Here is a 56,529-nt window from a genome sequence, read left to right as displayed (position 1 = left end):
GAAGGGCTGACGCAGGCGACCAAGGTTGCGATCCTAAACGCCAACTACATCGCCGAACGGCTGAAGGGTGCTTACGACGTGCTCTACAAGTCTGAGACCGGACGTGTGGCGCATGAGTGCATCATCGACACCCGACCGCTCGCAGATAGCTGCGGCGTGACGGTGGACGATGTCGCCAAGCGCTTGATCGACTGCGGTTTCCACGCACCGACCATGAGCTGGCCGGTTGCCGGCACGCTGATGATCGAGCCGACGGAATCCGAGACCAAGGCAGAAATCGACCGTTTCTGCGATGCCATGCTGGCGATCCGCGAGGAAGCCCGCGACATCGAGGAAGGCCGTGCGGACAAGACCAACAACCCGTTGAAGAACGCACCGCACACCGTGGAAGATCTGGTCGGCGAATGGGATCGTCCCTATAGCCGCGAAAAGGGCTGCTTCCCGCCCGGCGCCTTCCGCATCGACAAATACTGGTCGCCGGTCAACCGTATCGATAACGTCTATGGCGACCGCAACCTCATCTGCACCTGCCCGCCGATGGAGGCTTACGCCGAAGCGGCTGAGTAAGTTACGCTTTGCTCAAGACAAAAGCCCGGATCGATCCGGGCTTTTTTTATATCAGAAATGGCTGGTGCCACCGGCGGGCAATCCAAAATCGCTGAGCGCCTGCATGTCGGCTCTGATACGCACGCAGTTAAACACTATAAAAATCAAATATTTATCATTTTTCTTCGCTTGATTGAAACTTGGCTGGACAAACCTCCGTCTCTTGTGTCGCTACGGATGACCGATAGCGGCCGCTGGAAGGGCTTCCTTTCGGGGCTTTGAATGTCACCAAGGAGGAATAATGATGCACAAAGTTTCTGTTCGCGCCCTGACGCTGGCCGCTGCTCTTTCCATCGGCATGGTTTCCGCTTATGCCGCGAACCCCAATGTTGGCGGCGCCGCGATGTTCGAGAACAAGAACATCGTTGAAAATGCGGTGAACTCGAAAGACCACACCACGCTCGTCGCAGCGGTGAAGGCCGCGGGTCTTGTCGAAACGCTTCAGGGCAAAGGTCCGTTTACGGTCTTCGCGCCGACCAACGAAGCTTTCGCAGCCCTTCCGAAGGGCGCGGTCGACGATCTTCTCAAGCCGGAGAACAAGGAGAAGCTGGTCAAAGTGCTGACCTGTCACGTGGTTGCCGCCAATGCACTGTCACCTGCCATCGAAAAAATGATCAAGGACGACAAAGGCGAACATGACGTGAAGACTGTTGGCGGCTGTGTGCTGAAGGCCAAGGAAAGCAAGGGCAAAATTACATTGACGGATGAGAATGGTACGGTTGCTCACGTCACCATCGCCGACGTCAAGCAATCCAACGGCGTCATTCATGTCATCGACAAGGTGTTGCTGCCGAAGATGTAATATAACGAAATGGCAGGCGACTGGCACATGCAGAGGCCCGGAGCGATCCGGGCCTTTTCCTTTACGACAGCAACGTTTCGCGGCCCCGCCACACACGATTGCTCACCACACGTTCCATGCTAGAACGGATGCCGCAAACAAGCCACGATGGAGCGGGAATGCGTGTGATTTGCCTGAATGGTTGGGGCGGAAAGCTTCATGACGAGATTGTTCCCTATATCTCCTCATCCGATCCCGATATTCTCTGCCTGCAGGAGGTGGTGCGCACGCCGACTGCCTTTGAGGACTGGCTGAGCTACCGCGATCACGGCATCGACCTGCCGCAGAGGGCAAACTTCTTTCACGAAATCGCCGAGGCCTTGCCGGATCACCTCGCGATCTTCTGTCCGGCGGCGCAGGGTGATCTCTGGCACGGCGAGATTAGATATCCTTCCCAATGGGGGCTGGCGACCTTTGTGCGCAAATCCATCGCCATCGTTGCGCAGGCGCAAGGGTTCGTGCACGGCACTTTTTCCGCGGACGGATATGGAGATCATCCACGGTCGCGCACGGGCCACGCCGTGAGGGTTTTCGACTTCACCACCGGTCAGCCGGCCGTCATCGCCCATATGCACGGATTGCGCGACCTCAGCGGCAAACACGATATCCCCGCCCGTCTGGCGCAGGCAAAACGCCTCTTACAACTTGTCAAAAACATTGCTGAGGATGGCGACCGGATCATCGTCTGCGGTGATTTTAATGTCCTGCCTGACAGCGAGACCTTCGCTGTGCTGAAGGAACTGGAACTCACCGAACTCGTCACGACACGCGGCTTTACGGACACCCGGACCTCACATTATGCCAAAGCGAACCGTTATGCGGATTACATGCTGGTCAATCCAGCCGTGCAGATCGATCTTTTCGATGTGGTGAGGCAGCCGGAAGTTTCGGACCATTGCCCCCTGCTGCTCGAATTCCACTAGAAACCCGAGCCGCCCATCCGTCATTGTCTCACCGCTGACTTAGCGAACGAGCCGGATATCGCTCGTCACCACCGTCTTGCCGGTCCTGCCGTCCTTATCGGTGGTGCGCAGCCGCAGACCGTTGGCTCCAATCTTTTCAATGGTCATGGCAGCAATGCGATCGCCGTTGATATCCCGGTTCCATCGCACTGTCAGATTTATGGCGTTTCCCTGTCTTGTGCCGGAAAGTGCGGATGGGCGGCCGGAAGGCCCAGTATAGGCGCCACTGTAGCGTCCGCCTTTCTCCGACAGATCGGCAGCGATTGCCCGCCTTACCACGAGAAGGCCGCGGCAAGTGCCGGACATGTAGAGCGACGATGCCCCCGCATTGGAGTTCAGTGTGCAACTCACATTGATCGGCGGCGTGCCTATCCGGGTAATCACGGTTCCCTTGCCTGCCCATGTGCCTTTCAGCGATGAGAGAAATGCGCGTTCGTCCGCATGTGCGGGCTGCGTGCCGAGCAATGCGGCCGAAAATAAAACTGCAAAAACCTTGATCTTCATGGCGCGTATCCGTTTTTCCACGAAGACTAACTCACGAGTACCGTTAAACGTTCCTCCAGCCGACTTTGCAGCGACCAAAAACATCTAGGATTTATCCTCATGTCGTGCCAATGCAACCAAATGCGGGCACAGATGTTTTTCGCCAGCCTCAATTAATTCCCATTCCCTCTTGCATATTTTTCGGAGCATATTTCATGACGACAATCGGCGTTTCGGCACCACCCGGCGGACTTCCTTCCGGTGGCTTGCCGCGTAGCGGTGGTATCTCAGACCGCACGCTTTTTGCCCTTGCAGCGCTGAATTTTTTCCTTGCCGATGCCCGTGACGGCCTCGGGCCGTTTCTGGATGCATTTCTGGCGACACAGGGCTGGTCTTCGCTTTCGTTGGGCATGATCGCCACGGTCGGTGGCCTCGTCGGTCTGCTTGCCACACCGCTCTGCGGCGCGCTGGTGGATGGGACGACGTGGAAACGAACGCTGATTGCCATCCCCGTTGTTCTCGTGACCGTCGGGGCGTTGATCACGCTGATCTTTCCGGATGTTTGGATCGTCTGGACCGGCCAGATCATGACGGCGGTGGTTGGCGCAGTGGTCGGTCCCGCGCTTGCCGGCCTCACACTCGGCCTTGTCGGCGAGCGACTGTTTTCCCACCAGATTTCGCGCAATGAGTTCTGGAACCACGGTGGTAATTTTGCGTCGCTTTTCGCGACTTATGTGGTCGTAACGTTCTTCGGCATGAACGGGATAATCGGTCTGATGCTGCTGACAGCTGCAGGCGCCCTGCTCGCTACGGCGGCCATTGATCCCGATAGGATTGATCACAAGGTTGCGCGTGGCCTTGCCGAAGACAAGGGAGAGCCGGGGCCGTCCGGCATCAGGGTGCTGATGCACGAACGCGGGCTGATCTTTCTCGCCATCATTCTGCTTGTTTTCCACTTCGGCAACGCGCCGATGGGCCGGTTGATCGCGCAGGATTTCGCCATCGAACTGCAGACGCCCTTCCGCACCACCGCCATCATTACCGGCGTCGCGCAATTCGCGATGATCTTCGTCGCCGCAATGGCCCCATGGCTGATACGCCGTTTCGGTCTCTCGACCGTTTTCATCATCGCGCTGATCGCGTTGCCGATACGCGGCCTCCTCGCCTCGGCCTTTTCGGATTTCTGGGTGATTTTCCCGGTGCAGTTTCTCGATGGCGTTGGCGCCGGCCTGCTCGGCATCGTCACCCCGGTTGCGGTGGAGAGGATTTTGAAGGGCACCGGTCGTTTTAATGTCGGCCTTGCCAGCGTCATGATGGTTCAGGGTATCGGCGCATCGTTCAGCAATGTCGTCGCAGGCTGGCTGGTGACGAAGGGCGGTTATTCGCTGTCGCATCTCGTCGGCGGCGGCATTGCCGCTATCGCCATCGGGCTTTTTCTTCTCTATCGCAACGAGATAGCGCCGAAACAGGATGACGACGACGCCTCTCACCACCGGCACTGAAGGCGCAAACAAAAAGGAGGCCTGACGGCCTCCTGAAATCTCGTAGCTTTTATGGGATCAACCGACGAAAGCGCGCTCGATCACGAATTCGGCGGGCTTGTTGTTGGCGCCTTCGTTCAGACCGGCCTTTTCCAGAAGCTCCTTGGTGTCCTTCAGCATCGCCGAGGAGCCGCAGATCATGCCGCGATCGATTTCAGGATCGAGCGCCGGAACGCCGAGATCCGCAAACAGCTTGCCGTTCTCGATCAGCGTGGTGATACGGCCCTTGAAGGGGTAATCTTCGCGGGTGACGGTCGCATAATGCTTCAGCTTGTCGCCGACGATTTCGTTCAGGAATTCGTGGTTACGGATTTCCTCGACCAGATCGAAGCCGTATTTCAGCTCTGCAACATCACGGCAGGTATGGGTGAGGATGACCTCTTCAAACTTCTCATAGGTCTCGGGGTCACGGATCAGGCTCGCGAAAGGCGCTATGCCGGTGCCGGTGGAGAACATGTAAAGCCGTCTGCCGGGCGTCAGCGCATCCAGAACCAGCGTGCCTGTCGGCTTCTTGCGCATCAGCACCGTATCGCCGGGCTTGATCGCCTGAAGATGCGATGTCAGCGGACCGTTCGGAACCTTGATCGAGAAGAATTCCAGTTCCTCGTCCCAGGCAGGGCTGGCGATGGAATAGGCGCGGTAGATCGGCTTGTCGCCGACCATCAGGCCGATCATGGCGAATTCGCCGGAACGGAAACGGAAGCCGGCCGGGCGCGTCATGCGGAAACGGAACAGGTGGTCGGTATAGTGTTCCACCGATAAAACCGTCTCGGCGTAAACACCGTCAGGTATCTTGATCGCGAAATCTTCCGTCTTGGCTGGCGCGTTCATTTCAGGTTCCGTCCATTCTTATTCGATGCGACATTCTCCGACCGGGCAATTATACCATTTTTGCTCCGGTTTGAAGGCATGAGAATGTCAATACTGCCATGTGCGTAGGAAATATGTATCAAAAACTCATATTTCCACGCAACGTGTCATAGAGACGCACGACGACGCCAGCTATAGGCCTCACCGCCGCTCGCCGGCTTGGCCGTCGGCTGGTAATAAACCGGAATTTCCGGCAAGCGATTTTCGGACAGGCGGCGGATGGCCGTGCCGTTCGTCACTGCAAAGCTGGTGAAGCCGGTACGAAGCATCAGCGGCACCTGATCGATCAGGACGTCGCCAACCGCCCTCACCTCGCCCGCAAAACCGAGACGGCTGCGCAGCAGCGAAGCGTGGCTGAAACCGCGACCGTCATTGAAGGCCGGGAAGCTTATGGCGACAAGGTCGATACGGTCGAGATAGGGTCCGAGCCGCGTCACATCGTCGGCGGGCGTGATAAGAACGCCGAGGCCGATATCGTTGCTTTCGGCGGCACGAACCAGAAAATCGGCGAGCGGCAGCACGGGCTTCTGCTCCGCCGTCGCTTTCACTTCTTCCGTTTCGATCAGCCAGGGATCGTTTTCCACGAAGCCGTCGCGGTTCCAGATCTTCGTCATCGCATTCTCCTCAGGCGGCTTCTGCAGCGGAACCGTAGAGCGCATCCTTGAACGGTTGCGGTCCAACACGGCGATAGGCTTCGAGGAAAATTTCTTCCTTCGAAAGGCGAAGCCCGAGATAGGTGTCGACGATGGTTTCGATGGCGTCGGTGACTTTTTCCGGCTCGAAGCCACGACCGATGATTTCACCGATCGAGGTGTTCTCATCGCCCGATCCGCCAAGCGTGATCTGGTAGAGTTCCGCGCCCTTCTTTTCCACACCCAGCAGGCCGATATGGCCGACATGGTGGTGGCCGCAGGCATTGATGCAGCCGGAAATCTTGATCTTCAGCTCACCGATTTCCGCCTGACGCTCCGGCGAACCGAAGCGGGTGGAAATTTCCTGCGCCACCGGAATTGAGCGCGCATTGGCGAGCGCGCAATAGTCCAGCCCGGGACAGGCAATGATATCGGTGATGAGCCCGGCATTGGCGGTCGCAAGGCCAGCGCCTACCAGCGCGCGATAAACCGGCTCGAGATCGGCCAGCGCCACATGCGGCAGGATGATGTTCTGCTCATGGCTGATGCGGATTTCGTCGAAGGCATATTCCGCGGCGATATCGGCGACGAGTTCCATCTGCTCATCGGTCGCATCGCCCGGAATGCCGCCGATCGGCTTCAGCGAAATCGTCACCATGCCGTAGTCGGGATGCTTGTGCGGCGCGACGTTCTGCTCGACAAAACGGGCAAAGCCTTCATCGGCCCGCTTCCAGCGCGCCAGGCTTTCCCAGCCTTCCGGCCGATCCTTCAGCGCCGGCGGCGCGAAATAAGCGGTGATTGCCGCGATATCGGCATCCGGAAGCTTCAACTCGGTGTTCTTCAGCTCCGCGAATTCCACCTCGACCTGGCGGGCCAGTTCTTCCGCACCGGTTTCGTGCACGAGGATTTTGATGCGCGCCTTGTATTTATTGTCGCGGCGGCCGTGCAGGTTATAAACGCGCATGATGGCCGTGGTGTAGGACAAGAGGTCCTCTTCCGGCAGGAAGTCGCGAATTTTCTTGGCGATCATCGGTGTGCGGCCCTGCCCGCCGCCGACATAGACGGCAAACCCTATCTCACCCTTGTCGTTCTTTTTCAGATGCAGGCCGATATCGTGAACCTGAATGGCGGCACGGTCGCGCTCGGCGCCGGTGACGGCGATCTTGAACTTGCGCGGCAGGAAAGAGAATTCCGGGTGCACGGAAGACCACTGACGCAGGATTTCCGCATAGGGACGCGGATCGGCGACTTCATCGGCGGCCGCACCGGCGAAATGATCGGCGGTGACGTTGCGAATGCAGTTGCCGGAGGTCTGAAGCGCGTGCATTTCCACGCTCGCCAGTTCGGACAAGATATCCGGCGTATCGGAAAGGCGCGGCCAGTTGTACTGGATGTTCTGGCGGGTGGTGAAGTGGCCGTAACCCCGGTCATATTTGCGGGCGATATGGGCCAGCATCCGCATCTGCTTCGAATTCAGCGTGCCGTAAGGAATGGCGACGCGCAGCATATAGGCATGCAGCTGAAGATAAACGCCGTTCATCAGGCGCAGCGGCTTGAACGCATCCTCAGCCAGCTCACCGGACAAGCGGCGCTCAACCTGATCGCGAAACTGTGCCACGCGGCCTTCAACAAATGCGTGATCGAACTCGTCGTAACGGTACATATTCTTCCTCAGACTGCGATGAATGCTGCATCGGCCGGCTTGAAGCCGGTGGCATAGTGCACGGTGGGGCCAGCGGCGCGAATGCGTTCGCGAAGACGCGTCGGCCAAAGCTTGCCGTTCTCCTCTATGACATCGATGACGGCCACATCGACGACCTTGTTGGCGGAAAAATCCCGCTTGCCGATTTCCTCGAACGAGGCGACGGCCTCCGCATGGCGGGCAACGATTGCGCCCTGCAGGTTCTCCGTCCACTCCCCGTTGGCATCGAGCCAGACGGCGATGCCATCGCTCAGGCGGTTGGCGGTCAAAACCTTGTCAGCCATTTACATACTCCCGTTTGAAATCCGCCGGCCGCACTGACGATGCAAGCGCCTCGGACCTGTCAAAATTGGCGCCCGCCACCGCATCGCCGATGATGACCATGACCGGGCCGGTCAGTTCATCGCGATGTTCGAGCTCGGGCAGATCGTTCAGTGTGCCATGCAGCAGGCGGCGATCCGCGCGGCTGGCGTTTTCGATGACGGCAACGGTGGTTTCCACACCCAATCCCGCGTCGATCAGCCGCTTCGCGACCGAAGCAGCAACGCTGCGGCCCATATAGACGGCGATGGTGGCGCCGGAAACGGCAAGCCGGGCCCAATCGGGCAGGACATCGCCGGCCAGATCGTGGCCGGTAGTAAAAATCAGCGATGAAGCGACACCGCGCAGCGTCAGCGGCAATTCGAAATCCGCAGCGGCGGCGAAGGCCGACGTGATGCCGGGCACGATCTCATAGGCAATACCGGCCTCGCGCAGTGCCGCCATTTCTTCGCCCGCCCGGCCATAGACCAGCGGATCGCCGGATTTGAGGCGCACGACGCGCTTGCCATCTTTGCCGAGGCGCACCAGCAGACGGTTGATCTCATCCTGCGACTTGCTGTGGCAGCCCTTGCGCTTGCCGACGGAGAGGCGCTCGGCGTCGCGGCGGCCCATATCGATAATCGCCTGCGGCACAAGCGCGTCGTAAACGATCACATCGGCTTCCATCAACACGCGCTGCGCGCGCAGCGTCAGCAGATCTTCAGCGCCCGGTCCTGCGCCGACGAGCCAGATACGGCCTTCGCTGCGTTCGGGCGATTGCAGCAGGCGGTCGACGGCCTGACGGGCGGAAAGCGTGTCGCCAACGGCGACGGCATCCGCCACCGCACCTGAAAAGAACCGCCGCCAGAAATTGCGCCGCAAGGCACCCTTCGGCACGTTCTCCTCGGCCGCATCACGATACTGCACGGCAAGGCGCGCAAGCTTGCCAAGCGACGGCGACAGCATCTGGTCGATGCGGGCGCGGATCATCTGGGCAAGAACCGGCCCTGCCCCTTCCGTGCCGATAGCCACGGCGACGGGCGCACGGGCGACGAGCGCCGGGGTGAAGAAATCGCATAATTCCGGCTGATCCACCGCATTGGCGGGAATTTTCGCGGCGCGCGCGACGGTGACGATCTCACGGTCCAGCGCCTCATCGCCGGTAGCGGCGAAGACCAGTGTGGCGCCTTCGATCAATTCGCCGGCGAAAGCCAAAGCTCGATGATCGATGCCGTTTTTGCCAATATAACGGGCAAAATCGGCTTCCGGCTGGTCGGCATAGGCAATGATATGCGCGTTGGTATTGGCAAGAAGCCTTACCTTCGCGAAGGCTTCATCGCCATTTCCGAAAACAGCGACCTGCCGTCCCTCGACCCGGAAGAAAGCGGGGAAGGTTGAAAGGCGGTCGCCAGCAGCGGAAAAATCATGTTCGTTGTGCATTGGACATATATCCCGCATTGCGGTGCAAGATTGAAGAAACAGAAATTCAAGCCTTTCCGGCACCTGGATTTTTATTTCTCGAAGACCCCGGTTTTGGAGGAAAACAAACCGGCGATGCTTTTCCACACCCGCGCAAGCCCTGAGAATCCCCTCGCAATCCCTTGACAAAGCGGGTCCTCGCGCCGAACAAGGAGCGACCATCGACTGTCGATTTCCCCATGCGAAGACCGCTTTTTCTTAAAGCGGCACGAAGGACCAGACCCTTGACCAGCCCCACTCTCGCCGCCCGCCTTCTCGATGTCATCGAACAGGATATTCTGCCCTTGACGGCGCGTGGCGTCAGCCTTGGCAATAAGGTTTTCGGTGCGGCAATCCTGCGCAAATCGGACCTGTCGCTGGTGATCGCCGAGACCAATAACGAGCTGGAAAATCCACTCTGGCATGGTGAAGTACACACGCTGAAACGGTTTTACGAGTTGGGCGAAAAGCCGAACACGAAGGAGCTGATTTTTCTCTCCACCCACGAACCCTGCACCATGTGCATGTCCGCCATCACCTGGGCCGGCTTCGATAATTTCTACTCCTTCTTCAGCCACGAGGATTCCCGCGACGCTTTCGCGATCCCTCACGACCTGAAAATCCTCAAGGAAGTTTTCGGACTGGAACCGGGCGGCTATCGCCGCAACAATGCCTTCTGGAATTCGTATTTCATCGCCGATCTGGTGGAGGGTGAAGAAGACCCGCTGAAAACCACGTTGAAAGCGCAGACGGCCCGTATCAAGGCCGCCTATGACGATCTTTCCACCAGCTACCAGTCGTCCAAGAGCGGTAACGACATTCCATTGAACTAGAGCATTTCCGCAGGACGTGCGTGGCGGTTTTCCGTCCGGGCGATGCGCAGAAACAAAAAACGAAGGTTTGAGACACTATGGAAGCCTCGAAGGATATTTCCCGCCTGATCGAGATCATGGAAGCCCTGCGGCAGCCGGAAACCGGTTGCCCTTGGGATGTCGTGCAGACCTTCGAGACGATCAAGCCCTATACCATTGAAGAGGCTTATGAAGTTGCCGACGCCATCGAGCGCAAGGATATGGACGATCTTTGCGAGGAGCTGGGCGACCTTCTGCTGCAGGTGGTTTTCCATGCCCACATTGCCGAAGAGATGGGCGAATTCGCCTTTGGCGACGTGGTGCACGCCGTGACCTCGAAGATGATCCGACGGCATCCCCACGTCTTCGCCGTATCCGACGCCGACACGCCGGACGGCGTCAAACTGCAATGGGACCGCATCAAGGCGGAAGAAAAACGCGAGCGTGCAGAGCGACGCGCGCGACGCGGCATCACCGAGGATTTCAAGGCAGGCTTTCTGGGCGGCGTACAGCGCAGCCAGCCGGCGCTGACCGAAGCCCTGAAGCTGCAGGAACAGGCAGCGCGTGCCGGTTTCGACTGGTCGAACCCCGCTCCCATTCTCGACAAGATCGAGGAGGAAATCGCGGAACTGCGTGAGGCGCTGGCGGAGGGAAAACCGGAAAAGGTCTCGGACGAACTCGGCGATCTCATTTTTGCGCTCGTCAATATCGGTCGGCATGTCAAAGCCGATCCGGAAGATGCGCTGCGCGGTACGAATACGAAATTCCGCAGACGTTTCAATCACATCGAAACGTCGCTCAGCCAAAATGGCGAAACGCTGGAAGAAGCTAGCCTCGAGAGAATGGAAGATCTCTGGCAGGCGGCGAAACGCATCGAACGTTCGCTTGATACGGTTTCGTCCTGATCGCAGGGACATGCGGTGAATCCGCTAGGGCACAGCACTTCTATTACGACTGCCGAATGCATCTGGCAGCAGCGCAGCATCCGAAACCTTCACTCCGGATTTAGTCCTAGCTCCAGCGCGATCAAGTCTTTGATCGCAAAGGATTCTTCTCACGGCGCAGACGCGCCGTGGCTGGATTGCGGCTCAAGGCTGGAATGACGGAGAGAGTTTGGGATAATGCAAGGAGCGCTCAGCGCTCCCAGTCTTCCCGCTCGCGAACCGTCGCTTTTCCAAGCTTCCGTTCCAGTTCGGCCGCTTGCGCTTCCGAAAGGCGCACATCGAGCGCAACCGACCCGTCCTCATGGTCTTCACGGCTGTCAACGATGGAATTGCTGTAGACCCAGGAGATCAGCGGCAATTGTTCGATGGAGAGGACAACGGTCGTTTCCGTCAGAACACCGGAAAGACGCTTTGAAATTTCGTCCATCAGGGCATCGACGCCCTCGCCCGTGATGGCCGAAACGGCGCGGATATCCGAACGACCCTCGGCACGCTGCATGATGGCGTCATGCGCTTCCGGCTCGAGACGGTCGACCTTGTTCCAGACCTCGATGATGCGCTTTTCCGCTTCCTTCTCGTCAATGCCGAGGTCACCGAGAATACGCAACACATCCGCAGACTGAGCGGCATTGTCCGGATCGGACATATCGCGCACATGCAGAACGAGATCGGCTTCCAGCACCTCTTCCAGAGTGGCGCGGAAAGCGGCGACCAGATGCGTCGGAAGGTCGGAAATGAAACCGACCGTATCGGACAGGATGACGGTGCGGCCATGCGGCAACTTCATGCGGCGCAAGGTCGGGTCGAGCGTAGCGAACAGCATATCCTCCGCCAGAACGCCGGCGCCGGTGATGCGGTTGAACAGCGTGGATTTGCCGGCATTGGTGTAACCGACCAGTGCGACGATCGGATGCGGCACCTTGCGGCGCTTGGCGCGGTGAAGCTGGCGCGTGCGCACCACCTGCTCCAGCTCGCGCTCCAGCTTGACGATGCGTTCCTGCAAAAGCCGGCGGTCGGCTTCGATCTGGGTTTCACCCGGACCGCCCATGAAGCCCGCACCGCCGCGCTGACGTTCAAGGTGGGTCCAGCTTCGGACGAGGCGGCCCTTCTGGTAGTTCAAATGCGCAAGATCGACCTGCAGCGTGCCTTCCTTTGTGGAGGCGCGGCGACCGAAGATTTCAAGGATCAGGCCCGTGCGGTCGATGACCTTGCAATTCCACTGCTTTTCGAGATTGCGCTGCTGCACCGGGGTCAGCGGATGATCGACGATCACCAGGCCGGAATCGGTCTCGTCGAGAAGATGACCGATTTCCTCGATCTTGCCGGTTCCGAACAGCGTGGCGGGACGCGGCTGGTTCACCGGAACGATGAGACCCTGCGTCACTTCCAGATCGATGGCGAGCGCCAGTCCCTTTGCTTCCTCAAGCTTGGCTTCGACCGAACGGCCGGGGGCAGCCGGGCCGGCAGCCGCGTCGCGCGTTTCGCGCTGCTTGAGAACCGGCACGAGGACGACCGCACGCATGTCGTCGCGGCGCTTTTCCTGCTCCGGAATAATCGATTCGTTCGAGGTGTCGCGCGTTGAAATGGGTTCAGCCTTGTCCAGAAAGAGGATTGCGGCCGACCGCATCCGCGCGGGCGGCCATGGGGATTAACCTGACGGCACGGAAAATGTTCCCGGTCCGGGTCAGTCTATGTCGAATATCCGTCGAGGGAGCCCGATCAGGCAGCGCCTTCTTCGCTTTCGAACATCTGCATCGGCTGGCCGGGCATGATGGTGGAGATCGCATGCTTGTAGACAAGCTGCGAATGACCGTCACGGCGCAGAAGCACGCAGAAATTGTCGAAGGAGGTAACAACGCCCGTCAGCTTGACGCCGTTGATCAGGAAAATCGTGAGCGAAATCTTTTGCTTACGAACGGTATTGAGGAAGAGATCCTGAAGGTTTTGAGAACGTTCCGCCATGGCGCCGCTTCTTTCTTTTTTGCCGGCAGGGATACCGGAAAATAATCAATCAATAATAAGCCGGCCGAGTCTTGTCCCCCGCTTGGCCGACCTCAAACTCTGGTATCAAATCGTGTTCCGTTCCGCAACGGTCAAAACAGCCGAATGAGTACGAGTATTGACCCACATTTTCAATTCGGGACAGTCAAAAATATTGTATCGAAACACGGAAAAGTTGTTCCACGTCGCGCACCGCATCGGCGGATGCAAACAGCACGACCCGGTCCTTCGCCTTGATTTTCGTGCTGCCATCCGGGCGGATCACCACGCCGTCGCGATAGATCGCCCCGATGCGCACACCGTCGGGCATATCGATGTCGCGGAAGGACTGGCCGACCAGCGGCGACGTTTCCAGCGCTTCCGCCTCGATCACCTCCGCCGAGCCGCGCTGGACAGCATAGACTGAGCGGATGCGGCCCTTGCGCACGTGCTGAAGCACGCGGGAGATCGTCACGGCCCGCGGGTTGATATAGGCATCGAGCCCCAGAGAGCGGGCGACGTCGTGGAACGACGTACTGTTCAAAAGCGCCAGATTCGATTTGCAGCCGAGTTGCTTGGCAATCACCGCCGCCAGAATATTGGTCTGATCGTTATTGGTGAGCGTCACGATCAGATCGGCATCCTGAATATCGGCCTGCATCAGGATTTTCTGGTCGAGCGCCGAGCCGTGCATGACGATGGTATTGCTGAGCTGTTCTGATGCGGCAACCGCCCTGTCGCGGTCCGCCTCGATGATCTTCACCCGCGTTTTCGGCTGCATTTCCTCGATCTTGCGGGCGACGAAGTGGCCGATATTGCCGGCGCCGGCAATCACGATGCGCTGCGCTTCCTGCTCCTCATGGCCAAAAAGGCTTAAGGTGCGGCGGGCATGCTGGCGCTGGCAGATGACATAGGCAAGGTCGCCCACCCGCAACTGTTCCGAAGAATGCGCTACCTTGAGGATACCATCCCGATACACCCCCACCACGGTGGCGATGAGGTCTGGAAAGAGGCTGGAAAGCTGCTGCAGCGGTGTGTTGATGACCGGACAATCCTCCATGCATTCGATGGCCAGCATGTAGATCGTGTCGTCGGCGAAACGCACCACATCCGTTGCGCCCGGAAAGGCGATGCGCCGGAGCACCATCTTGCCGACTTCGACTTCCGGCGAAATCGTCACGTCGATGGACATGTTCTCGCGGCTGAAGAGATCGGCATATTCCGGCTTCAGATAGCTCTGGTCGCGGATGCGGGCGATCTTGGTCGGCACGCTGAACAGGGCATGCGCCACCTCGCAGGCGACGATGTTGATCTCGTCATGCAAGGTCACGGCGATGATCATGTCGGCCTGGTCGGCGCCGGCCTTGGCCAGCATGTCGGGATGCGCGCCATGGCCGACATAACCGCGCACATCCAGCGTCTCGGTAATGGCGGTGATGAGCGGCGCGGCGGTATCGATGACCGATACTTCATTATCCTCCCGCGACAATTGTTCGGCGATGCCGTAACCCACCTGCCCTGCGCCGCAAATGATGACTTTCATGCTGTCTCTCTGACGGAATAATCGGTTACGGCGAAGCGCCTTCTTTCCTTATACGCCGAGAGATTTCAGTTTGCGATGCAGTGCAGACCGTTCCATGCCGACAAATTCCGCCGTTCGCGAAATATTGCCGCCGAAACGGTTGATCTGCGCCATGAGATAGTCGCGCTCGAACATTTCACGGGCTTCGCGCAACGGCAGGGTCATGATGTGCTGATCGCCCTGCGCCGAAATCTTCGGCAGCATGTCGCCAATATCCGACGGCAGCATGTCGGCCGAGATCGGCGCTTCACCGCCTTCTGGACGGGCGAGAATCATCAGCCGCTCGATATTGTTGCGCAGCTGGCGGATATTGCCCGGCCAGTCATGCGTCTGGAGAACGGCCATGGCGTCGTCGCCGATCTTGCGCGGACGGATGCCGGCCTGCTCGGAAATCTGGCGCATGAACATATCGACGAGGAAAGGAATATCCTCGCGCCGCTCGGAAAGCGCCGGCACCTTAACCGGCACCACGGCGAGGCGATGATAGAGATCTTCGCGGAACTGGCCTTCGGCAATCAGGCTTTCGAGGTGATGGGCGGTCGAGGAAATGATGCGCACATCCACCTTCACCCGCTTCCCGCCGCCAACGCGCTCGAACTGCTGATCGACCAGCACGCGCAGGATCTTGTTCTGCGTCTCGCGCGGCATTTCGCCGACTTCATCGAGATAAAGCACGCCGCGATGGGCTTCTTCCAGAGCGCCGACCTTGCGCGGCTGTCCGGGAAGGCCTTCAGTGCCGAACAGCGCGATTTCCATGCGGTCCGGCGTGATCGTCGCGGCGTTGAGCGCCACGAAGGGTCCGCTCGCACGCGAGGACTTCTTGTGCACCATGCGCGCCACAAGTTCCTTGCCGGAACCGGAGGGACCGAGGATCATGATGCGGCTGTTGGTGGGCGCAACCCGGTCGATGGTCTGGCGAAGCTGCGACACCGCAAGCGACGCGCCAACGAGTTCAACCGCGTCACCGGTCCGCTTCTTGAGTTCCTGAACCTCGCGCTTCAGCTTGGAGTTTTCCAGCGCCCGCTCGGCGATCAGAATGAGACGGTCGGCCTTGAACGGCTTCTCGATGAAATCGAAGGCGCCGCGCTTGATGGCATTGACGGCGGTTTCGATATTGCCGTGACCGGAAATCATGACCACCGGGATTTCGGGATGGCGGCTCTTGATCTCATCCAGCAGCGCCAGACCGTCGAGCTTCGAACCCTGCATCCAGATGTCGAGAAAGATCAGACGCGGCACGCGCTCCGAAATGGCGGCCAGCGCGCTGTCGCTGTCGAACGCCATGCGGGTCTCGTGGCCCTCGTCGGAAAGAATGCCCGCTACGATTTCGCGAATGTCCGCCTCGTCATCCACGACCAGAATATCAGACGCCATATGCTGCTTCCTTGTTATTTTCGCCGCCGACCGCCTCGATATAGGGCAGCAGCACTCTGATCATGGCGCCGTGGCCGTGATCGAACTCCGGCGGGGCATCGTGGAGTTCCAGATACCCGCCATGCTCTTCGATGATTTTCTTGACGATGGCGAGGCCGAGGCCCGTGCCCTTGTCCCGCATTGTCATATAGGGTTCTAGAATGCGGTGACGGTTCTCGACGGGAAGGCCGCGGCCATTGTCGATGATGTCAGCCACGAAACGCGAATTGGCTTCGTCAAAAGCGGCGCGCACCAGAATTTTACCCGGCCGCTTTTCGCCTTCCACCGCCTCGATGGCTTCCGTCGCATTCTTGATGAGATTGCCGAAGGCCTGACCCAGCATGCGGGCATCGAACATGCCCTCGAGCGGGATATCGCCCAGTTCGGTTGAGAATTTCGTATCGGCGGCGCTGATCTCGCGCAGGAACGCCGCATCCTTCAGGATCGCCCGCAGGTCCGACTTTTCCTTCGTCGGCTTCGGCATGCGCGCAAAAGCGGAGAATTCATCCACCATCCGGCCGATATCGCCGACCTGCCGGACAATGGTGTCCGTACACTGGTCGAAGACGGCACGGTCGCTCTCGTCGATCTGCTTGCCGAAACGGCGTTTGATACGCTCGGCGGAAAGCTGGATCGGCGTCAACGGGTTCTTGATCTCATGCGCGATGCGACGCGCCACATCCGACCATGCGGTCGAACGCTGGGCGATGACGAGATCGGTGATGTCGTCGAGGGTGATGACGTAGCTGTCACGGCTGTCGCGGGCGTCCTCGCGGGTCACCTGCACATTCAACGTCCGTTCCTTGCCGCGCCGCATGATGTTGATCTGCTTGCGGAAATTGCCGCGTGACCAGGTATTGGCCTCGTTGACGACCTGTTCGATTTCGGGCGCGATCTCCGACAGTTGCGCGCCGATAAGCTGCTCGGATGTCTGCGCCAGAAATTCTTCGCCCGACGGATTGACGATGGTGATCCTGCGGTTCTCATCGACACCGATGACGGCGGCGGTGACGCCTGACAGCACGGCCTCGATGAAGCGGCGGCGGTCGTCGATATCGTCCTTGGCCTCGATGATCTGTTCCTGCTGGCTGCGCAGTTCCGAGACCATCTTGTTGAAGGTGCGCGACAGTCGCCCGACGTCGCCATCGACCGCGCGGACGGGAACCAGCACATGCATGTTGCCGGTGGCGACACTGTCTGCCGCACTGATGAGGAGACGGATCGGCCGCACGATACGGTCGGCCACCGCAATCGCCGTCCAGATGGCGGCGAGAAGAACGATCAGCGCGAAACCGAGATAGAGGATCGCAAAGGCGATCTGCAGCGGCGCGCGGCCTGCCTCCATCGCCTTGTATTCGGCACGGTTCTCCTCCATCAGCCGCATCGCGCTCATCACCTTGGGATCGACGGCGCGCACCGTGTAAAGGAAGGTGCCGCTGATGCCTTCGAGCTTGATAATGGCGCCGACGAGGTTGGTGATACCGGGCGGTATCAGCGTCGGCTGGCCGGCGGCCGCCTTTTCAAGCGCGTCATGCGGGATGGCGGGAAGCGGTTTTTCGGTCTTGATGTCGGCCTGAGCAACGGCGTCGCCGTCCTCCTGCACCAGAAACGCGCCGAGAAGGCCGCGCCCCTTGGCCTGACGGGTCATCAGGTCGACGAAGCCGGTGCGATCCAGATAAAAAAGCGCACGGTTGCGGTCGAGGTCTGTCGCCATCGACAGGGTCTGACCCTGAAGATAACCGGCATTCTCCATCATATAGGCCTGGGCGATATTGCTCGATGAATCGACGATCGACTGCGTGCGCAGCGAAAACCAGCGGTCGAGGCCTACATTCAGCGTCAGACTGGCGAAGATGGCGACGAGCACCGCAGGCGTAATCGCCACGATGGAGAAAAGCACGACGATGCGGACATGCAGACGAGCAGCCGCCCTGCCCTTTTTACGCGCTTTCAGCAGCCGGTTGATTTCGCGCCCGATGAGGAAGATCAGGCCGATCACGAAGATCGAATTGATGACGACGGATGCGATGACGACGTTCGATGTCGGCGCGATTGGCGTGACGCCCAGAAGCACGAACAGGGTGAGGATGGCGCAAACGAGAGCGACGCCGGCGAGCACCAGCCCCGGCAAAGCGAAAGACATCCTGCGATCGGCAACCACCATGCCCGCTGCTTCATCGGCAACGGCGTTTTCGGCGGCGGGTTTCCGCATGCACTACTCCCAATCGCTGGCCAGCCAGCACCACATTTCTGAAGTCAGGCGAGACGCGCCTCAGACCGGCGAATCTCTTTCCTTCCTAGTGTTTTTCAAGCAACACAATGTGGCGAAAGTGCAACGACAAATGCAACCTTGTCAACATTCTCAGGTTGGGCGGGAGCTGCGATAAACGGAAACACCAAGCTCGCGGATTTTCTTGCGCAGCGTATTGCGGTTCAGGCCGAGAAGATCGGCGGCCTTGATCTGGTTGCCACGCGTCGCGGTCAGAGCCGCTAGAATCAGCGGATATTCGAGTTCGCGCAGAACGCGGTCGTAAAGGCCTGGCGGCGGCAGGCCATCGCCAAAACTGGCGAAATAATCCCGCATATTTTCCTCCACCGCCTGCGAAATGGTGAGCGAACCGGTGCGGACCGCCATCTTGTCGAGCGGGCTGTCGGGAACATCCGATTGCAGTTCCTGCTCGATGATCTCGCGGGTGATGACTTCCTGCGGGTAAAGCGCCATCAGGCGGCGGATCAGGTTTTCCAGCTCGCGCACGTTGCCCGGCCAGGCATAGGCCTTCATGACCTCCAGCGCCTCGCTCTCAAAACGCTTGCCTTCCAGACCTTCCTTCTCGCCCTGCTGGATGAAGTGGCGCACCAGATCGGGAATATCCTCAGCGCGGTCACGCAGCGGCGGCAGCCGCAGCGGCACGACGTTCAGGCGGTAATAAAGGTCTTCGCGGAAAAGGCCCTGATTGATCGACTGCTTCAGGTCCTTGTTGGTGGCGGCGACGATGCGGACATCCGTGCGGATCGGCGTGCGGCCGCCCACCGTGGTATATTCGCCCTGCTGCAACACGCGCAGCAGCCGCGTCTGGGCGTCCATCGGCATGTCACCGATTTCATCGAGGAACAGCGTGCCGCCCTCAGCCTGTTCGAAACGGCCGGTGGAGCGGTTCTGCGCGCCGGTGAAGGCGCCTTTCTCATGGCCGAAGAGTTCGGATTCGATCAGGTCGCGCGGGATTGCTGCCATGTTGATGGCAACGAAGGGACCGTTGCGGCGCTTGCCGTAATCATGCAGCGCACGCGCCACCAGTTCCTTACCCGTACCGGATTCACCCGTTATCATCAGCGTCAGGTCGGTCTGCATCAGGCGGGCGAGAACGCGGTAGATTTCCTGCATCGCCGCCGAGCGGCCGACGAGCGGCATCCCGTCCTGCATGTCGTCATCGAGCTTGGCCGGCTTGCGCTTCGGTTCCGACAGGGCGCGGCCGATGATGGCGATCAGTTCCGTCAGGTCGAAGGGCTTCGGCAGGTAATCGTAAGCGCCTTTTTCCGAGGCCTTGATGGCCGTCATGAAAGTGTTCTGCGCACTCATGACCAGAACCGGCAGGTCCGGGCGGGCCTTCTTGATGCGCGGCAGCAGGTCAAAAGCGTTTTCATCGGGCATCACGACATCGGTCACGACAAGATCGCCCTCACCCGCCGAAACCCAGCGCCAGAGCGTGGCGGCATTGGAGGTGATGCGCACGTCGTAACCGGCGCGGCTCAGCGCCTGGTTCAGCACCGTGCGGATTGCGGCATCATCATCGGCGACGAGGATCGTAGCTGTCATTGGTCATTTCCTGTCGTGTTCGGCAAAGAGCGGTCGTCGAGCGCCACTTCCGGCGAGACGGGCATCAATACGCGGAAAGTCGTGCGGTGGTTCTGGCTGTCGCATTCGACAATGCCGCCATGGGCGCCGATCAGCTTGGCGACAAGCGCCAGCCCAAGGCCCGAACCATTCGTCTTGGTGGTGATGAAGGGATCGAAAAGATGCGGCAAAAGATCGGCCGGAACGCCCGGGCCATTGTCATGCACGCAGAATTCGAGCGGCAGCGAGATGCGCTCGCGGCTGCCGGCGACCGAAAGCCGCATGCCGGGGCGATAGGCGGTGGTGAGGATGATCTCGCCATCCGGCTGGTTGCCCACGGCTTCCGCCGCATTCTTCACCAGATTGAGAAAGACCTGCACCAGCTGATCGCGATTGGCATAAACAGGCGGCAGCGACGGGTCGTAATTCTCCGAAATCTTGATATTGCGGGCAAAGCCGGCCTTGGCGATGGCCTTCACATGATCGAGCACGGAATGGATGTTGACCGGCACGCGATCCACCGGCCGCTCGTCGGAAAACACCTCCATGCGATCGACCAGCGAGACGATGCGGTCGGTCTCGTCGCAGATCAGCCGCGTCAGCGCCCGGTCTTCATCGGCAACCGATGTCTCAAGCAGCTGGGCAGCGCCGCGAATGCCGGACAGCGGGTTCTTGATTTCATGCGCGAGCATGGAGGCAAGGCCGGTAACGGAGCGCGCTGCCGCCCGGTGGGTCAGTTGCCGGTCGATCTTGTCGGCCATCGACCTTTCCTGGAACACGACAACCACCGATCCCGGTTCGCTGACAACGGGCGCGACATAAAGATCGACCAGCTTGTCCTGGCCTAGACGCGGCGAACTCAGATCGACGCGATATTCGTTGACCGGCGCGCGGCGCTCCCGCACCTGATCGATCAGTGCGAGCAACGGGCTGCCGAAGGGAATGAAGGTGGAAACGCGGTAGCGGGCGAGATGGGAGGCGCTCGCCCCGAAAAAGGCTTCGGCTTCCCAGTTGGCAAAGGCGATGAAACCTTCGGCATCCACCAGAATAACCGGGTTCTGCACCGCGTTCAGAACCGCCATAGCAAGCGGGTTTGCATCTGCCGGGCTGTGTTTGTCAGCGCTCATGCGGCCTTCCTTGCGGCTTCTTCGCCCGCATTTTCGCTAAGGGCGGAGCGCAGCAGATCCGCCACTTCCGCCGTGTCACGCGATGTCATGATTTCAGCCTTGTCAGGCGTGGCGATCTGTGGCGCGAAACGGTCGAGATACCAGCCAAGATGTTTGCGGGCATGCCGGAGACCGGCTTCCCTTCCGTAAAATTCCAGCATCATATCGTAATGTTCGATGGCGATGGCGGGAATATCGTCGCGGTGCGGCGCTGAATGTCCGGCAAGCACCGCCGGCAGCCAGGGCTGCCCCTGCGCGCCGCGACCGACCATGACGGCATCCGCACCCGAGCGGCGCAGGATTTCCCGCGCATCTTCGGCTGTTTCCACATCGCCATTGGCGATCAGCGGCACGGAAATCACCTCGCGCACGGCGCGGATGGCGTCCCAATCCGCATGCCCCTCATAAAACTGCATACGGGTACGGCCGTGAATGGTGATCAGCTGGACGCCTGCGGCTTCGGCACGGAGGGCGATCTCCGGCGCATTGATGGTGTTCTCGTCCCAGCCGAGCCGCATCTTCAGCGTCACAGGTACGTCGACTGCATTGACCGTCGCCTCGATGAGCGAGAGTGCATGATCGGGATCGCGCATCAAAGCCGAGCCGGAATAACCGCCCGTCACCTTCTTGGCAGGACAACCCATATTGATATCGATGATGCCGGCGCCATTATCCGCCGCGATCTTCGCTGCCTCGGCCATAAAATGCGCCTCGCGTCCTGCGAGCTGCACCATATGCGGAACCATGCCGGCATTTTTCAGCCGCGCCCAGGATTCGCCTCGGTTGGCGACGAGCTCACGGCTTGCCACCATTTCCGTAACGACAAGGCCCGCGCCATAACGCCAGGCGAGCTGCCGGAACGGCAGATCCGTCACGCCCGACATGGGCGCCAGCACGGCACGATTACGGATCGTGACTGAGCCGATGCTGAACGGTTCTGACAACTCCGGAAGATGCAATTGATGATCTTTCATGCAGAAGGGTTATTTGCATTATTTTTAGACAGTGTTTGTGCAGTTGCCAAGCACTTTTAGAGGGTTGCACCTTTTATTTGCTGGGCGACTGCCTGCCTGTTTTGCTGTCGGCAGCAATTTGTGCAGGTTCGAACACGCAATGGTGGCTGATCCTGCGGCATGCAGGGGCGAATGCGCGTCTTATCGGGCTGGCCATCCGGGTTTTGAAACGCTAGAGCAGGACTGTCAACCGCTAAGGGTTGCGCACAAAGCATAAGACCAATGCAGGAAAGTACTATGAAACTCGGCATCGTCATCGTCGCCGCCGGACGCGGAGAAAGAGCGGGCTCCCCCGAGGAAGGGCCGAAACAATATCGCCCTATCGGAGGCAGGGCCGTGATCGAGCATACATTGTCGACCTTCCTCGATTGGGACCAGGCCTCCCCCATCGTGATCGTCAGTCATGCCGACGATGCAGCACTGCTGTCGCCGATCCTCCAGCGGCTTGATACCGGCAAGCGGATCGTTACCGTCACGGGCGGCGCGACACGCCAGCAATCGGTGCTTGCCGGACTGGAAGCGCTCTCTTCGGAAGAGCTGACGCATGTGATGATCCATGATGCCGTGCGGCCTTTCGTCGCCGTGGACATGCTGGAACGGATCGTCGCCCTGCACCGGGCCGGCGCCAGCGGCGTCCTGCCTGCCCTGCCCGTCACTGACACGCTGAAGCGCGGCTCGGATGGTCGCGTCGTAGAGACGGTTTCCCGGCAGGGGCTTTATGCCGCGCAGACACCGCAGAGTTTCGGCTATGGCGATATTCTCGCCGCGCACCGCGCCGCTGCCGCCTCCGGAAAGTCCGATTTTACCGATGATGCTTCGATCGCCGAATGGGCGGGACTGACGGTGAAGCTGACCGAGGGTTCGGTCGACAATGTAAAACTCACTCTCAAGCGGGATATCGCCATGGCCGATGAGAAGCTCTCCCACGGATTGCCGGACGTGCGCACCGGCAATGGTTACGACGTGCATCAGCTGGAAGCCGGCGACGGCGTGACGCTGTGCGGCGTCTTCATCGAACACGACCAGAAACTCAAAGGTCATTCGGATGCGGATGTGGCTTTGCATGCGCTGACGGATGCGCTGCTCGCCACCTGCGGTGCTGGCGATATCGGCGATCACTTTCCGCCTTCCGATCCGCAATGGAAGGGTGCCGCCTCGCGCATCTTCCTCGAACATGCGGCCAAAGTGGTTCGCGACAATGGCGGCACGATCATGAATGCCGATGTCTCGCTGATTGCGGAAGCACCGCGCATCGGCCCGCACCGCCAGGCCATGCGCGAGGCACTCTCGGACATGCTGGGCATCGCGCTGGAGCGCTGCTCGGTGAAGGCGACGACCAATGAGACCATCGGTTTCGTCGGCCGCCGGGAAGGCATAGCTGCAATCGCCACCGCTACCGTCGTCTACAGGGGCAGACCTTTATGAGCCTTTTTCCCGCTGACATAGAAGACCTGGCGCGGCAGATCATTGCCGATTTCACCGCGCATGGTTTCATGGTCTCGACCGCGGAAAGCTGCACTGGCGGCCTGATCGCCGGTGCCCTGACGGAGATTGCCGGCTCCTCCGCCGTCGTCGATCGTGGTTTTGTCACCTATACCAATGAAGCCAAGATGGACATGCTGGGCGTTGGCGCCGAGACGCTGGCGAATTTCGGCGCGGTTTCCCGACAGACAGCGTTGCAGATGGCGCATGGCGCCCTGTTTCGTTCACGGGCGGATTTCGCCGTGGCTGTTACCGGTATTGCCGGTCCGGGTGGTGGTTCCGCCGACAAGCCGGTTGGGCTGGTACATCTGGCCGCCAAGGCGCGCAGCGGTAAAATCCTGCATCGGGAAATGCGTTATGGCGAGATCGACCGCACCGAAATCCGGCTTGCGACGGTGATGACGGCGCTTGAGATGCTGATTGCCCTTAATCAGGCAGGGTCCGTATAGATTTTATCGGCACGCGTTTCGAAGGCTTCCGCGAACATGCGGAAGGCCCGGTCGAACATCGACCCCATCACCGCGCCGAGCAGACGGTTCTTGAATTCATAATCGATGAAGAAATGGATGGCCGATCCGCCCTCGTCCGAGGCCTCGAAACGCCAGCGATTGTCGAGATATTTGAACGGGCCGTCGATATATTTCACGTCGATGGCGCGCTCGGCCGGGTTCAGCAGCACCTGCGTGGTGAAGGTTTCGCGAATGGCCTTGTAGCCCACCGTCATATCCGCCACCAGCAGCACCTTGCCATCGCGCTCCTTGCGCGAGCGGACGGTGAGCGCCTCGCAAAGGGGCAGAAACTGCGGATATTTCTCCACATCGGCGACGAGGTCGTACATGCGGTCGGGCGAGTGTTTGACGTGGCGATGCGTTTCGAACTGTGGCATGAGCGGCAGTTAATCCTCGATACGCAGAAGATCAAGAAGGCGGCGAAACTGTTTTCGGCTTTTCAGCTGGAATACCGGCACATCAGGACCATAAAGCGCGAAATTCTGCTCGAAGATCGGCGTATGGCGCCGCTCGAAATTCCAGATATAGCGCAGGAAATCGAGATCGATCCTTTCTGGGCAACCCTCCGCCATTTCAGGCCTCGCCTTGCCGTAACCCTTGACGATTCGGCTGACCGCGCCCCACAGGCAAAGCCAGCGCGGCATGCGCACCCACAGGACGATGTGGGATCTCGGCAGGCGCATGTCGAAAGATGACGGATTGCTGCCATCCATCAGCCAGTTCTCCTCTGCGACGATGGCGGCGATCTTCTGCCGTTGCTCCTCGCGCGGACGCGCCTGCCAGCCCGGCAGCCAGAAAATCTCGCGATCCATGGAAATGTAGCGAAGCCCGAAGGCAGCCGAGAGCTTATGTGACAGTGTCGACTTGCCGCCACCCGAGCAGCCAACGACCATGATACGTTTTGCGCCAGCAATGATTTTTGCTGCGTCTTCGGCTCTATCCAGATACTGCGGCATCGCGTAAACCTCGTCAGGACCGCCGGAACATCGTGCAGCCAACCCGATATAACGTTCCAGAACGATATCGTCGTTGCGCATGGCAGTTACGGAAAATTGACTATTGCAACCCCCTCGCAGGGATTGCTATTTATTTGCCACTAATATTACACCCACTGGATGCAAACGCGCCGGGCACTCCCGATTTCCCCACGCGTATTCATCCTTGGGTTCAGACCCGACATAACCGCTTTGAGCCACTGAGTGAGCCGATGGACGATTTTTCCAACATCATCAACCTTCTCGAATCCGCCAAGCAACTCGCATCGATGAATGGCATGCCGGTGCTTGCCTATCTCATCGACGTCGCGAAATGCGAGGCGAGAGAGAACAAGCCGGTTCTGCGCAAGCGCAAACGCGGCGAATCGACCGCCAAGGAAGACTGTTAATTGCCGGCGCGCAGAGCCGACCGATAAAGCCGACTGGCCCAATCTTCAAGACGATGTCATAATCAAACAATGAAACTGGCCGCTTTTTCGAGGCGGCCATTTCTTTGCACAATGGAAACGACAGCGTCATGATGGCCGCATCCGCAAATATCAGAACCTACAGGGAAGAAAGACCGAAGGAACGGCATGGCTTCGTTCAGATCGTTCTTCCTGTCTCCGGGCGTCTGCTGATCGATGTGGCGGGACGGCAGGACGAATTGTCGACCGGACGCGGCGTGTTCATCCATCGCGATGCACCGCATACGCAGGAAGCGACGGCAAGCAACCGCTCGCTGGTGGTCGATATCGATGAAGGCGCCCTTCCCGAGCAAACGCTCGAGAAATTCGTTCGCTCGCCGTTTCTCGACATAGCGCAGGATACGCGTCAATTGATCGCCTATATGCGCGGCGTCATCGGAACAGAGGGGCGACGCGACGATATTGCCGGCCTGTGGGCGCCACTCCTGGTCGACAGCCTTGCCAACGAGAAAGCTGACATCCGCCAACGCCTGCACAGGCTCGTTGCACTTGTCAGGGCGGAACCGTTCTTCCCCTGGACCATCGAGATGCTGGCCTCCTGCGTGACGATCAGCGACAGCCGCCTGCATGCGCTGTTTCTCGAAGAATTCGGCCTCCCGCCTCACCGCTGGCTGGCCGGGCTTCGCATGGACAAGGTCTGCGCATTGCTCAGCAATTCCACCCTGCCAATTGCCGAAATCGCCTTGCGGGCCGGTTTTTCCGACCAGACTGCACTGACGCGCGCCATGCGCAATGCAGTGGGTGAAACGCCCGCAGCCTACCGTCGGACCTACGGGCTTCATTAAAACCGCCAGCATATCCATCAGGAGTTTTTGTCAAGACAGCCGCAGAGGGCTGTGGCACATCGCAGGCAAATGTGAATGCGGATGTGACATGACATGAACAGAACAGGTCTCGGTGTTTTTTACGGCATGCTGGCGGGCGCGCTTTGGGGTGGGATTTTTCTCGCTCCCAAACTCGTGCCGGATTTTTCCGCCCTGCAACTGTCGACGGCGCGTTATCTCACCTATGGGCTGATTTCCCTCATCATCATCGGGCCGCGCCTGAAACGCGTCTCGGCCCATTTTGGCGCGCGGGAGTGGATAGCGCTCGGCTGGCTGAGCATGATCGGCAACATCGCCTACTATGTCTTCATATCGACCGCAGTGAAATTGAGCGGTGTCGCCTTTACCTCGATCATCATCGGCTTCCTGCCCGTCGCCGTCACTATCATTGGCAGCCGTGATCATGGCGCGGTGTCGCTGAAGCGGCTGTGGCCGTCGCTGGCCTTCGGTGCGATGGGGATTATCGGCATTTCCTGGCAGTCGCTGACGGAAAACGATGCGGGGCTCGATGTCTCTCGCGTCATCGGACTTGCCTGTGCGCTCGGTGCGCTGGCGTCATGGACGGCCTTTGCCGTCGGTAACGCCCGCTGGCTCTCCCGCCTTCACGATGTCAGCGCCGATGACTGGAACATGATGACCGGCGTCGTGACCGGTGGGCTTGCGCTCGCGCTCGCCATTCCGGCCTTTGGCTTTGGTGGCGGAAGCCATAATTCGGGCGACTGGCTGCATTTTGTGGCTGTTGCTGCCGGACTGGGTTTCACCGCCTCCATTCTCGGCAATGCCCTATGGAACCGCATGAGCCGCCTTCTGCCGCTCACCATGGTCGGGCAGATGATCCTGTTCGAAACGCTGTTTGCGCTGCTTTACGGTTTTCTCTGGGAAGGGCGTGGCCCGACACTAATTGAGGTCGTGGCAATATGTTCGGTGGTGCTGAGCGTTGTGCTGTGCATGCGGGCGCACCGACCGGAGAGAATCACGGCATGATTGGATTGAGGGGCGTTACTGGCGGCTGAACCATTTCACAAGCCTCGCCTCCCACTCCCCGTCATCCTCGGGCCTGTCCCGAGGATCCAATCACGTATCGTACAATCGATAGGTTGCAGATGCTCGGGACAAGCCCGAGCATGACGGTGGAGAGAGCGTATATCGCCCGATGCAGCAACCTATGTTGCCGAACCTTTGTCCCTTACTCCGCAGCCGCCAGCAGCTTCTTTTCGCGGGCGGCACGCAGGCGTTCGAAATCGTCGCCGGCATGGTGGGAAGAGCGGGTCAGCGGGCTAGAAGACACCATCAGGAAGCCCTTGGTGTAAGCCACCGTCTCGTAGGACTTGAACTCTTCCGGCGTCACGAAGGCCTCTACCTTGTGGTGCTTGCGGGTCGGCTGCAGATATTGGCCGATGGTCAGGAAGTCCACATCGGCGCTGCGCAGGTCGTCCATCAGCTGAAGCACTTCGTTACGCTCTTCGCCGAGGCCGACCATGATGCCCGACTTGGTGAACATGGTGGGATCGAGTTCCTTCACCCGCTGCAGAAGGCGCACGGAGTGGAAATAGCGCGCACCGGGGCGAACCGTGAGGTAGTTGCCCGGAACGGTTTCCATATTGTGGTTGAAGACATCGGGCTTGGCGGCGACGACCCGTTCCAGCGCGCCGGGCTTCTTCAGGAAGTCGGGGGTGAGGATTTCGATGGTCGTCGTCGGAGACGCAGCACGGATCGCCCAGATGACCTTCTCGAAATGTTCAGCGCCGCCATCGGCGAGATCGTCTCGGTCGACCGAAGTGATGACGACGTGGGAAAGGCCCATCTGCTTGACGGCCTTGGCGACGTTCTCGGGCTCGGCCATATCCAGCGGATTGGGCTTGCCGGTCGCGACATTGCAGAAAGCGCAGGCGCGGGTGCAGATTTCACCCATGATCATGAAGGTCGCGTGTTTCTTGTCCCAGCACTCGCCGATATTCGGACAGCCGGCTTCCTCGCACACCGTCACCAGCTTGTGCGAACGCACCAGTTCACGCGTCTCGTGATAGCCCTTGGATGTCGGCGCCTTGACGCGGATCCATTCCGGCTTGCGCATGACCTCGGTATCGGGCTTGTGCGCCTTTTCCGGGTGGCGAATGCGCTTTTCGTCGGACGACGTCCTGTCGAGAATAGTGACCATAAAAACCTGCTTCCATCGCCTTTGGCGATCCAGACATCTTTGGTGCGATGCTTTAGAACAATTCCAGAAAAAGCGTAAGCCCCTTCCGGTCACGAAGCCTTGTCAGCGCCGCACGAGCTTTGCCAGAAACAGCAAGAGGCTTGCGCCGAGGAACGATGTGACGAAATAACCGAGCCTGTTATCCTGAACGAAAACATCGAAGGTTCGCAGCACGGCGACAGCGACGACCGAACCGACAATGCCAAGTACAATGTTCATGAAAATGCCGAAGCGCATGTCCATGAGCTTGCCCGCAAGCCAGCCGGCGAGACCGCCGATGATGATTGCTGCAATCCAGCCAACACTTTCCATTCCCACGCTCCCTGAAACAGCAGCCTGCCTTAGGGCTGCATCGAGACATATGGGACACCCGGCAAGGTTAGACAATGCCGGGTATCACGCGGCACTTATGCGTTGAGCACACGTCCGTAAGCGTCGAGCACGCTTTCCTTCATCGACTCCGAAATGGTCGGGTGCGGGAAGATGGTGTGCATCAAATCTTCTTCGGTCGTCTCCAGATTCATGGCGACGACGAAGCCCTGGATGAGTTCCGTCACTTCCGCACCGACCATATGGGCGCCGAGCAGCTCGCCGGTCTTCTTGTCGAAGATGGTTTTGACCATCCCCTGGTCTTCGCCAAGCGCGACCGCCTTGCCGTTTGCCGCAAAGGAGAAGCGGCCAACACGGATATCGCGACCCTGTTCCTTTGCCTTGGCTTCGGTAAGACCGACAGAAGCGACCTGCGGGTTGCAATAGGTGCAGCCTGGAATCTTCAGCTTGTCCATCGGGTGCACATTCGGCAGACCGGCGATCTTTTCGACGCAGATGACAGCCTCATGCTCGGCCTTGTGGGCGAGCAGCGGCGGGCCAGCAACGTCGCCGATGGCGTAGATGCCGGGAACGTTGGTCTTGCCATAACCGTCGATGACGATGAAGCCGCGATCGGTCTTCACGCCGGCAGCCTCCAGGCCAATGCCTTCGATATTGGCAACAACGCCGACGGCGGAGATCATGCGATCAGCCGTGATCTTCTCGGAAGAACCGTCCTTCTTCTCCAGCGTCGCAGTGATGGAGTTCGCGCCCTTCTCCACCTTGGAAACCTTGGTTTCCAGATGGATCTTCATGCCCTGCTTCTCAAGCTGCTTCTTGGCGAAGGTGGAGATTTCCGCGTCTTCTACAGGCATGACCTGGCTCATGATTTCGACAACGGTCACGTCCACACCCATGGTGCGGTAGAAGCTGGCGAATTCAATGCCGATGGCGCCCGAGCCCATGACGAGCAGCGACTTCGGCAGTTCTTCCGGCTTCATCGCCTCGAAATAGGTCCAGATCAGCTTGCCATCGGGCTCGATGCCGGGCAGCGCGCGCGGGCGGGCGCCTGTGGCGACGATGATGTGCTTGGCGGTATAGGTGCCCTCACCCAGCGTGTTCTTCGGCACGGGACCCTGCGGCTGAACCACCGGCTTGGTGGATTTGCCGACGACGATCTCGCCCGGCTTGGTAATCTTTGCTTCACCCCAGATGATATCGACCTTGTTCTTCTTGAACAGGAAACCGACGCCATTGTTCATGCGCGCGGCAATGCCGCGCGAACGCGCGACGATTGCCTTGACGTCCGGCTTGATCGAGCCTTCCAGCGTCAGGCCGTAATCCTTGGCATGGGTGGCGGTGTGCATGACATCGGCGGTGCGCAGCAGGGCCTTGGTGGGAATGCAGCCCCAGTTGGAGCAGATGCCGGCCAGATGCTCACGCTCCACGACGGCAACCTTCATGCCGAGCTGGGCTGCGCGGATCGCGGCAATGTAACCGCCCGGTCCCGAACCGATGATGATGACGTCATATGATTGAGCCATTGGAAATCCTGCCTTGTCCTATCGGGTCGCGAGCAGCGCCACGACCGGGAATTGTTCTTAAAGTCCGAGCATCATGCGGACGACGGGCTCCAGCCCCCGCCCGATGGCTCGCGTATTTTCAGCATCGAGATGGACGCCATCCACCGGCGTCGTGCGCGCCACGGAACCCGCATCGAAAAAGCCGCAATCGAGCTCGTCGGCCAAATCCCGGTAAACGGATGCCAGCATTGCCGATTCATCGATCGCATTACGAAAGATCGCGCCCATGAAAGGATTTGCCGTCTCGCAAAGCTGCGGCGGGGCGACGATCAGCACGTCAGGCGCTTCCCAGTCCGGCACCTGCCAGATGTGGTTGCGCGTGAGCTTCACAAGCCGCTCCACGCCCTTCATGGCAACAATCGCCGACCCATGGATCGCCGGTTTCATGTCGTTGGTGCCGAGCATGATGATGACGAGATCAAGCGGCGCATGGCTGTGCAGCAGCGTCGGCAGAAGCCTTGCGCCGTTGCGATCACAATCGGCCGTCAGATCGTCATAGGCGGTGGTACGGCCACCAAGACCTTCGTGGATCACGTGCACGTCGGGACCGAGCGCCTTTTGCAAGACGCTCGGCCAAAGATCGTCATGGCTGTGACGGCCACCCGTTTCCGCATTTGATCCCCAGGTCAGGGAATCGCCAAAGCAGAGGACCGATTTCACCATGTCACGCTCCGATCAAACCAGCATGCCCATTGGGTTTTCGATGTAGCGCTTGAAGGCGCCGATCAGTTCGGCTCCGAGCGCGCCATCGACGCAGCGGTGGTCGGTGGAGAGCGTGACCGTCATGACGTTGGCGATCTTGATCTCGCCGTTCTTGACGACAGCGCGTTCTTCACCCGCGCCAACCGCCAGAATGGTGGCATGCGGCGGGTTGATGACGGCGGAGAAGCTCTTGACGCCCATCATGCCCATGTTGGACACGGCGGTCGTGCCGCCCTGATACTCCTCAGGCTTCAGCTTGCGTTCTTTTGCGCGCTTGCCGTAGTCCTTCATCTCGTTGGAGATGGTGGAGAGCGACTTCTGCTCGGCCTTGCGGATGATCGGCGTGATCAGGCCACCCGGAATGGAAACGGCGACGCCGACATCCGAATGCTTGTGCTTGACCATGGCGCTTTCCGTCCAGGAGACGTTGGCATCCGGTACATCGCGCAGAGCAAGGGCGAGCGCCTTGATGACCATGTCGTTGACCGACAGCTTGTAGGCCGGCTTGCCGTCCTTTTCGGGGGCAGCAGCGTTAAGCTGGGCGCGCAGCGCCAGAAGCGTATCCAGTTCGCAATCGACCGAGACGTAGAAATGCGGAACGGTCTGCTTTGATTCGACCAGACGCTTAGCGATGACCTTGCGCATGCCGTCATGCGGCACAAGCTCGTAGGAGCCTTCTTCGAACAGCTTGAGAACCGCTTCGTCCGACTGACCCTTGGCGAGAGCGGGGGCCGGTGCCCCTGCGGATGCGGCAGCCGCGCTCGGCGCAGCCTTTGCACCGCCGGAAGCGGCAGCCTTTTCGACGTCGGTCTTGACGATGCGGCCATGCGGGCCGGAACCGGAGACGGCCGAGAGGTCGAGACCGGCTTCCTTGGCGAGACGGCGGGCAAGCGGCGAAGCGAAGATGCGCTCGCCGGACTTGGAAACCGGGGCCGGGGTAGAGGACGCGGGCGCCTGATCGGCGGCCGGCTTTTCAGCCTTGGCAGGAGCAGCTTCGGATTTTTCTTCCTTCGGCGCTTCAGCCTTTGCAGCTTCCTCCTTCGGGGCTTCCGCCTTGGCAGGAGCGGCATCGCCGCCCTTTGCCGCCTCGGCCACATCCTCGCCATCGGCGGCGAGGATTGCGATGAGGGCATTGACCTTGACGGCTTCCGTGCCGGCCGGAACGACCAGCTTGGCAACGGTGCCTTCGTCGACGGCTTCCACTTCCATGGTCGCCTTATCGGTCTCGATCTCGGCGATCACGTCACCGGGTGCGACCTTGTCGCCTTCCTTGACCAGCCACTTGGCCAGATTGCCCTCTTCCATCGTGGGAGAAAGGGCAGGCATGGTGATGTTTATCGGCATCGAAACGCCTCCCCTTACTTGTAGCAGACGGTTTTGACGGCCTGAACGACTTCATCGACGTTCGGCAGAGCCAGCTTTTCGAGGTTTGCCGCGTAAGGCATCGGAACATCCTTGCCGGCGATCGTCAGGATCGGCGCATCGAGATAGTCGAAAGCGGCGCGCATGACCTGGTTGGCGATGAAGTCACCGACCGATGACTGCGGGAAACCTTCCTCGACCGTGACCAGACGACCGGTCTTCTTGACCGATTCGATGACGGTGGGCAGATCCATCGGGCGGATGGTGCGCAGATCGATCAGTTCGACGTCGATGCCGAGCTTTTCGAGTTCCGCAACCGCCTTGATCGCGTAGGTCATGCCGATGCCGAAGGAAACGATGGTCGCATCCTTGCCCTTGCGGTGAATGCGCGCCTTGCCGATCGGCAGCACGAAATCATCGAGCTTCGGAACTTCGAAGCTCTGGCCGTAGAGAATTTCATTTTCCAGGAAAATGACCGGGTTCGGATCGCGGATGGCGGCCTTGAGCAGACCCTTGGCGTCAGCTGCCGTGTAAGGCATGACGACCTTGAGGCCCGGAATATGGCTGTACCATGCGGCGTAACATTGCGAATGCTGTGCACCGACGCGGGCAGCAGCGCCCGAAGGACCGCGGAACACCATCGGAGCGCCCATCTGGCCACCCGACATGTAAAGCGTCTTTGCCGCCGAGTTGACGATCTGGTCGATCGCCTGCATGGCGAAGTTGAAGGTCATGAACTCGACGATCGGCCGCAGGCCCGTCATCGCCGCACCGACGCCGATACCGGCAAAGCCGTGCTCGGTGATCGGGGTATCGATGACGCGACGCTCACCGAATTCCTGCAACAGGCCTTGGGTAATCTTGTAGGCGCCCTGATATTCGGCGACTTCCTCACCCATGACGAAGACTTTTTCGTCGGCGCGCATTTCTTCGGCCATGGCGTCGCGCAGCGCTTCACGCACCGTCGTCATCACCATTTCCGTGCCTGCCGGGATGTCCGGATCGGCTGCGACTTCGATCTTGGGTGCTGCCGGAACCTTGGCGGCTTCCTTGGCAGCACTCGGCTCCTCGGTTGCTTCGCGGGTCTTGCCGCCGGCCGCATCCGAATCGGAATTTGCGGCTTCAGCCTTCGGCGCGGGAGCGGACGCGACATCGTCGGCGCTTTCGCCTTCCTGGATGAGGACTGCGATCGGCGTATTGACCTTGACGCCTTCGGTGCCGGCATCGATCAGCAGCTTGCCGATGACGCCCTCGTCCACGGCTTCCACTTCCATGGTCGCCTTGTCGGTCTCGATCTCGGCGATCACGTCGCCGGAGGTGACCTTGTCGCCTTCCTTTTTAAGCCATTTGGAAAGCGTGCCTTCCTCCATGGTCGGGGAAAGGGCGGGCATAAGAATTTCTACTGGCATGGGTTTCCCTTTCCCGATCAGAGCAGAATGTCGGTGTAGAGCTCGGATACATCCGGCTCTGGGTCGTTCTGGGCAAAGTCGGCGCTGTCGGCGACGATATCACGGACATCCTTGTCGATGGCCTTGAGTTCGTCTTCGCTTGCCCAGCCCTGCTCCAGAAGCCGCGCCTTGACCTGCTCGATCGGGTCATGTTCGGAGCGCATCTTCTGCACTTCGTCTTTCGAACGGTATTTCGCCGGGTCGGACATGGAGTGACCACGGTAACGGTAGGTCAGCATTTCCAGAATGATCGGACCCTTGCCCGAACGGCAATGTTCCAGCGCCTGGTCGGCGGCGGCCTTGACGGCGCGCACATCCATGCCATCCACCTGGATGCCGGGAATGCCGAAGGACTGGCCGCGCAGCGAGTAGTTCGACTGGGCGGTGGCGCGGGCGGTCGAGGTGCCCATGGCGTAACGGTTGTTTTCGACGATATAGATGATCGGCAGCTTCCAGAGAGCGGCCATGTTGAAGCTCTCGTAGACCTGGCCCTGGTTGGCGGCGCCGTCACCGAAATAGGTTACGGAGACATTGTCGTTGCCGCGATAGCGGTTGGCGAAAGCGAGACCGGTTCCGAGCGAAACCTGCGCACCGACGATGCCGTGGCCGCCGTAGAAATGCTTCTCCTTGGAGAACATGTGCATCGAGCCGCCCTTGCCTTTCGACAGGCCGCCCCTGCGGCCGGTCAACTCGGCCATGACGCCACGCGCGCTCATGCCGAGCGCCAGCATGTGGCCGTGGTCGCGGTAAGCGGTGATGACCTGATCGCCTTCCTTCTGCGACATCTGCATGCCGACGACGACAGCTTCCTGACCGATGTAGAGGTGACAGAAACCACCGATGAAGCCCATGCCATAGAGCTGGCCGGCCTTTTCCTCGAAACGGCGGATGAGCAGCATTTCACGATAAGCGTGAAGCTCTTCTTCCTTCGAGAAGTCCGGGCTGTTCTTGCCGGTGAATTCGGTTGCGGCCTTTGCCGTGGTCTTGCGGCCGGATACGGTCGCTGGTTTTCGCGGCGCCATTCATCCCTCCCTGAGTTGCCGTTTGAATGGATAGAGTGGCGCGTACCATATGCAAGAAAATGCCATGCAGCAATGCTTTAAACGCATGGCACATATTCACGCTAAGATGCTGTGAATAAATCAGAAATGTTAAATTAACTCGATTTCAGTTAATTAGAAATATGTGTTCATGATGACGATTTCGTCCGTGCGGGACATATTCAGCTGGTAACGGGAAATCTCGTCGATCATGTCCCGCTCCAGCGAGCCATCGCTCATCAATTCCACCTGCCGTTCCAGCGCCACACGGGCCTGCGTCAGCTTTGCGAGCTCCGCAGTGCGGGTGATACGCTGCCGCTCCAGCCGCTCCGTCGCCTGCAGGCCGAAGTCGCCATGGATGGAATGATACCCGAAATAGGAAAGAAAAGCGATCGTGATGGCCGGAACGATCAAACGGCCGAATCGTCTCTTTTTATGATGTCTGGTCCACATACCGGAGAGAAGCCTTAAAACGCATAACGTGAGTCTCGAGACTAAGGCGGATTGTTTAACTATCCGTTGACCTTAAATTCCAATCGGCAGATGGACGCAAAAAAGCCCGCCGGAGGGCGGGCTAAGAATGGCAGCGACGTCAAAAGAACCCTCATCATGCCGGCCCCCGGAACAAGCCCGAGGATGATCCGTCATCCAGCCACAGCGCGTCTGCGCTGTGGGGAGAGTCTTTCGCGATCAAGGACTTGATCGCGCTGGCCCCCGGATCAAGTCCGGGGTGACGGAATGCGGATGCTATCGCTCGTCCCTGAATGAGCCCGCCAAGGCGGCGGGCCGCATCACAAACCAATAGTGCCGGAATTACCCGCGCAGGATCGAACGGCCAGCGTAAGCCGCCTGCGGGCCGAGCATTTCCTCGATGCGGATAAGCTGGTTGTACTTCGCGAGCCGGTCGGAACGGGCAAGCGAACCGGTCTTGATCTGACCGCAGTTCGTCGCAACAGCGAGATCGGCGATGGTGGAATCTTCCGTCTCGCCTGAACGGTGCGACATGACGGCGGTGTAACCGGCCTTGTGCGCCGTTTCGACCGCGTCCAAGGTCTCGGAGAGCGAACCGATCTGGTTGACCTTGACGAGGATGGAGTTTGCAACGCCCATCTTGATGCCGTCGCGGAGACGCGCGGAGTTGGTGACGAAGAGATCGTCGCCGACGAGCTGGCACTTGTTGCCGATGAGATCGGTCAGCGTCTTCCAGCCTTCCCAGTCGTCTTCGGCCATGCCGTCTTCGATGGAAATGATCGGGTACTTGGCGACGAGTTCCGCCAGATATTCCGCCATTGCGCCCGATTCCAGCGTGCGGCCTTCGCCTTCGAGAACGTATTTTCCGTCCTTGAAGAATTCGGTCGATGCACAGTCAAGACCGACGAACATGTCGTCGCCCGGACGGTAGCCGGCCTTTTCAATCGACTTCATGATGAAATCGAGTGCGGCCGGTGCGCTTTCGAGACCCGGTGCGAAACCGCCCTCGTCGCCGACATTGGTGTTGTGGCCCTGTGCCGCCAGTTCTTTCTTCAGCGTATGGAACACTTCGGAACCCATGCGCACGGCTTCGCGGATGTTTTCCGCACCGACGGGCAGGATCATGAATTCCTGGAAGTCGATGGGGTTATCGGCATGCGCGCCGCCATTGATGATGTTCATCATCGGAACCGGCAGAAGATGTGCGTTCGGGCCGCCGACATAACGGTAAAGCGGCAGGCCGGAGGCTTCGGCGGCAGCCTTGGCGACAGCGAGCGATACGCCGAGGATGGCGTTGGCGCCGATGCGCGACTTGTTCGGCGTGCCATCGAGCACGATCATCGTCTGGTCGATCTGGATCTGGTTTTCAGCGTCGAAACCGCCGATGGCGTCGAAGATTTCGGTATTGACGGCTTCGACCGCCTTTTCCACGCCCTTGCCGAGATAACGCTTGCCGCCATCGCGCAGCTCAACCGCCTCGTGCGCGCCGGTGGAGGCGCCCGAAGGAACGGCAGCGCGGCCCATGGAGCCGTCTTCGAGGTAAACATCGACTTCAACGGTCGGGTTGCCGCGGCTGTCGAGGATTTCGCGCGCGATGATATCGGTAATGGCAGTCATGGTCTCTCCCTTGGGAATGGAACAGATATTTTCCGTCGCCTGTCTTAGACGATGGCGAAGAAATTACAATGACGACGGGCGGCAGAAACGGCCCGCCCGCCATTAAAATCGATTGGCACAGACAGTGCCCGCCGTAACGCCCCGCCGCCCCTTAGGCTTTGGTGATGGCGTCGAAAGCGAGCAGCTTTTCCAGCAGTTTCGGCATGTCCTTCAGATGGACCATGTTGGGACCGTCGGACGGCGCATTGTCCGGGTCCTCATGGGTTTCGATGAAGAGGCCTGCGACGCCGACAGCAACCGCCGCCCGCGCCAGAGTCTCGACGAATTCGCGCTGGCCGCCCGTGGAACCGCCCTGTCCACCCGGCTGCTGCACCGAATGGGTGGCATCAAAGACAACAGGCGCGCCGAGCGAAGCCATGATCGGCAACGAGCGCATGTCGGAAACAAGCGTGTTGTAACCGAAGGAGGCGCCGCGCTCGCACAGAAGCACATTCGGATTGCCGCTCTCATTCAGCTTGGCCAGCACGTTCTTCATGTCCCAGGGGGCAAGGAACTGGCCCTTCTTGACATTGATGACCCGGCCGGTTTTCGCGGCGGCGACGAGAAGATCGGTCTGGCGGCTGAGAAAGGCCGGGATTTGCAGCACATCCACCACTTCGGACACGATGGCGCATTGTTCTTCGGTGTGAATGTCGGTCAAAACAGGAAAGCCGAATTCCTTCTTGAGATCGGCGAAAACCTGCATGGCGCTCTCAAGGCCGATGCCGCGCTTGCCGGAAAGCGAAGTACGGTTCGCCTTGTCGAAGGACGACTTATATACGAGCCCGACCCCCAGCTTGTCGCAAAGCTCCTTCAGGACACCGGCGATCATGAAGGCATGTTCGCGGCTCTCCATCTGGCAGGGGCCAGCGATCAGGGAAAATCGCTCTGTATTGGAAAAGGAAACCGAATTGGCGCCGTCGCCGGCGGTGACTTTGAGATTGTTCGTAACGCTCATCATTTTTCCTCGAAGGCGAATGCAACGCCCTGACCGGGCGCGGCGGACACCACCAGACGGCCGCCCGCTTCTGCGCTGGAGACGCCATTAGCAGCAAGCACCGCTTCTGTCACGGCAAGATCGTCAACGGAAAAGACGATGCCTGCGCCGTGCAGTCCATTCGGAGGATTGGGCAGGCTTTCGCTGAAGGCCGGTTTTTGGTTCAGCCTGATGCGCACATTGCCGGTCGTAAAAATAATATCTCCATCTGGAGACATCTCCTCCTCGCAGGCAAATACCGTTTCGATCAGACGGACCGCGTTGGGATCGCCGCCGGAAAACAGAACGATCTCGCTGAGGCCGGAAGCACCATTGGCGTGGCGCTCCAGCACCGCCCGGTTGTTCGGCAAAGCCTGCAATCGCTGGCAGCTGAACAGAAAGAAATCCGAAGCCGCGCCGCTCGCTGCGAAAGCCAGCCGGAATGCCGCCTCACTCTGTGAGCCGTCCGGCATCCGCACGAGCCGTGAAAATTCAAAGATATCGCCCGCCGAGAAGCCGGACGCGGAAAACCTGTCATGATCGGCAATGGCGCTTTCGCTTCTTGCCACCAGGGCCGAAAAACCGTCCTCGCCATGACGCTGCCGAAAGGCCCGATCCCTACCGGTGAACACGTCGCCCCTGTTCACCGATTCATTATATTTAGCCGGGTCAGCAATCGCGAGCGGTTCCAGATAGGTGCCGTCCGCGAAGAAAACGCAGGCATTCTGCGTGCCGAAGGGATGGAGGGCCTCCGGAGCGACGGTGAAGCCGAGAAGCTCAAGGCGGTCTTTCGCCACGGCAAGAGACTGGACCGGCAAAACGAGATGATCGACACTATTTCGGTTCGCCATGATCGAGCCCCTGTGCTGCGGGTTTGTGCGTGACCAAAGCACAGATGACGCCAGCAATGCAAACGATCAGCTTCGCCGGGCCGGCCCGGTCACGCACCTATGGCTCACCGGTATGCATCGAGACGGTTTATCGCCTCCACGTTTTTCGCCGAAGATCCTTTCGGATCGAAATCCGATGCCAGCCAGGTGTCGACGATGGCTTTCGCCAGTTCCGGGCCGATCACGCGGGCGCCCATGGTGATGATCTGGGCGTTGTTGGATTTCGCCGCCCGTTCGGCGGAATAGGTGTCATGGGTCAAGGCGGCTCGGATGCCGGGCACCTTGTTGGCGGAAATGCACACGCCGATGCCGGTTCCGCAAAACAAGAGGCCGCGATCGAATTCACCGGCGATGATGCTGCCGGCCACGGCCTCGGCCAGATCGGCATAAAATCCGTCCTGACTTCGATCCACGACCGTCAGCCCTTGCCTGCCCGAGAGATGGGCGAGCACCGCATCCAGCAGGGGTTTTCCGGCGCTGTCGGCGCCCGCGACAATTCTCATTTCGATGTCTCCCGTTATTTGCGTGCGAGCCTCATGGGCTTCAGCCGCCATGTCCTGTTTTCAAGATTGCAATCTGGCCTGTGCGCCTTCGGCAAGGCTGCGCAGGATGAGCGCGCAGGAGGTGGCGCCCGCATCGAGAACACCGAGCGAGCGCTCGCCGAGACGGCTGGCGCGGCCGATCTTCGCCACGAGATTGATGGTCGAATCCCTGCCGGTTTCGGCGGCGGCGACAAGGGCTGCGGCGGCATCGTGGAATGACGCGCCCGAGGCGGTGGCGGTGTCGAATGCCGTAACGGCCGGCACCAGCGTATCCAGCAGCGTCTTGTCGCCCACCTTGGCCGAGCCGATGGAACTGACGCCTTCAAGACCGGCATGCAGCATTCTGCTGAAGGACAGCGCATCGATAATCTCGGCATTTTCGATTTTCTCGGCGAATTCCGTAAACATCACCCCATAAAGAGGCCCCATGGAGCCGCCGATTTCCGTCATCAGGATCGTGCCGAGCGTATCGAGCGCCTTGGCAAGCGAGGCGTCCTGCCCTCTCAGCCGGTCTGCCGCCATGCCGAATCCCTTGGCCATGTTCACGCCATGGTCGCCATCGCCGATTTTACCGTCGATCTCGCTGAGATAGGCGCGGTTTTCGATGATCCTTTCGGCCATGGAGAGAACGATGTCGCCGGCCTTGGCGTTCTGAAAAGACTGCATGAATTTTCTCCTCACAGCATAACGGTGCAAAGCGCCTCGGCATCGAGCAGCGGTTTCAGCTCGTCATCCAGCGCCATCACGGTCAAAGTCGCACCCACCATCTCAAGCGACGTGAAATAGTTGCCGATATAGGTTTTGTGGATTTTCAGGCCACGCGCCGAAATCTCGGATTCTATCGTGTCGTTGAGGATGTAGAGTTCGTTGACGGGCGTCGCACCAAGCCCGGAGACCAGCACCGCCACCTCGCTGCCGGCCGGCAGGTTGTGATCGTCGAGCACGATCTTGCACATGTCCTTCGCCACCTCAGCGGCGGATTTCAGCTTCTCGACGCGAACGCCGGGTTCGCCATGGTGGCCTATGCCCACTTCCATCGCGCCCGGTTCGATCTGGAAGTTGGGATGGCCGACCGCCGGCAGGGTGCAGGGGCCGAGACCGACGCCGATCGAACGGCAATTGTCGATAGCCTTCTGGGCGGTGGCGCGCACCTCCTCCAGCGAAGCGCCGCTTGCCGCCTTGGCGCCGCCGATCTTCCACATGAAGATTTCGCCGGCGACGCCGCGGCGTTTCTCACGCTCCTCGGGGGCAGCGGAACACACATCGTCATTGGCGACGACGGTGGCGATCTCGATGCCGTCTTTGGCGGCGAGTTTTGTCGCCATCTTCACATTCATATTGTCGCCGGCATAGTTGCCGTAGAGCACGATCACACCCCTGCCGCCATTGGCTTCGCGGATCGCGTCGTGAAAGCTCTTGGCCGTGGGTGATGAAAACAATTCGCCGACGGCGACGGCATCCAGCATGTTGCGGCCGGTGTAGCCGATAAAGGCCGGCTCATGGCCCGAGCCGCCGCCCGTGACCACGCCGACCTTGCCGGCGACCGGCGCGCCCCTGGCAACGACGACACGCGGATTCTCCGCAAGGCGCACGATGTCGCGATGGGCCTTGACGAAGCCCTTCACCGTATCCTCGACCACCTCGTCGGGGTTATTCACAAATCTCTGCATTACTCTCCTCCTTTATGCCGTCTACGCGCCAGCCCCTATCGCTTCTCGGGCCGCCTCTCAGGCGACAGCGGCCGAGCTTGCGGCTCCGCCCCCGGCCAATCCTCTTTTGACCGCGTCAAGCGAAACCGTCAGCGCCTGCTCTATTTCCCGAAGCGATGCGGGGCTGATACGCCTTACCGGCTGGGCATCCGCGCGACGGTGAAGGCGCGCTGGAAACTCGATGCTGATCGGCATCTCCGGCTTTTTGGCAATCTCACCGAGCAGCTTGCCGCAATCGATATCGCCCTCGCCCACCGGCACGAAAAACCAGCCTTCCGGCGCGTGCTTCACATCCTTGATATGTGCGTGAACCGAGGCGGGCAGCGCCGCCACCGCGTCATCGGCAAAATTCTTGAGGTGCGGACGGTGGGACGCGGTATTGGCCGCGTCATAATTCAGCCCAAGCCATGGGGAGCCGAAACGCCGCGTGAGCGCGACGCCCTCCTGCGCGATGTTGAAAAGGTTGTCGCTGCCATCGCCGGGATTTTCCAGCCCGATCACGATGCCGAAGGCTTCGGCACGGCGCAGAAGCACCTCGATATTGCGCAGGAACCGGTCTTCGCGCTGCCGGGCCGAGGCATTGGTGGCGATTACCCTCGCGCCGATTCCCGCCGCAAAAGCCATTCTACCGGTAAAAATTTCAACGGAATCGTCCAGTCCAAGATCGATATGCGACGACATGGCATGGCAACCGAGCCCGGCATCATCAAGCGAGCGGCGCCATGACGCCATTTCAGCCGGCAGGAACGCGCTTTCATCGAATGGTTCGGTGTAACCGACGATAAAGGCTGGCTCCACATGGCGAAAACCGATCCTGGCGATGCTCTCCAGCATCTCCTCGCGCCCATAGCCGTCATATGGCGCGCCGGACGCCGATATGATGCGATCTTTCATGCAATCCTCCCCTTGAGCCGCAGCCGAAGGGACGATGCCAATCACGCTGCAACCTCATTATTCCGACCGGAAAATGACGGAGAGGTCCGCTCGTGAGCAAGCGGAAAAAATTAACGCGCCAGTGAATTCAATTCACGTAACAGCCGCATTCCTATTCAAATGCGGGATCCTGAAGATCTTCGATCAGCCAGTCAGCAAACCGTCTTGCCAGCCTGCGCTGGCTGCCGGACTTGGGATAAGCGAGATAATGGCCGACATAGTGAAGGTCCTGCGTCGCGCCGCTCAGGGGTGCGACCAGCCGCCCGGATTTTATCTCGCGATGGGCAAGCCGTGTCGATTCCAGCGCCACGCCGACGCCATTGGCGGCGGCATCGATCGCCAGGAAACTGCGGTCGAAACTCATGGCCTGAATGGGCGGCTTGCCCAGCCCATTGGCCTCGAACCAGTCCGGCCATTGCAGACGTTTGTTGTCGCTTCGAATAAGCAATTGCCGGTTCAAATCCCGGGATGTCCTGATCTCGTCCGCGAGCGCCGGCGAGCACAGCGGCGTGACACGCTCGCTGCCCAGCGGAATGATGATGAGATCGTCTCCCTGCGGTTCGCCGTAGATGATATCGGCATCGAATTCACCATCGACGAAACGCACATAGGCGGTGCTGGCCGCCAGCCGCACCTCGATCCCCGGATTGGCGTTCAAGAATTGCGGCAGGCGCGGAGACAATACCTGCGCCGCATAGCTCGGCGCGCAATGCAGGCGCAGAAGATGGGAGCGGTTGGAGGACACCACCTCGATGCCCTGCCGCAACTCCTCGAAGGCGTTCGATGCATGTGTCAGAAGCGTCTGCCCCGCCGCCGTCAGGCGCACGGTTCGCGTGGTGCGCTCGAAAAGCGGCGTACCGAGCACCCTTTCGAGCTTGACGATCGCATGGCTGACGGCGCTCGCCGACAGGTTGAGTTCATCGGCAGCGGCGCGGAATGAGCCGAGCCGGGCGGCGGATTCGAAGGCGCGGATGGAGGTGAGTGAAATGCCGTTCAACATTCGATTACTGAAGCAGATTCATGAGATGATGTAAACTTCGCGTTTGAAGCGCCCTCTGCCCATCTGCAATATCGAGGCTGCATTCGTCGCAGGATGGAATGCGGCGGCAGGTCGGGAGCACCGCCGTCAAGCGTATGGAGCCGGCCCGCCCGGCTTGGGAGGATTGCTTATGTTGTTGAATGGAAAGACTGCGGTTATTTCAGGCGCCGCCAGCAAACGCGGCATCGGCCGCGCCACGGCGGAACTTTTCGCCCGCCACGGCGCCCGCGTCGCCATCGTGGATCTCGATGAAGCCGGCAGCATCGAAGCCGCGGCCTCGCTTGAAAAAGTGGATGGCGGCGAGCATGTCGGCGTCGGCGGCAATGTGGCGGATCGTGCCTCCTGCGAGGCGGCCGCGCAAAAAGTCATCGCCGCTTTCGGCAAAATCGATATCCTCATCAATAATGCCGGCATTACCCAGCCGGTGAAGACGCTCGACATTACCGGCGCGGACTGGCAGCGCATCGTCGATGTCAACATGACCGGTGTGCTGAATTTTAGCCAGGCCTTCATTCCCAATATGCGCGACAATGGCGGCGGCTCGATTGCCTGCATGTCGTCGGTCTCCGCACAGCGTGGCGGCGGCATTTTCGGCGGGCCGCATTATTCGGCGGCCAAGGCGGGCGTTCTCGGTCTCGCAAAGGCCATGGCGCGTGAATTCGGTCCCGACGGCATTCGCGTCAACTCCGTCACTCCCGGCCTGATCCAGACCGACATTACAGGCGGCAAGCTGACCGACGACATGCGCCGCGACATTCTCAAGGGCATTCCGCTCAACCGTCTCGGCGACGCCATCGATGTCGCCAATATCTATCTCTTCCTCGCCTCGGACCTCTCCTCCTACGTCACCGGTGCGGTTGTCGACGTGAATGGCGGAATGCTCATTCACTGAAAACCACCTGTCGAAGCCGGGAAACCGGCTTCGATTTTTCTGACCGGGAGGAGGAAACCATGGCTCAGGGATATCGGCACGCAGATGCAACGAAGGAAGCGGCGCTGGCGAATGTATCGCTGGCGGAACGTGCCTGGCGCATCCGGCGCAACGCCCTTTTGATGGGTGAGGTGCAGGGACAGGGTTATGTCGGTCAGGCGCTCGGCATTGCCGATGTTCTGGCGGTGGCCTGGTTTCACACCATGCGTTACCGGGCGGACGATCCGCATTGGGAAGGCCGCGACCGGTTTCTGCTCTCCATCGGCCATTATGCGATTGCGCTTTACGCAGCGCTCATCGAGGCGGGCATCATTCCGGAAGATGAGCTGGAGACCTATGGCTGCGACGGCTCGCGCCTGCCCATGTCCGGCATGGCCTCCTATACGCCGGGCATGGAAATCACCGGCGGATCGCTCGGCCATGGGCTCGGCATTGCGGTGGGCATGGCTCTCGGCCTCAAGCGCAAGAATTCCGACCGGTTCATCATCAACCTGATGTCGGATGGCGAATTGGGCGAAGGTTCCACCTGGGAAGCCGCCATGGGCGCATCCCATCACAGGCTCGGCAATCTCATCAATCTCGTGGATTTCAACAATCAGCAGGCGGACGGCCCTTCCCGCGAGATGCTGTCCTCTGAACCTGTGGACGCCAAATTCGCGGCCTTCGGCTGGCATGTGCAGCGCGTGGACGGCAACGATATCGACAAGGTTCGAGAGGCCTTCGATATCGCCATGTCACTCACCGATGACAGGCCGCGCGCCATCATTTTCGATACCCGGATGGGCCGCGGCGTGCCCTTTCTCGAAAACCGCGAAATCACCCATTTCATTCGCGTGGAAGCACATGAATGGAAGCTGGCGCTCGACGCGCTTGAAGAAGGACGGCCGCAATGAGTGCAGCAGCTCCGCAGAAGCGCCTCACCACATCGGCGATGATCGCCTCCATCGCCGCCGAAGGCCAGCCGACACGGCCTGCGCCCTTCGGTCACGCTCTTGTTCAGCTGGCGAAGGAACGCGAGAATATTGTCGGCCTCACCGCCGATCTCGGCAAATATACCGACCTGCATATTTTCGCCAAAGCCTTTCCCGAGCGCTTTTATCAGATGGGCATGGCCGAGCAGCTTTTGATGAGCACTGCGGCCGGTCTGTCGCGCGAAGGTTTCGTGCCCTTCGCCACCACCTATGCGGTCTTCGCCGCCCGCCGCGCCTATGATTTCATCGCCATGGCGATTGCCGAGGAAAACCTGCCGGTGAAGATCGTCTGCGCCCTGCCCGGCCTGACGACGGGTTACGGCCCCAGCCATCAGGCAACCGACGATTTGGCGATTTTTCGCGCGCTGCCGAACATGACGATCATCGACCCGTGCGACGCCACTGACATAGAAGGCGCAGTACCGGCGATTACGGATTATAACGGCCCCGTTTATATGCGCCTGCTGCGTGGCCAGGTGCCGGTGGTGCTGGAAGAATATGGCTATCGCTTCGAACTCGGCAAGGCGAAGCTTATCCGCGATGGTGCGCAGGTCCTTTTCATATCGTCCGGCATATTGACGATGCGGGTTCTCGAAGCGGCTGCCCTGCTTGAAAAGGAGGGCGTCGGCTGTGCCGTGCTGCATTCCCCCACCATCAAGCCGCTCGATACCGCCTCGATCTTCGCGGAAGTGGACCGGGCGGATCGTCTGGTCATCGTGGCGGAAAACCACAGCGAAATCGGCGGGCTTGGCGAGGCCGTGGCAATGGCGCTGATGAAAAGCGGCCGGGCGCCGCGCCTGCGGCAGATCGCCCTGCCCGATGCTTTTCTGGATGCGGGTGCGTTGCCCACCCTGCATGACCGCTACGGCATCTCGACGGCGATGATCGTGGCGCGCGCAAGGGCGTGGCTGGAGAATGAAAGTTTTGAAGTACCGCGCGGTTCGGTCTAAAGGCTGAAGCTGAAACATGGTGCGGAATCAGCCGGAGGGAGCCGGCGGTTTCAAGTGAGTGGAGCGCGTTATCCGCGTGATCGGACAACGCCGAGGGTGTTTAAATCCAGGGAGGAGAAAAATGAGTATTTCCATCAACAGGCGTATGTTCCTGACCGGTACCGGACTGGCACTGGCTGCGCCGACCATTCTGACGACAGCCCGCAACGCCCGGGCTGCCACGACGCTGACGCTCGGCCATGGGGCTGCGCCGGGCAATCCACGCACGCTCGCGGCCGCGAAATTCGCGGAACTCGTTGCCCAGAAAACCGAAGGCCGCGTGGCGATCAATGTCGCCGGTTCGGAAACGCTTGGCAGCGACGCCGCCATGCTGACCAGCCTGCGCACCGGGGCGCTGGATTTCACTGCCAACAGCCAGGGTCCGGTTTCGAGCGTTGTTCCTGAACTTGCGGCGCTCGGCCTGCCCTTCCTGTTCAGCAATGCCGATCAGGCGATCAAGGTGCTCGAAGGCGATGTCGGCGCATCGCTCGATGCGCGTTTCCAGAAGGTCGGCATCGTGCCGCTCGACTGGTGGGACAACGGCATCCGCCATGTCTCCAATTCCAAACACGCCATCACCAAGCCGCAGGACGTCGCGGGCCTGAAAATCCGTACCCCCGCCGACCCGATGACCATGGATATTTTCAAGGCGCTGGATGCGGCGACGGTTCAGATTGCCTTCGGCGAACTCTACATCGCGCTTCAGCAGGGCGTCGTCGACGGGCAGGAAAATCCGCTGGTGAATATCGAAAGCTCCAAGCTTTACGAGGTCAACAAACATATCAGCCTCACCGCCCATAAATGGGAATCCACCCCGTTCCTGATGTCCAAATTCGCCGAGGGGCGGCTGGGCAAGGATTTCGAGGCGGTCAAGGCGGCTGCGAAGGAGGCCGGAGCGCTTCAGCGCAAACTCTCGGCGGAAAAGGCAAGCGCGTCTCTGGCCGCCTTCAAGGCCAATGCCGCCATCGAGGTGGTGGAAGACATCGACCACGCCGCTTTCGCGAAAGCGACCGCGCAGGTGCTGGAGACATGGAAGCAGAAGCCCTTCGGCGATTTCGTCGCCGAGCTGGAAAAGGCCGCCAAGGGCTGACGATCAGGATGCCGGGCCGGTTCATGCCGCCCGGCCTCACCTTCATGTCCACCGACAGGATCGGCGGGAGCCTCGCTCACGCCGACATTCATACGGTTTCAGTTTTCAGGAGATGCGCCAATGCTCGAAGGAGCCTTGTCCGCCGCCAATCGCGTTGACAGTTTCATCGCCATCCTCTGCCGCATCATCATCGTGGCAACCGGCATTCTGCTCACGGTCATTATGACCGCAAACGTCATCGTCCGCTATCTATCGACATCCGGCGGGCTGGACTTTGCGGAAGAATTGCCGACCATGCTGTTTCCATGGTTCATCGTCGCCGGCATTACCCTTGCCGCGCAGAGCGGCGCGCATATGGCGGTTGAATGGATCTATGACAAGTTCGACGAACGCGGCAAGGTGGCGGTTCTGCTGTTCGCCAATCTCGTGACGGTCGCAAGCTTCGTCATTCTCGCGCAGCAGGCGCTTGTCGTCGCCGAGATCGCCGGCGCGGAAATCAGCCCTGTGCTGCAGCTGCCCAACAGCATCGGATATTATTCCATCGCCTTCGGCGCAGCACTGGTCTCGGTCACCACCGCAACAGCAAGCCTGCGCATTCTCTCCGGCGGCTGGCATGCCCGCCCGCACGGTGCAACCGAGGAGATGCCGCTATGACCATCGTGATGATCATTGCATTTTGTATTCTCATGATGATTGCGGTTCCGGTCGGCTATGCGCTGATCATCTCTGCCGGCGTCGCCGTACTGTGGAACGGTTATGTGCCGCTTTCGATCGTGGCGCAGCAGGTTTACGACCAGACGCAGTCTTTCCCGATGCTGGCGCTGCCGTTCTTCATGCTCGCGGGAACGCTGATGCTCGGCGGCAAACTCGGCACCCAGCTTCTCGAACTCGCCTCCAAGGCCATGCAGCGCTGGCGCGGCGGCCCGCTTTCCACCACCGTCATTTCGTCGGTCGTGTTCGGCGGCGTTTCCGGCTCGGCGGTCGCCAATGCGAGTGCGCTCGGCTCGGTGCTCATTCCATGGCAGAAGCGCCAGGGCTACCCCGCTCCCCTCTGTGCGGCCAACAATGCCACCTCGGCCGTCATCGACGTGCTCATTCCGCCGTCGATCCCGATGATCCTCTATTCGCTGGTCAGCGGCGTCAGCATCGCCAATCTGTTCATCGCCGGCATTTTGCCGGGCCTGCTCATGGCCGTTGGTTTCATCTTCGTCTGCTGGGCCATTGCCGTGCGGCGTGGCTATGCGGTGCGTGACGAACGCATCCGCAAGCGCGATCTGGCACTACTTGCATTCCGCAGCCTGCCGGCGATCCTCCTGCCGATCCTCATCATCCTCGGCCTGCGCTTCGGCTTTGCAACGCCGACCGAAGTGGCCGTTCTTTCCGTCGTCTATTCGCTCGTGCTCAGCATCTTCTTTTATCGCGATCTGACGTGGAAGCGTTTCTGCGACAATTTCGTCGAGGCTGGCTCCGCAACCGGCGTCGTCATGCTGGTCATCATGGGCAGTGCGGCGGTGGGCTGGGTGCTCACCTTCGATCAGGCGCCCCAGCATTTCGCCACCTGGGTGGCCGAGAATATCTCCAACCCGATCCTGATCATTCTCATGATGAACATCCTGATGCTGATCATCGGCATGCCGCTCGATCTGCCGCCATCGATCCTGCTGCTCGGACCGATCTTCGTGCCGCTTGCGGATATGATCGGGCTCGACCGGGTGCAGCTCGGCATGATGATGGTCATCAATCTCGGTATCGGGCTCTATACGCCACCGATCGGCACCACGCTCTTCATCTCGTCCTCCATCGCCAGAGCGCCGCTCGGCGCGACGACGAGGGAATTGTGGCCATTCTTCACCATGGCGATGCTGCTTCTCATCGCGGTCAGCTTCATTCCTGCGCTCACGATCTACTGACATAAGAGCTGTAGCAAACGGCAGCCGGAAACCACCGGCCGGGTCTACCCGGTCGGTGGTTTCTGGTATTCAAGATGCGGCTTACATCGTTCAATCTGCTTTGTTCATGGTTTCGACGATCAAATCACGATCTGCGATGCACCCTTCACGAAATTTTAGGGGATTGCGGAACACATATGGAACATATAGTGTTCGTTCTGTATTTGTTTCGCGACTTCAACGACGATTCTCAAGGGTGTTTTCCTCATGCTCACGCGCAAACAGCAGGAATTGCTTCTCTTCATTCATGAAAGAATGAAAGAGTCCGGCGTGCCGCCCTCCTTCGATGAAATGAAGGACGCACTCGATCTCGCTTCCAAATCCGGCATCCACCGGCTGATCACCGCACTCGAAGAGCGCGGCTTCATTCGCCGGCTACCTAACAGGGCGCGGGCGCTGGAAGTTATCAAATTGCCTGAGGCCTATGCTCCGGGTGCAAGGCCACAGCGCGGCTTCTCGCCGAGCGTCATCGAAGGCAGTCTCGGCAAGCCGAAGACGCCGGAGCCGGCCCCTGCCCCCAAGGCGCCGGCCAATGATCTCGGCGGCGCCGTCACCGTGCCGGTCATGGGCCGCATCGCCGCCGGTGTGCCGATTTCCGCCATCCAGAACAACACCCATGATGTGGCCGTGCCGGTGGACATGCTCGGTTCGGGCGAACATTACGCTCTTGAGGTCAAGGGCGACTCGATGATCGAGGCCGGCATTTTTGATGGCGATACCGTCATCATCCGCAACGGCAATACGGCCAATCCGGGCGATATCGTCGTAGCACTGGTGGATGATGAAGAAGCGACCCTGAAGCGTTTCCGCCGCAAGGGAGCCTCCATCGCTCTGGAAGCGGCCAATCCCGCCTATGAGACCCGCATTTTCGGACCGGACCGGGTGAAAATCCAGGGCAAGCTGGTTGGTCTGATCCGCCGCTACCATTAATTGGCAGCCCGCCTTTTTTTCGCTATGGGCGTCATCGAGAAGATGACGCTCCCTTTGAGGCATCTTGGCTTGTTTCCTGGAACAACGTGGCTCTGCGGAAGTAAAGAGAGGGTACGTTTCGCTCTCGTCTCCGGGCGGTGACGCGGGTTTGCCTTTTTCTTTCTCCCTGCCCTCAACTTCCCATTCATCAACGCGGCTTATGGGAGCCATGGATTATTTGCAATATTCCAAGGCCCATCCGTCGGTATAGAAATGCGCGTCATATCGGGGAAACACGTCATGTACGATCTTTATATCGCCAACAAGAACTATTCCTCATGGTCGCTGCGGCCCTGGGTATTGATGCGCACGCTCGGCATCGCCTTCGATGAAAAACTCGTTCCCTTCGGCGAAGGCGTTTCCTTCTCCACCTTCTCGCCGACCGGCAAGGTGCCCTGCCTTGTCGATGAGGACGTGACGGTTTGGGAATCGCTGTCGATCGCCGAATATCTGGCGGAAAGACATCAGGGCGTCTGGGCGAGCGACAAGCAGGCAAGGGCCTGGTCACGGTCGGCGGCGAGCGAAATGCATGCGGGCTTTTCCTCGCTGCGCAATCTCTACCCCATGTCGGTCGGCATTCGCGTAAAACCGAAGGGTGGCGATGCCGGGCTTGCGGCCGATATAAAGCGCATCGATATGCTGTGGAGCGAAGGCCTCGCGAAATTCGGCGGACCTTATCTTGCCGGCCAGAAATTCACGGCGGTCGATGCCTTCTTCTGCCCGGTGGCATTTCGTTTCCAGACTTATGGCGCGGAACTTTCCCCTGCGGCGAAAACCTATTGCGACCGGCTGCTCGCCCTTCCCGCCATGCGCGAATGGTACGAGGCCGGGCTTAAGGAAGTCTGGCGCGATGCGGCGCATGAAGAGGAAATTAGCGGGATCGGCGAATTGACCGCGGATCTGCGCATCAAGGCCTGACGGTCCATGCTGGCGGCGCTCTATTGCGATGCCGCCAGCAACCGCATGACGGCATCAGGCACGTCGCGATCGAAACGGCCGCTTTTCCAGTCGTAATAGCGATGTTCGCTCCAGGGCCTGTCCATTCCGACGATTGCGGCGCGCAGCCTGCCGACTACCCCTGCCTGATCGCTGCCGGCGAAGTCCATTTCCAGCGAACCGATCCGCCGCAGGATATCGCGGTTCAGCAGAAGTGCGCCCGAGCGGCATTGGGAGAAGGACGTTCTGCGGGAGACGATAACGATATCGGCAATATCGCAAGCCTTTCCAGCAAAGCGGCCATCTTCCAGAACGATGATCCATTCGCCGCTTCCCGCGCGCGCAACGCACCATGTGCCTTTGCTGCAGGTGAAAACACCGGGCTCGGCGTCTCTCAGGGCCGCTGTCATCTGCCGTGCAACTGCACTCATCTCTTGCGGTTCAAGCTTCGCCTTCGAGGTCAACGCCACGGTTTTTGCCGTGGCCTCGGTCTTGAGAAAGACCGGCGGCACAGGCTGTTCCGGCAAAAGCAGCGCCCTTTGCCACTGGCCATAAACGAAACCCTGCGGCTGAGCCTTCGTCGTGTAGGCTTTGCCGTCCTCCAGCAGCGCCACCAGCTCGCCATCCTCATGAACAAGCAAATCGGGCGGATCGCGATAGGCCGTGGCGGACGACAGGCCGAAGGCGAGGAATAGAAGCGGCATGCCCAGAAGCGCAAGCCGGCTGCGCAGCAATGTCAGCAGCAGAAAACCAGCCGAGGCAAGCCCCAGAAACCACCCGTGAGGCCGGCCCGTCGCAGCGCTTCCGCCCCAGGACGCCACCTCCTGCGCAACCTCGATGACGAGGGCCATGCCGTATCCCATGACCTTCAGAAATGGTGCGTCTAGCCCGAAAGGCATCAGCAGCATGGCGACAAGGCCGAAAGGCATGACGATCAGCGACATCAGCGGCATGGCGGCCAGATTGGCGAAAAGTCCATAGGTGGTGACACGCTGAAAATGCTCGACCGAATAGATCGCCGTCGAAAGACCACCGATCAGCGACGTCGTGATGACACCGCCGATAATGGCGCCCGCCGTTTGCGCCACCGTCATCCATGCCGGTTTGCGTCCGATGAACAGACGCTCGCGATCGATACGCCAGCGGCTCCAGGCGGCATAGGAGGCGACGAGCGCGATGGTCGCGGCAAAAGACATCTGAAAGCTCGGGCCCATGATTTCCGAGGGCGAAAAAGCGAGAATGACCAAAGCGGAAAGCGCGACATTCCTGAGGCTGAGCGAAGGTTGATCGAACAGCACCGCGATCAGCATCACCGACATCATCAGCCAGGCGCGTTCGGCGGAAACGGCAAAACCTGAAATCAGGTAATAGGCAAGCGTCATCAAGAGCGCGGCGAAAGCCGAAATCTTCTTCACGGGCCAGCGCTGCGCAAATGCCGGAAAAAGGCTGAAGGCAAGCCTCAGCCCCACGAAGAATATGCCCGACGCCAGCGCCATGTTGAGCCCGGATATGGCGACGATATGGGCAAGGCCGGAGAGCCGTAACGCTTCCATCGTTTCGGCGGATATGGCCTGTCTCTCATCGGTGACGATGGAGGCGGCAAAGGCGCCGGCATCGCCGCCGATGGTGTTGCGAATGCGTTCGGCAATGACGGTGCGAAGGCCATAGAGCCGCATGTCGGCCCATTCCAGCCAGTTCGTCTTCGCGTCGATGCCGGGTGGAGTTACCGTCTGTGGCGGCTTATAGAAGAATCCGGTCGCGCCTATGCCCCTGAAATAGGAGGCGAAGGCGAAATCGTTGAGCCCCGGCAAGGCCGGGCCAGATGGCGGCGAAAGTCGCGCCTTGCCACGAATGGTCGCGCCGAGTGCGGCGGGCTCGCCTCCCCCGCGTGACAGGAGCGAGACCTTGCCCGGCGGGCGTGACAATGCCGGCGCTTCCGTTGCGGTTAGTTGCACCACATATCGCCAGTCCCCGCGCGCATCCACCTCCCGGCGGGTCACCGTGCCGGTAATGGTGGTGGTGACGGGCGTATCCAGCACCACCGTTCCCGCACGCCATGTTTCGACCCCGGCGAAAAGCATGCCCAGCAAAAGCAGCGCGAAAAGGCCGCAGGCCGTCGCTGTGAATTCCGAGCGATATTTCGCGAAGAACGCCAGACCGGCGGCGATGAGACATGTAATCGCCAGAACGGAGAATGAAGGCGAGGTATTGAGGGAAAACCAGAGGATCGCACCGCAGCCGATGAAAACCGGGACGAAAAGAAAATCGTGGCCGAATGCGCGCTCCTCGGCGAAGCATGCGGCGATTTTTTGAGAGGCGACAGCTCGCAGGTTCGGCTTGCCGACAAGGGCGGGCATGTCATATGTCGCAACATCGCCGGTTCTGCGAAGCGGATAAAGGATTTCCGCCGTGCCGGGCAAATCGCCCTGCATCGTTTCGGCATATCTGAAATGCTGTTTTTCCCCTTGACCGAGCAATCCGCGCCGCGCCCCTGCCGCACCGGGAACAGGTTTGCAGGCGGATGCGAGGGATTGCAATCCTTTCCTTTAACCCAGCGTTGACTGAGATTGAATTGCCATCGCCGGGAAAGACGAAAGCAAGGCAATTGCGTTTGCCGCAATGCACAATTTGACCTTTGGATAGCTTGGCATCTGCGCAAGGATCATATAGCTAATCGGTAGACGCTTAACCGCGGGGCGTGTCTCAACGCCCCCACCCGCATGTTTTCGGAGGATCAGTATGACGGAAAAAAGCGCTACAGTGACACTTGGCGAAAAGCAGGTCGAACTCCCAGTCAGGGAAGGCACGATCGGACCAAGCGTCGTCGATATCGCCACGCTGTACAAGCACACGGGCTCTTTCACTTATGACCCGGGTTTCACGTCGACGGCCTCCTGCGAATCCAAGATCACCTATATCGACGGTGACGAGGGCGTTCTGCTGCATCGTGGCTTCCCCATCGAGCAGCTCGCCGAACAGGGCGACTTCCTGGAAACCTGCTATCTGCTGCTTTACGGCGAACTGCCGACCGCGGCTCAGAAGAAGGATTTCGACACCCGCGTCACGCGCCACACCATGGTGCATGAGCAGATGAGCCGCTTCTTCACCGGCTATCGTCGCGATGCGCATCCGATGGCCGTCATGTGCGGCACGGTCGGCGCCCTCTCTGCCTTCTATCACGACTCGACCGACATTACCGATCCGCACCAGCGCATGGTCGCTTCGCTGCGCATGATCGCCAAGATGCCGACGATCGCCGCCATGGCCTATAAGTACCATATCGGCCAGCCCTTCGTTTACCCGAAGAACGATCTCGATTACGCCTCCAACTTCCTGCACATGTGCTTTGCCGTGCCCTGCGAGGATTACAAGGTCGATCCGGTTCTGGCCCGCGCCATGGACCGCATCTTCATCCTGCATGCCGATCACGAGCAGAACGCTTCCACCTCCACGGTGCGCCTTGCCGGTTCTTCGGGTGCAAACCCGTTCGCCTGTATCGCGGCTGGCATCGCCTGCCTCTGGGGCCCGGCTCATGGCGGCGCCAACGAAGCGGCGCTCAACATGCTCAACGAAATCGGCACGGTTGACCGTATTCCGGAATATATCGCCCGCGCCAAGGACAAGAACGACCCGTTCCGCCTGATGGGCTTTGGCCACCGCGTCTACAAGAACTACGACCCGCGCGCCAAGATCATGCAGAAGACGATGTACGAAGTGCTGGAAGCCACCGGCAACTCGGACGATCCGATCATGCAGGTCGCGCTGGAACTGGAAAAGATCGCCCTTTCCGACCCCTACTTCGTCGAAAAGAAGCTTTACCCGAATGTCGACTTCTATTCGGGCATCACGCTGAAGGCGCTCGGCTTCCCCACGACCATGTTCACCGTTCTCTTCGCTCTTGCCCGCACCGTCGGCTGGATCGCACAGTGGAACGAAATGATCGAAGATCCGCAGCAGCGCATCGGCCGTCCGCGCCAGCTCTACACGGGCGCCGGCAAGCGCGATTACGTTCCGGTTTCCAAGCGCTAAGCCGCGAAACCCCATAAATCAAAGGCCGGCAGGTTTTCACCCGCCGGCCTTTTTGTTGGCCGTCGGAATGGTTCTCAGTGGCGTGCAGCAACGCCCAGGAACTGCTTGAGTTCGGGTGTCGCGGGATTGGAGAAGACCTCTTCCGGCGGGCCAATTTCATGCACTCTGCCCTCATGCATGAAGACGACGCGGGAGCAGACGTCGCGCGCAAATTTCATTTCATGCGTCACCATCAGGAGCGTCATGCCTTCGGCGGCGAGTTCGCGCACCACGGCCAGCACTTCCGCAACCAGTTCGGGATCGAGCGCCGAGGTGATTTCATCGCAGAGCAGCGCGATGGGCTGCATGGCAAGCGCCCGGGCAATGGCGACGCGCTGCTGCTGGCCGCCGGACAATTCATCGGGATAGGCATCGAATTTATGCGCCAGCCCGACCCGTTCCAGCATCTTGCGGGCAACGGCCTCCGCCTCCGGTTTCGGCGTCTTCTTCACCACGGTCTGCGACAGCATGACGTTGCCGCCAACGGTCTGGTGCGGGAAGAGATTGAACTGCTGGAAGATCATGCCGACCTTCAGCCGCAGGGCTTTCAGATGCAGATCGTCTTCGAGAAGCTGCGCGCCGGCGACCGATATGGAACCGGCCGAAATCGTCTCCAGCCCGTTGATGCAGCGAAGCAGGGTCGATTTTCCCGATCCGCTCTTGCCGATGATGGCAATGACCTCACCCGGCTCCACATCGAGGTTGATGCCCTTCAGAACCTCGTTGCTGCCATAGCTTTTGCGGACTTCAGTGATTTCGATGAGCGACATTGAGCTTCCTTTCGAGGATCTGGCTGCTCTTCGACAAAGGCCAGCACAGCGCGAAATAGATGAGGGCGACGAGGCCATAAACGGTGAAGGGCTGGAAGGTGGCGTTGGTGACGACCGTGCCGGCCTTGGACAGTTCCACGAAGCCGATGATCGAGGTTACGGCCGTTCCCTTGATGACCTGCACGAAGAAACCGACGGTCGGGGGAATGGCGACCCGCATGGCCTGCGGCAGGATGACATAGCGCATCTGCTGCAGGCGTCCCATGGCAAGGCTCGCCGATGCCTCCCATTGGCCCTTGGCGACGGATTCCACGCAGCCGCGCCAGATTTCGGTGAGGAAGGCCGCTGCCCACAGGATCAGCGTCAGGCCCGCCGCCAGCCAGGCCGGCACATCGATGCCGAACAGGCCGAGGCCGAAAAAGGCGATGAAGAGCTGCATCAAAAGCGGCGTACCCTGAAAAAGCTCGACATAATAGCGTGCGAAAGCCCGCATCGATTTTTTCCGGGAAATGCGCATGAACAGCAGAAGCAGCGCCACCAAGCCGC

At 59.9% G+C, this 56,529-nt stretch carries 55 protein-coding genes (2 of these 55 only partly in view); 20 read left to right on the top strand and 35 right to left on the bottom strand.

Annotated elements, in window-relative coordinates:
• From gcvP to FGF54_RS05805, 3 genes are all read left to right on the top strand, one after another.
• Window positions 1–567, top strand: partial view of an aminomethyl-transferring glycine dehydrogenase gene (gene gcvP / locus FGF54_RS05815; RefSeq protein WP_142779147.1) — the 3' end only. The gene continues 2,298 nt to the left of window position 1, outside the view; the window shows 567 of its 2,865 coding nt (coding positions 2,299–2,865); its start codon lies off the left edge, out of view; it ends in the stop codon at window positions 565–567.
• A 283-nt stretch (window positions 568–850) separates the two neighbouring features.
• Window positions 851–1,408 carry a fasciclin domain-containing protein gene (locus FGF54_RS05810; protein WP_142780153.1) on the top strand — a complete coding sequence of 186 codons (558 nt, stop codon included), beginning with the start codon at window positions 851–853 and terminating at the stop codon, window positions 1,406–1,408.
• 158 nt (window positions 1,409–1,566) lie between these two features.
• Window positions 1,567–2,370 carry an endonuclease/exonuclease/phosphatase family protein gene (locus FGF54_RS05805; RefSeq protein WP_142779146.1) on the top strand — a complete coding sequence of 268 codons (804 nt, stop codon included), beginning with the start codon at window positions 1,567–1,569 and terminating at the stop codon, window positions 2,368–2,370.
• Between the two features lie 39 nt (window positions 2,371–2,409).
• Here the strand turns inward: FGF54_RS05805 and FGF54_RS05800 are convergent, their stop codons facing one another.
• Window positions 2,410–2,913 carry a hypothetical protein gene (locus FGF54_RS05800; RefSeq protein WP_142779145.1) on the bottom strand — a complete coding sequence of 168 codons (504 nt, stop codon included), beginning with the start codon at window positions 2,911–2,913 and terminating at the stop codon, window positions 2,410–2,412.
• A gap of 194 nt (window positions 2,914–3,107) precedes the next feature.
• Here FGF54_RS05800 and FGF54_RS05795 point away from each other — a divergent pair, with 194 nt between their 5' ends.
• Window positions 3,108–4,394, top strand: coding sequence for an MFS transporter (locus FGF54_RS05795; protein ID WP_142779144.1), 1,287 nt, complete (start codon window positions 3,108–3,110; stop codon window positions 4,392–4,394).
• Window positions 4,395–4,451: 57 nt separating this feature from the next.
• Here FGF54_RS05795 and FGF54_RS05790 read toward each other — a convergent pair whose 3' ends face one another.
• The 5 genes from FGF54_RS05790 to cysG all read right to left on the bottom strand — a co-directional run bounded on the left by FGF54_RS05790 (window position 4,452) and on the right by cysG (window position 9,377).
• On the bottom strand, window positions 4,452–5,264 hold the full coding sequence (locus FGF54_RS05790) for a ferredoxin--NADP reductase (RefSeq protein ID WP_035264028.1): 813 nt from the start codon (window positions 5,262–5,264) through the stop codon (window positions 4,452–4,454).
• A 146-nt stretch (window positions 5,265–5,410) separates the two neighbouring features.
• Window positions 5,411–5,917, bottom strand: a complete 507-nt coding sequence (locus tag FGF54_RS05785; protein ID WP_078052953.1) for a DUF934 domain-containing protein — start codon at window positions 5,915–5,917, stop codon at window positions 5,411–5,413.
• Between the two features lie 10 nt (window positions 5,918–5,927).
• Window positions 5,928–7,598, bottom strand: coding sequence for a nitrite/sulfite reductase (locus FGF54_RS05780; protein WP_003521340.1), 1,671 nt, complete (start codon window positions 7,596–7,598; stop codon window positions 5,928–5,930).
• Window positions 7,599–7,606: 8 nt separating this feature from the next.
• Window positions 7,607–7,921, bottom strand: a complete 315-nt coding sequence (locus FGF54_RS05775) for a DUF2849 domain-containing protein (protein ID WP_003521341.1) — start codon at window positions 7,919–7,921, stop codon at window positions 7,607–7,609.
• Window positions 7,914–9,377 (bottom strand): siroheme synthase CysG, encoded by a 1,464-nt coding sequence (gene cysG, locus FGF54_RS05770; RefSeq protein WP_142779143.1) that lies wholly within the window; start codon window positions 9,375–9,377, stop codon window positions 7,914–7,916. The genes FGF54_RS05775 and cysG overlap by 8 nt, the downstream gene beginning before the upstream one ends.
• 218 nt (window positions 9,378–9,595) lie before the next feature.
• Between cysG and FGF54_RS05760 the strand changes: the two genes are divergently transcribed.
• Both FGF54_RS05760 and mazG read left to right on the top strand, forming a co-directional pair.
• Window positions 9,596–10,228 carry a deaminase gene (locus FGF54_RS05760; protein WP_371733933.1) on the top strand — a complete coding sequence of 211 codons (633 nt, stop codon included), beginning with the start codon at window positions 9,596–9,598 and terminating at the stop codon, window positions 10,226–10,228.
• 77 nt (window positions 10,229–10,305) lie between these two features.
• Complete coding sequence (gene mazG, locus FGF54_RS05755) at window positions 10,306–11,151, top strand: nucleoside triphosphate pyrophosphohydrolase (RefSeq protein WP_142779141.1); 846 nt, start codon at window positions 10,306–10,308, stop codon at window positions 11,149–11,151.
• 229 nt (window positions 11,152–11,380) lie between these two features.
• Here mazG and hflX read toward each other — a convergent pair whose 3' ends face one another.
• The 8 genes from hflX to dusB all read right to left on the bottom strand — a co-directional run bounded on the left by hflX (window position 11,381) and on the right by dusB (window position 22,137).
• On the bottom strand, window positions 11,381–12,817 hold the full coding sequence (gene hflX, locus FGF54_RS05750) for a GTPase HflX (protein WP_174056745.1): 1,437 nt from the start codon (window positions 12,815–12,817) through the stop codon (window positions 11,381–11,383).
• 92 nt (window positions 12,818–12,909) lie between these two features.
• On the bottom strand, window positions 12,910–13,152 hold the full coding sequence (hfq, locus tag FGF54_RS05745; protein WP_003496145.1) for an RNA chaperone Hfq: 243 nt from the start codon (window positions 13,150–13,152) through the stop codon (window positions 12,910–12,912).
• Between the two features lie 184 nt (window positions 13,153–13,336).
• Window positions 13,337–14,713, bottom strand: coding sequence for a Trk system potassium transporter TrkA (gene trkA, locus FGF54_RS05740; RefSeq protein ID WP_127756071.1), 1,377 nt, complete (start codon window positions 14,711–14,713; stop codon window positions 13,337–13,339).
• Between the two features lie 48 nt (window positions 14,714–14,761).
• Entirely contained in the window at window positions 14,762–16,126 is a 1,365-nt protein-coding gene (locus FGF54_RS05735) for a sigma-54 dependent transcriptional regulator (RefSeq protein ID WP_003521348.1), read from the bottom strand.
• Entirely contained in the window at window positions 16,116–18,377 is a 2,262-nt protein-coding gene (locus FGF54_RS05730; protein WP_059752857.1) for a PAS domain-containing sensor histidine kinase, read from the bottom strand. Before FGF54_RS05730 ends, FGF54_RS05735 begins: the two co-directional genes overlap by 11 nt.
• Before the next feature lie 150 nt (window positions 18,378–18,527).
• Entirely contained in the window at window positions 18,528–19,979 is a 1,452-nt protein-coding gene (ntrC, locus tag FGF54_RS05725) for a nitrogen regulation protein NR(I) (RefSeq protein WP_003521350.1), read from the bottom strand.
• A complete protein-coding gene (locus tag FGF54_RS05720; RefSeq protein WP_035264009.1) occupies window positions 19,976–21,124 on the bottom strand; it encodes a nitrogen regulation protein NR(II) in 1,149 nt (382 codons plus the stop codon). Before FGF54_RS05720 ends, ntrC begins: the two co-directional genes overlap by 4 nt.
• Entirely contained in the window at window positions 21,121–22,137 is a 1,017-nt protein-coding gene (dusB, locus tag FGF54_RS05715) for a tRNA dihydrouridine synthase DusB (RefSeq protein WP_142779140.1), read from the bottom strand. Before dusB ends, FGF54_RS05720 begins: the two co-directional genes overlap by 4 nt.
• A gap of 276 nt (window positions 22,138–22,413) precedes the next feature.
• Between dusB and FGF54_RS05710 the strand changes: the two genes are divergently transcribed.
• Together FGF54_RS05710 and FGF54_RS05705 are read left to right on the top strand one after the other, a co-directional pair.
• Entirely contained in the window at window positions 22,414–23,601 is a 1,188-nt protein-coding gene (locus FGF54_RS05710) for a bifunctional 2-C-methyl-D-erythritol 4-phosphate cytidylyltransferase/2-C-methyl-D-erythritol 2,4-cyclodiphosphate synthase (RefSeq protein WP_142779139.1), read from the top strand.
• Window positions 23,598–24,107 (top strand): CinA family protein, encoded by a 510-nt coding sequence (locus FGF54_RS05705; RefSeq protein WP_142779138.1) that lies wholly within the window; start codon window positions 23,598–23,600, stop codon window positions 24,105–24,107. The genes FGF54_RS05710 and FGF54_RS05705 overlap by 4 nt, the downstream gene beginning before the upstream one ends.
• On the opposite strand, the gene FGF54_RS05700 is transcribed toward FGF54_RS05705, so the two are convergent.
• On the bottom strand, window positions 24,089–24,544 hold the full coding sequence (locus tag FGF54_RS05700) for a type II toxin-antitoxin system RatA family toxin (protein WP_035217445.1): 456 nt from the start codon (window positions 24,542–24,544) through the stop codon (window positions 24,089–24,091). The two genes, FGF54_RS05705 and FGF54_RS05700, sit on opposite strands and share 19 nt — an antisense overlap.
• Before the next feature lie 9 nt (window positions 24,545–24,553).
• On the bottom strand, window positions 24,554–25,123 hold the full coding sequence (locus FGF54_RS05695) for an AAA family ATPase (RefSeq protein WP_142780149.1): 570 nt from the start codon (window positions 25,121–25,123) through the stop codon (window positions 24,554–24,556).
• 251 nt (window positions 25,124–25,374) lie between these two features.
• On the opposite strand from FGF54_RS05695, the gene FGF54_RS27170 reads away from it, so the two are divergent.
• From FGF54_RS27170 to FGF54_RS05685, 3 genes are all read left to right on the top strand, one after another.
• Window positions 25,375–25,551, top strand: coding sequence for a hypothetical protein (locus FGF54_RS27170; protein WP_003496171.1), 177 nt, complete (start codon window positions 25,375–25,377; stop codon window positions 25,549–25,551).
• Between the two features lie 128 nt (window positions 25,552–25,679).
• Window positions 25,680–26,414, top strand: a complete 735-nt coding sequence (locus tag FGF54_RS05690) for an AraC family transcriptional regulator (protein ID WP_142779137.1) — start codon at window positions 25,680–25,682, stop codon at window positions 26,412–26,414.
• A 93-nt stretch (window positions 26,415–26,507) separates the two neighbouring features.
• Window positions 26,508–27,437, top strand: a complete 930-nt coding sequence (locus tag FGF54_RS05685) for a DMT family transporter (RefSeq protein ID WP_142779136.1) — start codon at window positions 26,508–26,510, stop codon at window positions 27,435–27,437.
• Between the two features lie 202 nt (window positions 27,438–27,639).
• Here the strand turns inward: FGF54_RS05685 and lipA are convergent, their stop codons facing one another.
• The 16 genes from lipA to FGF54_RS05605 all read right to left on the bottom strand — a co-directional run bounded on the left by lipA (window position 27,640) and on the right by FGF54_RS05605 (window position 43,271).
• Window positions 27,640–28,611, bottom strand: coding sequence for a lipoyl synthase (gene lipA / locus FGF54_RS05680; RefSeq protein WP_003521361.1), 972 nt, complete (start codon window positions 28,609–28,611; stop codon window positions 27,640–27,642).
• A 102-nt stretch (window positions 28,612–28,713) separates the two neighbouring features.
• Entirely contained in the window at window positions 28,714–28,962 is a 249-nt protein-coding gene (locus FGF54_RS05675; protein ID WP_142779135.1) for a GlsB/YeaQ/YmgE family stress response membrane protein, read from the bottom strand.
• A 95-nt stretch (window positions 28,963–29,057) separates the two neighbouring features.
• Window positions 29,058–30,503 carry a dihydrolipoyl dehydrogenase gene (lpdA, locus tag FGF54_RS05670; RefSeq protein WP_003502607.1) on the bottom strand — a complete coding sequence of 482 codons (1,446 nt, stop codon included), beginning with the start codon at window positions 30,501–30,503 and terminating at the stop codon, window positions 29,058–29,060.
• 57 nt (window positions 30,504–30,560) lie between these two features.
• Entirely contained in the window at window positions 30,561–31,205 is a 645-nt protein-coding gene (locus tag FGF54_RS05665; protein ID WP_142779134.1) for an SGNH/GDSL hydrolase family protein, read from the bottom strand.
• A 12-nt stretch (window positions 31,206–31,217) separates the two neighbouring features.
• The gene (locus FGF54_RS05660; RefSeq protein WP_142779133.1) at window positions 31,218–32,588 is read right to left on the bottom strand and encodes a pyruvate dehydrogenase complex dihydrolipoamide acetyltransferase; all 1,371 of its coding nucleotides are present in this window, start codon (window positions 32,586–32,588) and stop codon (window positions 31,218–31,220) included.
• A gap of 14 nt (window positions 32,589–32,602) precedes the next feature.
• Window positions 32,603–34,015 carry a pyruvate dehydrogenase complex E1 component subunit beta gene (locus FGF54_RS05655; RefSeq protein WP_142779132.1) on the bottom strand — a complete coding sequence of 471 codons (1,413 nt, stop codon included), beginning with the start codon at window positions 34,013–34,015 and terminating at the stop codon, window positions 32,603–32,605.
• 17 nt (window positions 34,016–34,032) lie between these two features.
• Entirely contained in the window at window positions 34,033–35,076 is a 1,044-nt protein-coding gene (gene pdhA, locus FGF54_RS05650; protein ID WP_003521366.1) for a pyruvate dehydrogenase (acetyl-transferring) E1 component subunit alpha, read from the bottom strand.
• A gap of 153 nt (window positions 35,077–35,229) precedes the next feature.
• The gene (locus FGF54_RS05645) at window positions 35,230–35,547 is read right to left on the bottom strand and encodes a septum formation initiator family protein (RefSeq protein WP_003502598.1); all 318 of its coding nucleotides are present in this window, start codon (window positions 35,545–35,547) and stop codon (window positions 35,230–35,232) included.
• Between the two features lie 360 nt (window positions 35,548–35,907).
• The gene (eno, locus tag FGF54_RS05640) at window positions 35,908–37,182 is read right to left on the bottom strand and encodes a phosphopyruvate hydratase (RefSeq protein ID WP_003521367.1); all 1,275 of its coding nucleotides are present in this window, start codon (window positions 37,180–37,182) and stop codon (window positions 35,908–35,910) included.
• A 151-nt stretch (window positions 37,183–37,333) separates the two neighbouring features.
• Window positions 37,334–38,179, bottom strand: a complete 846-nt coding sequence (kdsA, locus tag FGF54_RS05635) for a 3-deoxy-8-phosphooctulonate synthase (RefSeq protein WP_142780148.1) — start codon at window positions 38,177–38,179, stop codon at window positions 37,334–37,336.
• Window positions 38,179–39,048: a VOC family protein gene (locus FGF54_RS05630; protein WP_142779131.1), complete on the bottom strand. Its 870-nt coding sequence runs from the start codon at window positions 39,046–39,048 to the stop codon at window positions 38,179–38,181. The genes kdsA and FGF54_RS05630 overlap by 1 nt, the downstream gene beginning before the upstream one ends.
• Window positions 39,049–39,152: 104 nt before the next feature.
• Window positions 39,153–39,590 carry an RpiB/LacA/LacB family sugar-phosphate isomerase gene (locus FGF54_RS05625; protein ID WP_142779130.1) on the bottom strand — a complete coding sequence of 146 codons (438 nt, stop codon included), beginning with the start codon at window positions 39,588–39,590 and terminating at the stop codon, window positions 39,153–39,155.
• Window positions 39,591–39,650: 60 nt separating this feature from the next.
• Complete coding sequence (dhaL, locus tag FGF54_RS05620) at window positions 39,651–40,295, bottom strand: dihydroxyacetone kinase subunit DhaL (protein WP_142779129.1); 645 nt, start codon at window positions 40,293–40,295, stop codon at window positions 39,651–39,653.
• An 11-nt stretch (window positions 40,296–40,306) separates the two neighbouring features.
• Entirely contained in the window at window positions 40,307–41,299 is a 993-nt protein-coding gene (locus FGF54_RS05615) for a dihydroxyacetone kinase subunit DhaK (RefSeq protein WP_142779128.1), read from the bottom strand.
• Between the two features lie 57 nt (window positions 41,300–41,356).
• A complete protein-coding gene (locus FGF54_RS05610) occupies window positions 41,357–42,232 on the bottom strand; it encodes a sugar phosphate isomerase/epimerase (protein WP_142779127.1) in 876 nt (291 codons plus the stop codon).
• A gap of 151 nt (window positions 42,233–42,383) precedes the next feature.
• Complete coding sequence (locus tag FGF54_RS05605; RefSeq protein WP_142779126.1) at window positions 42,384–43,271, bottom strand: LysR substrate-binding domain-containing protein; 888 nt, start codon at window positions 43,269–43,271, stop codon at window positions 42,384–42,386.
• A gap of 169 nt (window positions 43,272–43,440) precedes the next feature.
• Between FGF54_RS05605 and FGF54_RS05600 the strand changes: the two genes are divergently transcribed.
• From FGF54_RS05600 to FGF54_RS05565, 8 genes are all read left to right on the top strand, one after another.
• Complete coding sequence (locus tag FGF54_RS05600; protein ID WP_142779125.1) at window positions 43,441–44,202, top strand: SDR family NAD(P)-dependent oxidoreductase; 762 nt, start codon at window positions 43,441–43,443, stop codon at window positions 44,200–44,202.
• A gap of 59 nt (window positions 44,203–44,261) precedes the next feature.
• Window positions 44,262–45,134: a transketolase gene (locus FGF54_RS05595; protein WP_142779124.1), complete on the top strand. Its 873-nt coding sequence runs from the start codon at window positions 44,262–44,264 to the stop codon at window positions 45,132–45,134.
• Window positions 45,131–46,162, top strand: coding sequence for a transketolase family protein (locus FGF54_RS05590; RefSeq protein WP_142779123.1), 1,032 nt, complete (start codon window positions 45,131–45,133; stop codon window positions 46,160–46,162). The genes FGF54_RS05595 and FGF54_RS05590 overlap by 4 nt, the downstream gene beginning before the upstream one ends.
• Window positions 46,163–46,283: 121 nt before the next feature.
• Entirely contained in the window at window positions 46,284–47,291 is a 1,008-nt protein-coding gene (locus FGF54_RS05585) for a TRAP transporter substrate-binding protein (RefSeq protein ID WP_142779122.1), read from the top strand.
• Window positions 47,292–47,411: 120 nt separating this feature from the next.
• A complete protein-coding gene (locus tag FGF54_RS05580; protein ID WP_035261735.1) occupies window positions 47,412–47,945 on the top strand; it encodes a TRAP transporter small permease in 534 nt (177 codons plus the stop codon).
• Window positions 47,942–49,201 carry a TRAP transporter large permease subunit gene (locus tag FGF54_RS05575; RefSeq protein ID WP_059752818.1) on the top strand — a complete coding sequence of 420 codons (1,260 nt, stop codon included), beginning with the start codon at window positions 47,942–47,944 and terminating at the stop codon, window positions 49,199–49,201. Before FGF54_RS05580 ends, FGF54_RS05575 begins: the two co-directional genes overlap by 4 nt.
• A 246-nt stretch (window positions 49,202–49,447) precedes the next feature.
• The gene (gene lexA / locus FGF54_RS05570; RefSeq protein ID WP_035261730.1) at window positions 49,448–50,170 is read left to right on the top strand and encodes a transcriptional repressor LexA; all 723 of its coding nucleotides are present in this window, start codon (window positions 49,448–49,450) and stop codon (window positions 50,168–50,170) included.
• A gap of 279 nt (window positions 50,171–50,449) precedes the next feature.
• Window positions 50,450–51,127 carry a glutathione S-transferase family protein gene (locus FGF54_RS05565; protein WP_142779121.1) on the top strand — a complete coding sequence of 226 codons (678 nt, stop codon included), beginning with the start codon at window positions 50,450–50,452 and terminating at the stop codon, window positions 51,125–51,127.
• A gap of 20 nt (window positions 51,128–51,147) precedes the next feature.
• Here FGF54_RS05565 and FGF54_RS05560 read toward each other — a convergent pair whose 3' ends face one another.
• Window positions 51,148–53,577: a ComEC/Rec2 family competence protein gene (locus FGF54_RS05560; RefSeq protein ID WP_142780147.1), complete on the bottom strand. Its 2,430-nt coding sequence runs from the start codon at window positions 53,575–53,577 to the stop codon at window positions 51,148–51,150.
• Between the two features lie 307 nt (window positions 53,578–53,884).
• On the opposite strand from FGF54_RS05560, the gene gltA reads away from it, so the two are divergent.
• On the top strand, window positions 53,885–55,174 hold the full coding sequence (gene gltA, locus FGF54_RS05555; protein ID WP_003502585.1) for a citrate synthase: 1,290 nt from the start codon (window positions 53,885–53,887) through the stop codon (window positions 55,172–55,174).
• A 74-nt stretch (window positions 55,175–55,248) separates the two neighbouring features.
• Here gltA and FGF54_RS05550 read toward each other — a convergent pair whose 3' ends face one another.
• Window positions 55,249–55,983 (bottom strand): amino acid ABC transporter ATP-binding protein, encoded by a 735-nt coding sequence (locus FGF54_RS05550; RefSeq protein WP_035217484.1) that lies wholly within the window; start codon window positions 55,981–55,983, stop codon window positions 55,249–55,251.
• Window positions 55,961–56,529 carry the 3' portion of an amino acid ABC transporter permease gene (locus tag FGF54_RS05545; RefSeq protein ID WP_003521390.1) on the bottom strand. It continues 91 nt past the right edge of the window, so 569 of the gene's 660 nt are visible here — the last part of the coding sequence; the start codon falls outside the window, past its right edge; the stop codon is at window positions 55,961–55,963. Before FGF54_RS05545 ends, FGF54_RS05550 begins: the two co-directional genes overlap by 23 nt.

Origin of the sequence: Agrobacterium sp. T29, assembly GCF_006970545.1 — a bacterium.
GTDB lineage: Bacteria > Pseudomonadota > Alphaproteobacteria > Rhizobiales > Rhizobiaceae > Agrobacterium > Agrobacterium leguminum.
Note: the sequence above shows the minus strand (reverse complement) of the source record. Positions and strands in the feature narration are given on the sequence as shown.

Coding starts and splice junctions, on each gene's coding strand:
- FGF54_RS05810 (WP_142780153.1), top strand. CDS start 851: ATGCACAAAGTTTCTGTTCGCGCCCTGACGCTGGCCGCTGCTCTTTCC.
- FGF54_RS05805 (WP_142779146.1), top strand. CDS start 1,567: ATGCGTGTGATTTGCCTGAATGGTTGGGGCGGAAAGCTTCATGACGAG.
- FGF54_RS05800 (WP_142779145.1), bottom strand. CDS start 2,913: ATGAAGATCAAGGTTTTTGCAGTTTTATTTTCGGCCGCATTGCTCGGC.
- FGF54_RS05795 (WP_142779144.1), top strand. CDS start 3,108: ATGACGACAATCGGCGTTTCGGCACCACCCGGCGGACTTCCTTCCGGT.
- FGF54_RS05790 (WP_035264028.1), bottom strand. CDS start 5,264: ATGAACGCGCCAGCCAAGACGGAAGATTTCGCGATCAAGATACCTGAC.
- FGF54_RS05785 (WP_078052953.1), bottom strand. CDS start 5,917: ATGACGAAGATCTGGAACCGCGACGGCTTCGTGGAAAACGATCCCTGG.
- FGF54_RS05780 (WP_003521340.1), bottom strand. CDS start 7,598: ATGTACCGTTACGACGAGTTCGATCACGCATTTGTTGAAGGCCGCGTG.
- FGF54_RS05775 (WP_003521341.1), bottom strand. CDS start 7,921: ATGGCTGACAAGGTTTTGACCGCCAACCGCCTGAGCGATGGCATCGCC.
- cysG (WP_142779143.1), bottom strand. CDS start 9,377: ATGCACAACGAACATGATTTTTCCGCTGCTGGCGACCGCCTTTCAACC.
- FGF54_RS05760 (WP_371733933.1), top strand. CDS start 9,596: ATGCGAAGACCGCTTTTTCTTAAAGCGGCACGAAGGACCAGACCCTTG.
- mazG (WP_142779141.1), top strand. CDS start 10,306: ATGGAAGCCTCGAAGGATATTTCCCGCCTGATCGAGATCATGGAAGCC.
- hflX (WP_174056745.1), bottom strand. CDS start 12,817: ATGCGGTCGGCCGCAATCCTCTTTCTGGACAAGGCTGAACCCATTTCA.
- hfq (WP_003496145.1), bottom strand. CDS start 13,152: ATGGCGGAACGTTCTCAAAACCTTCAGGATCTCTTCCTCAATACCGTT.
- trkA (WP_127756071.1), bottom strand. CDS start 14,713: ATGAAAGTCATCATTTGCGGCGCAGGGCAGGTGGGTTACGGCATCGCC.
- FGF54_RS05735 (WP_003521348.1), bottom strand. CDS start 16,126: ATGGCGTCTGATATTCTGGTCGTGGATGACGAGGCGGACATTCGCGAA.
- FGF54_RS05730 (WP_059752857.1), bottom strand. CDS start 18,377: ATGCGGAAACCCGCCGCCGAAAACGCCGTTGCCGATGAAGCAGCGGGC.
- ntrC (WP_003521350.1), bottom strand. CDS start 19,979: ATGACAGCTACGATCCTCGTCGCCGATGATGATGCCGCAATCCGCACG.
- FGF54_RS05720 (WP_035264009.1), bottom strand. CDS start 21,124: ATGAGCGCTGACAAACACAGCCCGGCAGATGCAAACCCGCTTGCTATG.
- dusB (WP_142779140.1), bottom strand. CDS start 22,137: ATGAAAGATCATCAATTGCATCTTCCGGAGTTGTCAGAACCGTTCAGC.
- FGF54_RS05710 (WP_142779139.1), top strand. CDS start 22,414: ATGAAACTCGGCATCGTCATCGTCGCCGCCGGACGCGGAGAAAGAGCG.
- FGF54_RS05705 (WP_142779138.1), top strand. CDS start 23,598: ATGAGCCTTTTTCCCGCTGACATAGAAGACCTGGCGCGGCAGATCATT.
- FGF54_RS05700 (WP_035217445.1), bottom strand. CDS start 24,544: ATGCCACAGTTCGAAACGCATCGCCACGTCAAACACTCGCCCGACCGC.
- FGF54_RS05695 (WP_142780149.1), bottom strand. CDS start 25,123: ATGCCGCAGTATCTGGATAGAGCCGAAGACGCAGCAAAAATCATTGCT.
- FGF54_RS27170 (WP_003496171.1), top strand. CDS start 25,375: ATGGACGATTTTTCCAACATCATCAACCTTCTCGAATCCGCCAAGCAA.
- FGF54_RS05690 (WP_142779137.1), top strand. CDS start 25,680: ATGATGGCCGCATCCGCAAATATCAGAACCTACAGGGAAGAAAGACCG.
- FGF54_RS05685 (WP_142779136.1), top strand. CDS start 26,508: ATGAACAGAACAGGTCTCGGTGTTTTTTACGGCATGCTGGCGGGCGCG.
- lipA (WP_003521361.1), bottom strand. CDS start 28,611: ATGGTCACTATTCTCGACAGGACGTCGTCCGACGAAAAGCGCATTCGC.
- FGF54_RS05675 (WP_142779135.1), bottom strand. CDS start 28,962: ATGGAAAGTGTTGGCTGGATTGCAGCAATCATCATCGGCGGTCTCGCC.
- lpdA (WP_003502607.1), bottom strand. CDS start 30,503: ATGGCTCAATCATATGACGTCATCATCATCGGTTCGGGACCGGGCGGT.
- FGF54_RS05665 (WP_142779134.1), bottom strand. CDS start 31,205: ATGGTGAAATCGGTCCTCTGCTTTGGCGATTCCCTGACCTGGGGATCA.
- FGF54_RS05660 (WP_142779133.1), bottom strand. CDS start 32,588: ATGCCGATAAACATCACCATGCCTGCCCTTTCTCCCACGATGGAAGAG.
- FGF54_RS05655 (WP_142779132.1), bottom strand. CDS start 34,015: ATGCCAGTAGAAATTCTTATGCCCGCCCTTTCCCCGACCATGGAGGAA.
- pdhA (WP_003521366.1), bottom strand. CDS start 35,076: ATGGCGCCGCGAAAACCAGCGACCGTATCCGGCCGCAAGACCACGGCA.
- FGF54_RS05645 (WP_003502598.1), bottom strand. CDS start 35,547: ATGTGGACCAGACATCATAAAAAGAGACGATTCGGCCGTTTGATCGTT.
- eno (WP_003521367.1), bottom strand. CDS start 37,182: ATGACTGCCATTACCGATATCATCGCGCGCGAAATCCTCGACAGCCGC.
- kdsA (WP_142780148.1), bottom strand. CDS start 38,179: ATGAGCGTTACGAACAATCTCAAAGTCACCGCCGGCGACGGCGCCAAT.
- FGF54_RS05630 (WP_142779131.1), bottom strand. CDS start 39,048: ATGGCGAACCGAAATAGTGTCGATCATCTCGTTTTGCCGGTCCAGTCT.
- FGF54_RS05625 (WP_142779130.1), bottom strand. CDS start 39,590: ATGAGAATTGTCGCGGGCGCCGACAGCGCCGGAAAACCCCTGCTGGAT.
- dhaL (WP_142779129.1), bottom strand. CDS start 40,295: ATGCAGTCTTTTCAGAACGCCAAGGCCGGCGACATCGTTCTCTCCATG.
- FGF54_RS05615 (WP_142779128.1), bottom strand. CDS start 41,299: ATGCAGAGATTTGTGAATAACCCCGACGAGGTGGTCGAGGATACGGTG.
- FGF54_RS05610 (WP_142779127.1), bottom strand. CDS start 42,232: ATGAAAGATCGCATCATATCGGCGTCCGGCGCGCCATATGACGGCTAT.
- FGF54_RS05605 (WP_142779126.1), bottom strand. CDS start 43,271: ATGTTGAACGGCATTTCACTCACCTCCATCCGCGCCTTCGAATCCGCC.
- FGF54_RS05600 (WP_142779125.1), top strand. CDS start 43,441: ATGTTGTTGAATGGAAAGACTGCGGTTATTTCAGGCGCCGCCAGCAAA.
- FGF54_RS05595 (WP_142779124.1), top strand. CDS start 44,262: ATGGCTCAGGGATATCGGCACGCAGATGCAACGAAGGAAGCGGCGCTG.
- FGF54_RS05590 (WP_142779123.1), top strand. CDS start 45,131: ATGAGTGCAGCAGCTCCGCAGAAGCGCCTCACCACATCGGCGATGATC.
- FGF54_RS05585 (WP_142779122.1), top strand. CDS start 46,284: ATGAGTATTTCCATCAACAGGCGTATGTTCCTGACCGGTACCGGACTG.
- FGF54_RS05580 (WP_035261735.1), top strand. CDS start 47,412: ATGCTCGAAGGAGCCTTGTCCGCCGCCAATCGCGTTGACAGTTTCATC.
- FGF54_RS05575 (WP_059752818.1), top strand. CDS start 47,942: ATGACCATCGTGATGATCATTGCATTTTGTATTCTCATGATGATTGCG.
- lexA (WP_035261730.1), top strand. CDS start 49,448: ATGCTCACGCGCAAACAGCAGGAATTGCTTCTCTTCATTCATGAAAGA.
- FGF54_RS05565 (WP_142779121.1), top strand. CDS start 50,450: ATGTACGATCTTTATATCGCCAACAAGAACTATTCCTCATGGTCGCTG.
- FGF54_RS05560 (WP_142780147.1), bottom strand. CDS start 53,577: ATGCAGGGCGATTTGCCCGGCACGGCGGAAATCCTTTATCCGCTTCGC.
- gltA (WP_003502585.1), top strand. CDS start 53,885: ATGACGGAAAAAAGCGCTACAGTGACACTTGGCGAAAAGCAGGTCGAA.
- FGF54_RS05550 (WP_035217484.1), bottom strand. CDS start 55,983: ATGTCGCTCATCGAAATCACTGAAGTCCGCAAAAGCTATGGCAGCAAC.